The sequence below is a fragment of the Streptomyces sp. NPDC051364 genome (assembly GCF_040682115.1).
Taxonomy (GTDB): domain Bacteria; phylum Actinomycetota; class Actinomycetes; order Streptomycetales; family Streptomycetaceae; genus Streptomyces.
In genome coordinates this window covers 113,518-167,648 of sequence record NZ_JBFBAH010000007.1, presented here as the reverse complement: position 1 = coordinate 167,648, position 54,131 = coordinate 113,518, and the positions used below count along the sequence as shown (strand labels likewise).

Sequence of the window (54,131 nt, the reverse complement as noted above, 5' to 3'; positions counted from 1 at the left end):
CGACGCTGGCGGAGTGTCCGGCCTTCTCGTACGCGGCCCGTACGGCTCGCCCCGCGACGGCCCCAACGTCCCACAGGGACGGCACGCGCACGGTCATGGTCCACTCGCTCACGTCCGGCCACAGTTGCGCGGTGGCGCCGTACTCGACCAGCTCGCCCGTCACGGTGTCCAACGCCTCATCGGACACGGCCAGGTCGAGGCCGGCATGGCGGACGCGAACGATGCCCTGGTAATCCTGCATGGTTTCCTTCTCTCTCGCTGACACGGTGAAGGGGGCCGGTCGCCCGGCCCCCGGTGAGGCTACAGAATCCCGAACCGCTTTGCTACGGCCTCATTGTTCCTCTGTCCTCGGCCCCCGGTGTTCCGGCTAATCCATTCCGCGGGCTTCATCGGGTCCGAAGGCCAGCAGAGCCAACCATGATTCCGGCGCTCTACCTTGAACCCCTCGGCCTCAATCGCCTTTGCGAGACCTTCCGGGGTTCGCTTCACCTTTGCCACTGTGTCGCCCTTCCTGTCGTTCTCTCGCTGACAAGGCAGACGTTACTAGTATTTGGAATCCCTGTCTAGCCCGCTCAGGTGGGTTGTTGCTGTTGTCTTTCGTCTTTGCCTTACCCCATGCCTCGGGTGCCCTGAGCGGGCGGGAGCGGGTTGGACCCCCCCTTGAAGCAGGCAATAGACCCCCCATTACTGGAGGTTGCTCACTTCAAGAGGGGACCTAGGAGACGACTTACGTACCTCGGTACGCCCGTCGGGGCTCTCGCTTTCAGGACCGGCATTGCGGGGATTACTCGCGCCGTGGGACCGGGAAATGTAGAAGGTCAGAGCGTCGCTTGCTCGCCCCCTCTGCGGGGGCGCCGGTCCGGGTCCACCTTCACCCGACATGCCTGTCTACTCGGTATGCCGTTCCCTCTCGGGCTTCTCTACCTTCCGGGGGCTGAATCCGGAGTCGGCTTTTGGTGAGCGGAGCCGTTCTCTTACCGCTGACTGTCTGGACTCCCCGTGTCGTCACCACGGGGCCGCAGGGCGGTTTCCTGGGGCCGCTCTCCCTTGGCATGTCGTCTCCCCTCAGTGCCACCTGAGAGGCCGTCTAGCTGCGACTCCCGGCCGGAGCCGAGGGACCGGACGTTACTAGCATTGAAACTAGAAGCGCAAGCTAGACTTGGAGTGATCAAGGCCACCCGTTTACACGTACGCCCAATGCTAGCTTCGGGCATGACGAAGGCCCCCCGCCGTAGCGGGGGGCCGTGGTCGAGCTGGTCGAGGTGAAGCTAGGCGGCGTGGGCCTTCTCGTACGCCGACTTGATCTCGGCCGGCACTCGGCCCCTGTCGTTCACTTCGAGGCCGGTCGTCTTCGCCCACGCCCGGATAGCGGCCGTGTCGTTGGCGGGCTTGCCCGAGCCCATCCGGCGGGCCGTCGTGCGGCCCCCAGAGGTCTTCCGGGCCGCCCCGAGGAACGGGGCCAGGTCCTCACGCAGCTTGGCCGCGTGAGCGTCGTTCAGGTCGATCTCGTACATCTTCCCGTCGAGGGCGAACAGAACGGTCTGCGTCGCCTCGGAACCGTCGAGGTCATCTACCAGCGTTACTTCGACCTTCTGGGCCATATTGTGTTCCTTGTCCGGGAAAATTTCGATTGCGTTAGACAACTTCTTACCAGCGTGGCACTTGCAGCCACAACCGATTCCGCTTTGCGTGCGGACGGGGCACGCCGCGTGATGCCCCGTCATGCACCATCCGAGCTTCACGCGCCTACAAGCTCCCCTCCGTGGGCCTTCGCGTACGCCTTCAGTACCGAGTCAGGGATGCGTCCGGTGTCCTTCACCGTGTGGCCATTCTGGCGCGCCCAGGCGCGAATCACGGCGCTGGAATCCGTGGCCATGGTGACGGAAGAAGCCTTGACGACCGAGGCCGCGAAGATGGGGGCCTGAACCGCCGGGGGCTCCCAGGCCGGCCACGGCTCATCCGACAGGGACTCTTCGTCAGCCTCGGCGACCAGCTCGACCAGCTCGACCAGCTCGACCCGAACGGGCTCACGCTTCTTCAGAAGGTGCGTGAACAGGTGGACGGCCAGGGGTACGGCGAGGGAAGGCACTCCGCGGATTACCGGACCCGGGACCGTTTCCGGCAGGGAGTTGGACCACAGGGAATAGGCGAAGAACAGGGCGGCCAGGGTCCACGGGTAGGCCGTGGCCTTCCATCCGAAGTCGCGAAGTCGGTAGGCGACCCACACGGCGACCGTGACGAAACCCTCCACGATGAGCGGGTATATGGGGCTGAGGCTGTGGTTCCCGTCGCTCCCCAGGTAGACGCTCCGAAGAGCTTCGTACGAGAGCGTGAAGGCGCCCGCCGCGATTCCCGCGACGACGCTAGCGGCGGCCCTATCGGTCTTGTGCATGATTCCCCTTCCGGCCCGAAGGCCGTTTCTCGCTGACATTGGGAACCTAGCACTTAGTCAGATCGGGTTTCAAGTTCTTCGTTCTAAAACACAGGAAAGGGCGCCCCTTCCGGGGCGCCCTCCTGGTTACTTCTGTACCTTCACCCACTTGAACCGGTGCGGCTCCTTCGGGTTCTGGTCGCAAGCCGCGTGCCACACGCATACCAACCGGGCCGGGCATTCTTCGACCAGCTCGAACCGCGAGCGATCGGCGGCCTTTCCGCACTTCTGGCACTCAATATCGGCGCCGCCGTCGAGGATGATGAACTTGTGAAGCATGGCTTCCCCTTTCGTGGGCCGGACTTTCCGGCCCCTCTCGCTGACAAGAGAAACGTAGCACGTTTAAACGGTGATTCCAAATACTAGATTCAGGGAAACGCAAACGGCCCCCCGAAGGGGGCCGCGTGGGTAGGTCAGGCCGAGACTTCCATGACGGTCCCGAAGGGGCAGACCGGCATTCCCACTTCAATCCACTTCTGAGTGGTGCGGACCACGTACCCGCCACACTCACATTCCGTCGAGCACTGAACCTTGATCATGCGGGTTCCCTGCTTCTTCGGGCCCGAGTGAACCGGGGGCTCTTCCTCGGGGGTCTCCTCAGGCTTCGGCTCGGCCTTCGGCTGAATCGGCTTGCCCATGGGGTAGAGGGTGGCGTGAGCGTACGGGCCGAGGGCCTTAGCCAGGTCCCGAAGCTTCTCCGTCAGTTCCGGGGTGGCCACGGTGGCAGTCATCTTGCCCGTGAGGCCGAGGGCCTTAGCGGCCTTCGCGAAGGCGCCCTTGTGGCCGTTCTTGCAGTCGTCCGCCGCGTGTACCAGTTCGTGAATCAGCACGTCCAGGACGCGGGCTTCGTCCTTCAGCTCGGGGGAGATGAAGAGGTGATTCACCCCGTCCTCGCTCGCCAGGGACGACCAGCACTGACCGAGGATCTTCGCGCTCTCACGCTTCGCGCCGTAGCCGAAGCCGACCGAGACGTGAATCTTCTCGGGAAGCGGGAAGTCGACCTTCTCGAACTCGGGGCGAAGGGCCTCGATCGCCAGGTGAAGCCACTCTTCGCGGGTGATCTCTCGCATGATGTTCCCCTTCATTTCGGAGGCCGGCCGGTCCGGCGCTCCGTCTCGCTGACAGGAGGAACGTTACTAGTATTTGGAGTCACGCGCAACGTTTAAACGGGCTAGGTTCAATGCTAGAATCAGGGCAACGAAAAACGGCCCCCACCGAAGTGGGGGCCGTCTGTTCCATCCTTCACCGTGTCAGCGAGAGAAGGGGAAGGAACTCGTTCGAGACTATCAGTCGGACCCTGGCGGGTGCCATTCACCGTGGGGCCAGACAACGCGCCCGATACGGGCCGCAGTGATCAGCGTCCGGCAGCTCGGGCACGGCTCCCGCGTCACGTAGAGCGTGGCGCCCTGGCGGTGCTCGGCAGGGGTGAGGCGGACGCAATTCCGCTCGGCATGGTCGGCAGTGCAGTTCGCATAGTCGGTGTTCGGCGGGCACTCCTCGGCGGTGAGCCTGCCCCGAGGGCACGCCCCCGCAGACAGGCATCCGGGTACCCCCGGCGGCGGTCCGTTGTACCCGGCGCCCACCTGAGTGGGTAGGCCGGCCAACCGCTTGACCATGACGCCCCCCACCTGAGCACGCGTGCAGTCTCCGCGCACACTGACGGCCTGGGCGATGCCCAGGAAGTAGGCATCCCAGGAAGGCCGCGGGTCACCCATTGGCGGACCCTGCACGGGCCATGTCGCGCACGATGGCGAAAGCCTGGCTGTCAGTAAAGCCCGCGCCCTTCAGGGCCTCGAAGTACGAGTGAAGCGCGGTAGCGGCCGAGATCAGGTCGGCGGCGAGGCTGAAGGGGGTCTTAGTCATGCGAGGAACCTTCGGGTCTCTATCCCTGCCTTCTCGGCAAGGTTGGCGGTCATGGTGGCGCCCTTACTGCCACGGCGGATGAAGGCCAGGCAGACATCCGGGCCGAGGTCGACCAGCTCGACGTTCCGCAGGAATCCGGCGCGCTTGCCGTGCCGGTCCCAATCGGCGGGCCGCCGGATCACATGCATTCCGGCCCGGGTGGCGTACTCGTCGGCTAGCGCGTCGGCCCCGGTGGGGCATGCTCCGTGAATCAGCACTGCGTCACGGGCGAACGTCTTCGTCTCGTAAAGCTCACGAAAGATGGATACCTCTATTCGGTGAGCGTCGGCCCAGTCACGGGAACCGGTAACGAGGATCTTCAATACTTCCGGCTCCCCAGAAGTACGGCCAGGGCCGCCCCGAGGGCGAAAAGAAGTCGTTGGAACGTCTTCAAGGTGAAACCTCTCAGTAGGCGAACGGGGTTCGGGGCACGTCCTGAACGGCACCGGGGGCAAGCGCTCGCAGGTGGCCCAGGATCAGGCCGGCAAGCTCGCGAATCTCGGCATCGGCCGCTTCGTGCCACCGCTTACCGAGCACGTCACGCCAGGCCCGAAGATTGCCGGTTACGAGAAAGTCAACCGGGGTGGCATTGGGAAGAACGGCCCGCGCGGCTTCCCGCGCTTCCTTCCGCTTCAAGCCCTGCCCGCCGAGATGCTGGACGAGAATCCGGTAATCGTTCAGGGCGAACGCGTACGCGTCCCGAACGAGACCAGCGGCCGAGGAACCCGCAGCGATAGCGGGGGGAAGAACAGGCTCGGGGTGATGCTTCTCCGTGTCGACGTACCTCTGAGATTCCACGCTGAAGGAAAGGAACCGGTGACGCTCCAGTTCGAGGAGAAGCGCCCGGGAAACGCCTTCCACATAGAATGTGACCGAGGCGTGTTCGAGGACCGAGAAATGCCCCTGCCGGAGGATGTGCCGCATGTAGTCGCTGTTCGCGGCGGTGGCCGGATTCGGCTTGGACCAGCTCTTATAGCAGGCTCGCCCGGCGAATTCGGCGAGTTCATCAGCGTCCGTCACTGGCCGGGAAGGGTCATCCCCGAGGACATCGAATTCAGGCGAAGTCTGGACCGGGAAGGCCGAGCCCTGGTCGTCCCAACGGTCTTCAGAAATGCGAGTCGACGCAACGACAGTGACCTTCAAAGGAATCCTTTCGGGGTGGCAACAGAGGGGGCCGGGCCGTATTCACCGGCCGCCCTCTGTCTCTGTGGTCCTAGTATCTGGCCCCTAGGGTGGCGGTTTCAAATACTAGGTTCGGTGCCGCTACTTCACCGGACATGCGCCCGACGAACAGGCTTCGTCGTAAGAGGCGTCAACGCTCTTCGCGGTAGCGGATTCGTACTCCTCGGCCGTGATCCGCTCGTACGGCGACTGTGGCCGAGTGAGGTCCGGGAAGACCGTGGTGCCCTTCAGGACCGGCAGGAAGCGCGCTAGCGTCTCCTCGGCCTGGTCCTGGTCGAGACTGCCAGGAAGGACGTTCACCGTGAACGACACGGCGTTATCCGCGTAGTTCTTCTGATACATGGCCTGAAACGCCAACATGTCAGCGAAGCTGATTTCATCAGCGGACTCGACCAGCGAGGCCGGCAGGCCCAGGGATTCGATCTCCTCCGCCAGCTTTTCCTTCGTGGGGAACTCGACCACGACGGTGTTACCGGACTGGTCGTAAACGTCGGTCTCGACGTTGTGCCCCTGAGCGAAGAACGTGTTTACACGCTCTGCCTGTACGGGGTCGACCAGGGAGAACCTCACGCGCCGGATGAAGTGGCGAGCGTAAATCGGGTGGATCCCTTCAGTGACGCCCGGCATTTTCGCAATGGTGCCCGTGGGGGCAACCGTGGTCATCTTGACCGGGACGGGAATGCGGAGATCGTGGGCGAACTCGGCAGCGGCGGCCTTTACTTCGTTCTGCATGATGCGAAGCTCGAACGGGAAGCGAAAGAAGCTAGGTGCCTTCGAGTATCGGATTCCCTGCTTTGCCAAGTAGCCTTGTACTCCGAAGTGGCCTACGCCGATCCGGCGATTGCGGGTGAGAGTCTCACGCTGCTTCGGATCGTTCACGTCACCATAGGTGGCGCGAATGAGGAAACGCGTCATGAGTCGATGCGCTTCAAGGATGCCTTCGAGGTCGGGTTCCTCGCTCGACTTCTTCGGCGCGAACGCGTCGAGGTTGACGTGACCCAGGTTGCAGTTTTCCCAGGGTTCAAGCGCGATTTCGCCACATGGGTTAGTCGCGATTACCGGGTTAGGCTCCCCGGCATTCGAAAGGCTGATGTTCCAAAAGCCGGGCTCCCCGTTGTCGAGCATTCCGGCAACAACAGCCGAGTGAACCGCTTCCGCATGCTCGTCGCCCTCGGCGAGAAGGCGAATGAAGTTGTCGTCAATGACCGCGCTTACGTTCGTGGTCCAGTGCTTTCCCGTATCGGCCTTACAACGGATGAAGTCGAAAATGGAAGGGTCGTCCCACTCGACCATACTCATCCGGGCCGAACGTCGATTCCCACCGCTGACCACGCATTCCGCAATGGCGTGGTCTATCTCCATGGCTTCAAGCGGCGACAGGTGGGCGCCGGTGGAGCCGTTCACCACGGCCGCAATGTCGAGCATCATTCGCGCGAAGGGCCGAGGACCGGACGCGGTACCGCCGAACGTCCGCAGGGACTCACCAGCGCCCCGGACGCGGCTCACGTCGTACACGCGGTCAACGTGCTTCACGTCCTGGCGGTGATAGGTGTCGAGAAGGTCGACCAGAGCAGCGGCCCACCCCTCCCGCGAATCCTCCACGGGGAACGCTCCGCCCCACTCGGGCGCGTAGTCGTCAGAGAGAACCCCCGCGGCCTTCATGGCCGAGTAATCCGCATGGGTGGGGTCACACACGATGTGCACGTTCAGAGAGCGCTCAGGCGGCCCGTACGGGGCCAGAAAACGGGAGCTGTAGTTAGCCCCCACTCCACCACCCTCCATAAGCCTCAGGAACGTGAACTCGAAGTGATCCGAAAGCTTCTCGCCCCAACCGCTCACATGGCAGTTGAAGAGGTACTGCCTTCCGGGCACACCCGACGCCCAGAGATGGCGGCCGGCAGGCAGAATCTTGAAGTCATACATAAGCTCGATGAGCCGTTCCCGCTCACCGGGCTTACGGTGCTTCTCCGGCACCAGGGAAAGGTTTCCGTCGACCACACGGGTAACGGTGTCGAGCCACGTTTCCCGGTCGCCGTTCGCCCTCACGCGCTGATAGGTGCGCTCATAGACAGTCTCTCCGGTCGGGCCAAAGTTCGGGGCATGGTCAAGCAAGGGTGTTCCTTTAGTCGTGTGCGTAGGGGGTGACCAGCGGGCTTATTCGCCCGTGGCACCAATCCGGCGGAGGCCGGGGCCGACGTACGTCCGGGCTTCGTTCTGACGCTTTACGACGCCGTTGTTCAGCGTCCGCGTGATCTTGTCGATGGCTCGGGAAAGTCGCATCGTCTCGGCCGAGGAAAGAGCCTCGCCCTGCTCGTACCGCTTCGCGATAACGGCTGCATCGAGAACGGGCAGGAGGCTGTATGCGCGGTCAAGGTCCCACAGGGCAACTACGATGCCCCCGGCGGCGACAGACACCCCGTCATCCATCGTGGGGGCCTTCTCCCACATCTCAGGCTGAAAGAACGCCTTCTCAAAGAGCTGTCGTACTTCCGAGGACGTGTAAACGTACTCCGCGGAGTGGTAGATAAAGGCGTATCGCTCGCGGCCGGCATAGCTCACGGCCACCTTCCGGAAGTTCTTCCGAAGCGTCCCTTCCGGGTAGTCACTACCTTCGTAGTGGGCGCGCTTCTCCGTGACATGAAGAAGAATCTCCTGCTGAATGTCGTCGGCATCAATGCCGGGGTACTCGTCGGCGACCCTTCGGGCGACGCCCTCGGCGAGCTTCGTGTACTTCGTCCAGTCAATCATTCGGAGTTCTCCTAGGTGGCCTTCTGGCCGTACGTGCGGCCTTCGACCACGAAGGTTCCGTTCGGCTTGATGAAGATGGGGGCAGGCGTGACACGGTTCTTGTCGACGTAGAGAATTCCGAAGCCCTGATTCCAGTTGCCGGAACCCGCCTTCAGATATCCGGCAGACTTGAAGTCCATGAGGTTTCCGACTTCGAAGCCGAACCGCTCTCGAACCAGTCGAGAGTTCACGGTCATGTGTTCATGCTGAATACCGAGCTTGTGTGTATGACCGCACACCACGGAGTAACCCCACTTACGGGCCAGGGCGAGCGCGGTTCCGCCGGGAGCGCGAGAAGATCCGCCTTCGTCGCCGTGGGCGAGAAGCCAACCAGGGGCGATCTCGTACGGCTCTTCGTGGTAGGTCACGCCGTACTTCTCGAAGTCGAGGAGCGATGGCACTTCGAGGGCCTTCAAGCCCATGAGGCCAGGGGCGCGCGTACGGACGTACGTAAGCGGTCGGTCCATGTGGTTGGAGCGGCTTACGTGAATAGGCCCGTCATGGACGGCCCGCAGGCCGGCCAGGACTCGCTTCCCGGCATCACAGTGCGCCTGTAGATCCCCCTTGTACTCACCGGCCGTGCCGCGCGTCCATCGGCTGATCTGCGGGAAGTCGACTTCGTCGCCCACGCTCGCTATCTCGTCGGGCTTGTACTCGGCCAGGAACCCGAGGACGTTCCGGACGGCCCGCTTGTCGTGGTATGGAATTTGCATGTCCGACAGGACAACGATGCGCTTCAACGCGTCTCCAAATACTAGTTATCGTCCGCGTTGAAAGCGGCTTCGAGGCGGGCCAGGCGGATATCGAGCATGGCCGCGTATACGGCCAGGTCTTGCGCTTCTTCCCTGGCGTACCGGATCAGGCCGGCAAGGGGCATCTTCTCGAACTTCTGGGAATCGCCTTCGTCGTACTGCTCGGCCCCGATCCCGAGGATTCGGGAACGACACTCGCCGATGAAGTCGCTTACCTGGTCGGCCAGTTCCTCAGAAGTCATCGCTTGATCTCCAGCCGGTCTAGAAGCGCGTCGGCGCCGTGTTCGAGGACGTACGAGTTCACGTCGTGGCCTGTGGGCATCGGGGATATTCGGGCGTTCTTGATCTGCTCTGCGACCTTCTCGGCGAACTCCATCCCCTGCCCCTTGTCGTCCTGGTCTGCGAGGATGTACACCGCCCGGTACCCCTTGAAGCACCGGGCAAAGTAGCTCTTCCATGCGCTCACGCCTGCGATGCCCACGGCTGGAATACCGGCTTCGTTCGCGGCTACCGCGTCGAACTCGCCTTCACAGATGGCGATATGGTCACTCGGGACGAGTAGCGCGTTCGCGTTGAAGATGCGCGGCGGGTCGCCGGGGACGCTGCGGTACTTGGGCCCTTCTCCGTCGCCCAGGCGTCGGAAGCGCACGGTCACGACTCCCGCGCGGGTGACGTACGGGACTGCAAGCATTCCGCGGGCTACTTCATGCCCCGGCAAGGGGCTTTCGACGTATCCCAGCCTGAAGGATGCTGCGCTGGCCCCGGACAGGCCGCGACTCTTCAAATACGCCACGGCGTCGGTACTGTTCTTTAGTGCCGCTTGATACCGCGCCGTAGCTTCCTCCAAGAAGCTTTTCAGCGCAGGCTCGGGTACAAGAGAAGTCACGGCATCCTTCCTGGTCTGCGATCACGTCGAAGCTGTCGCCCGAGATATCGCAAGCGAAGCACCGGAAGCGGTTCTCTTCGGTGCACACGGAAGCCGAGGCATTTCGGTCTTCGTGGAACGGGCACTTCATCTTTCGGAAGCGGCTACCTTCCGGAACGTCATTCGCTCCGTAGTGCTCTAGAACTTCCGCAATCGGGGGCTTTTCCATCCGCCCTCCCTTGTGCTCCAAATACTAGTTTCGCGGGGGTGGCGGAATCAAAGAGCGGACGCAACCCGGATCAAGGCGCCGGGCTCTTCGCCCTGGCCGGCATAGACCTTGTACGCGAAGAGCTTGACCACCTGGGCGTCATCCTTGAACGCGCCGCCCATGCGAAGCGCGTCGAGGGTGCTCCGACACAGCTTGTCGAGGTCGGGATACTGGGCCGGGTACGCGGGTGCACTGTCCTTCAGGAGGTGCGCAAAGCGTCCGGTCCGGTAATGGCTCTTCGGGCGCTTCAGCCGGAACCACACGGCCACGGTCACGAACGGCCGCGGCTCGAAGTGGTGCCGTGAAGTCTCGGCCGCTACGGCGGCCCGCCACGGTTTGACCTTCTTCGAGCTTTCCAGCATCACGCCGTTGCCGACGTGCCGCTTGCTGCCCTGGGGGGCCGGCACTCCCGTAACGTCCAACTCGACCATGCTCATCCGGTGAGCCGCATTCGTTCCATGTCGGCATCCAGATACAGGATCATTGCGCCGGATGCGTCGGCCTTCCCAGTTCGGTTCTTCACGACGGAAACGCCCATCTGTCGAGTGGCGTCGTCGCCGATCCGGTGAAGGGTGAGGATCATTTCCGGCACCCGTCCAATCTGCCCCTTGATCTGAGACAGGGGGACAGGCTGGTTACCGTCGTTGCTGTCGCCCTTTACGTGGTGCAGGGCGACCACGCATGCGCCGGTCGTTCGGGCGAGTTCATGCAGGTACTCACAGACCTTTTCAAGGGCGACGTACGAGTTACTGTCTCCGTCGGCGTCCGGGACAACGTTGGAAATGTTGTCCACGATGATGAGTTCCGGCCAGGCGCCATACGTGGCAGCGAACGCCTTCAGCTCGCCTTCGAGGTCGTCAATCGTGAGCGACGCGGTGAAGTCCCATCGCAGGTGATCGAAGCCGTCAAGCTGTGCTTCAACGCTCTTCGTGTTGCCCTTCTCTAGGGCGTTCTCGATGTCCCGGGTGGACCACCCCGCCACGTTCGCGGCACAGCGAACGAACATCGTTTGGGGGTCGGTGTCCGCGCTGAAGTAGAAGGCCGGCACGCGGGCATGCAGGGCCAGGGCCATGCTCAGGGCCGACTTACCGACCCCGGGGGCCGCCGAGATGATCGTGAACTGTCCTCGGCGGAAGTGCACGGTATTGGCGGCGAACGTCTTGAAGATGGTGGGCAGGGGCTCGCCGGTCTTTCCAGCGTCGCCCTTAGCCCGAACGATGGTGTACACGGGCGATCCTTCGCGAGTTCCTAGACGGACGCCCAGACGGGCAGGGGAGCGCAGTTGCGGTACCGGCTCGACCGGAACTTTCCGGTCGTGGCGATGAGTCCGCGCTTCGCGGCTCGGCGCATCACGGGGCCGAGGGCGCGCGGCTCACGCGGCTTGATCAGTCCGGCGTCCCACAGGTCATCCGTGGTGAACTCGTCTAGATCGGCGGACAGTTCGGCGATGAAGCCGAGGGCGTACCGCTTCCATTCGTCGTCGGCGTTGGCGTCGACCTGGGCGATAGCGGCGTCACGCTTCGCGGTGGCGGTGGCAGTCGTGGGCATGGCTGTGTCTCCCTGGGCGGGTGTAAACGGGGTGGGGGTGCGCGTTGGTAGGCAGTCGCGCCCCTGCGGGTTCCAAATACTAGATTCGCGGCTAACGAATGAATTCGAGGCTGCACGCGTCCGGGGTGCCCTGGGGGGCGGGGCAGGCCCACGCCTTCCAGTTGCCCGGCTTGTTCTTGTACGGCTTTTCCAGGAACCGCTTCGTACCGTGCGGGCAGGTAGGCGGAGTGCCGTAGGGAGTGTCCTGGCCGGCACTCGGGCCAGAAGGCGTCTGGGCGCCGCTCTGCGGGGCAGAGTCGTACTGTCCGGGGTGAGTTACCGGACGGGCGCCCAGGATGGCGCCTAGCGTCTCCTCGGCCCGCAGGTGGGTAACCGCCTCGCCCACCAGGGCGGAGACTCCCGAACGGCCGTATCCGTCAAGGATGTCGACCAACTCGGTAAGGCTCTCGGCCTTGACGACAACCCACGAAGCGTCATGTCCGCCGTGCGCCTTCATCGTTACGCTGATCTCAGCCATTCACAATCTCCTCATAGGGGTATTCCCGCGCGTCCACGCCGTTGAAGTCGCAGAAGCGGCGGACGGTACAAGTTCGGCAAGCGTCGCCGGGGTTGGGTAGGAAGAGGCCGAGACGAACGGCCTTATCCATGTTGCGGAACCATCGGGTGACCTTCTCTCGGGAGAAGTTCTGAAGGTTCTTCGGTTCGGTCGGGGCGTTGTTCTTCGCCATGAAGTAATCCCCGAAGCCAGGCTTCACGCCGAACAGGTCATCTAGGGCGTGGTCGTAGATCGCTAGCTGAAAGGCCGTGTCCGGGAGTCTCGTACCGGTCTTCAGGTCACGCACTCGAAGGTGCCCATCGGGGTACTCGACTACCTGATCAATGAACCCGCGGATCTCGATCCCGCCGAGGTCGAGCGTGAACGGCAGCTCCACGGCCGGCATGCCCTCGATCGGCTCCCAGATTCGTTCCGGGGCTTCTATGGCGTACTCGAAGTACGCTTCGACCTGATCGCGGCCACGTACGCGGCGGTTCTTGATGTCGGTCTCGGGCTTCGTGACACCACCGGTAAGCCATCGGGAAGTGTCAGGTTCGACGGCCAGGGCGGCGGCCATGTCGCGTTCCCATGCTTCCTCGTACCACTCGGCGAGCTTGTCGGGGCCGTAGCGCCGGTTCGAGCGCTCCCACTTCTCGACCGCTTCGTGATAGGCCGTCCCTTGGATGAACCACGCGGCCTGATTCTGTGGAGCCCTGGCGACCTTCTCTAGCCGGTAAGCCTCACCGCAGCGCACGAAGCTGGAGTATTGCGAGACGGACCGGTGAGCTATGGGGCCGCTCACTCGCTAACCGGGGTATCAGCGTCCAGGGCGACGTTCTCGATCTCGCCAACAAAGGCGGCCATGGTCACCCCGTCCACGAACTTCGGAACCGAGGCGTTCGAGAGCTTCACGGCCGTGCCGTTCACGACCAGCTCGACCACGTTCCGACCCATGCCAGCATCGAAGATCGGGCGGACGGTGATCGGGTGCCCGTCGAGGTCGGTGAACTTCATCGCGGGGGTGTTCTTCGTGGCGTCAAAGGCGGTCATGATCTCTCCCAATACTAGTTTCGGGCAGCGAAAAGGGGCAGCGTCTCAGCTGCCCCTTCGATGTATGTACTTGTTGTGCAAGGTAACGGCCTCACTCGAACACCCAATACGCCGTGGTGTACTCGTCGTCATGTCCGCAAGCGAGGGTGTTACTCGGCCAACCCCGCAGGGTCACGGCCCGCATGGGAACCATCGAGCGCGCTAGCTCGATATCTTCGTGTTCCGAATTCGTGTTGCAGTACGAGAATTCAAGTCGCGTACCGTTTTCGTACCGCACCCTAGCTATGGATATGACCAAGGGTATGTCTAGCAGAATGTCAACGCCCTGAAGGCACATGCCCGCGTTGTTGAGATCAATTTCATGCGTCGAGCTATCTACCGACATTCATCGTCCTGTGTCGTTGACACTATCGCCAGTTGGTGGCCAGGGGTGTCTAGCCCCCCGACTGTTTGAACCTTAACTCAAGATGAACGCTTCTTCACACTTGAGTGAGACTTGAGGAGAGCAACTTTATATAGTCGTTACGTCTGCAACGATGCCACCTCTCATCGAGGCAAGATCGGTAAACCTAAGCTGCAAGATCAGTCATGCGGCGAAGCCTGTCAGCCAACGTCTTTCGGGGGATCCCCAGCTCACGCGCCATGGCGCTGATGGACTCGCCCCGAGAGTGCATGCTTCTGATCTTGGACGTGACCAGCTCTTCCAGCATGATCACTCGGAAACGCTTCGCGGCTATTCGATCTTCACGGGAGAGCCCACCCCAGATGCCGAACTCCTCATCTCTCCCCAATTCGGCGCAGTCGGCGCGAACCGGGCAGAAGCCGCAAGCTTCTTTAGCCTCGGAGAGTTCTTCGGCGGATTCGGAAAACCAGCTATCGGGGTTAGCCTCACAGGGAATCGTCAAGGGTCCTCACTTTGCCGGGGGTTATTCGACCGCTAGGTGCGGGTCGCGTCCCCGGCATTCGTTCCCTGCCGGTTCCTTCGCGCCCTTCCCTCGCTGACACATTCATCTTCTCTCCGCCCCCCTGGCGGAGTCAAATACTAGTTTCAGGGCACGAAAAAGCCGCCCCCGATCCAGCGGGAGGCGGCTTCGTGTTGCCATACTGCGCGCTCGTTTAAACAGGTCTACACGGCGCCCGTGGGGTTCTCGACCTTCTCGACAGCGTTGTCACATTCGGCGTCGTAGCGAATGATCATGGCCCCATCCTCCGGGCGACGCTTGCTGTAGTAGAAGCCGCCCGTCGATGGACTCGCCGGATTCGGCACCATGTCGCGGCGGTAACAGACCACCACATTGGCGTCCTTGATCTCGCCCAGCCACTTGTCAAGCATCCGCAGCTTCACGGCAGGGATCTTCGGGTCACCCTGCTCGCGTCGACTCAGAAGGCGAAGCATCATGGCGGGCCTCGCGTGTGAGTGCTCAGTCTTCACGGTCCACGGGATGTACTTCTTGTGGTCCGGGCGCGTGGCCACCTGGCCCGAGTCCCTGAGCTGCCAGTACACGGCCCCCTTCGTGACGCCGTACTTGGCCGCGATCTCTTCGTAGGTCATGCCCTTGGACCGATGCGCGCGGAGCACGTCACTGGTGGGGAGCTGGCGGGGGGCCGGCATGAGTCTGCCTTTCATACGTGGGCATTCGTTCGATCGAGAACGTTAACTGCGTGGCCGACTAACTGTCAATGAGAACCTAAGTCAAGCGACACAGTGTCTATGTTCAATACGAGTATACGCACGTAGATGCCATGGTGTTGGTTCCTTGTATAGGTAAACCGTCTGCTCATCTGGTGTTTTCGAAAGGACGTTCGAATGAAGGTGTTCGAGCGACCTTGACCCGGGTTATCGAGGGGTCTAGCTTTAGGGCTTACGGCGCGCGTTTCCGCAGGTCAGACGGCAAATCCTAGTTGTCCTGCACATTGCTGTCCGCGCCGAGCGAGATCGGGCCGCAGTCGGCGCGCAGCACCGCCGAGTACCAGATGCTCGCGCCCGGGGCCATCGTGACCTCGCCGATCACGACCGAGGTGGGCGCGGTGAAGGCCGTGGGGTCGATCTGCGGGTTCTTGCCGCCCAGGCCCGCGACGAGTGCCCGGCCCTGGTCCGCCTGATACGTCATGTTCTCTTCCTCAGTCCTGTGCCGGCCCTGTCGGGCCGTGTCTGCCGTGCCCTGCCCTGTCGCCCTACCGGCACGGTAGGGCACGCGCCCCGCGCGACCGGCGATGGGGTGAAGATCACGGCGCGCTCGGGGCGCTCTGCGCGTTACGGTGGCCCGGTGCCGAAGAACCAGAACACGTTCTCATCCCTGACGGCCCTGCGCCGCAGACTCGCCAACCGCGCGGTCCACGCCGGCTGGCGCTGGATGCAGCAGGCCGGTGCGGTCACCGCGCAGACCCCCGGGCGGCTGCGGTTCGGCGCGATCGGGCACGGCACCCGCCTCGCCTTCCCCCAGGGCACGGTCTTCGGCGAGCCGTGGATCCGCCTCGGCGAGCACTGCATCATCGCCGAGCAGGTCACGCTGACCGCCGGGATGATGCCCGGCCTCGACCTCGGCACCGAGCCGGTGCTGGTCCTCGGCAACGGCGTGGTGCTCGGCCGGGACACCCACGTCATCGCCGACACCCGGATCACCATCGGGGACGACACGTTCTGCGGGCCCGGGGTCTACATCACCTCCACCAACCACAGCTACGACGATCCGCACGAGCCCGTCGGCAAGCAGTGGCCGCGCAGCGCACCGGTGGAGATAGGCCCCGGCTGCTGGCTCGGCACGGGCGCGGTGATCCTGCCGGGGGCACGGCTGGGACGCAACGTGGTGGTGGCCGCGGGGGCCGTCGTACGCGGCGAGGTGCCGGACCACGCCGTGGTGGCCGGGGCGCCCGCGCGGATCGTCCGCCGGTGGCAGCCGGAGACGGGCTGGCAGCCGCCGCTGCGGACCCCGGCGCCCGTACCGATCCCGGACGGGGTGACGCCGGAGCAGCTGCGCGCGGTGGCGCAGCTGGCGGAGGCCGATCAGCGCTCGGCCGACGCGGCTGCGGAACCCGCCTGATCCTGGTCCTGGTCCTGGTCCTGATCCTGATCCTGATCCTGGTCCGGAAGGCGCGGCCTAAGCGGCCTTGGTGACGTGGGGTGCGTTTTCGCGTCGTCCGGTGCGGTGCATCGCAAGGCGGAGCGGCACGCTTGTACTGGACGTACCCGGGTGCTGCGAGACCGCGGCGAGGCGCCGTGCCGGGCGGCGCGGGGGCGTGCCCCACTTCCCCGAGGCCGCTCAGCCGGCCGCCAGCAGGACCGTGCCGGCGAGGGCCAGGCCGGCGCCGGCCGCCTGGACGGTCCGCAGCCGTTCCTTCAGCACGACGAAGGCGGCGAGCGCGGTGATCACCGGGTAGAGCGCGGAGAGCACGGCGGCCACGGTCACCGGACCGTGCTGGGCGGCGATGGAGTACGTGCCGTTCGCCGCGACGTCCGCGAGGCCGACGAAGGCCAGCGCCGGCAGCAGCCCCCACAGGATCCGCGGGCTCGCGCCGGCCGGGAGGGCCGGCTCGCCGCGCCGGGTCCGGACCCACAGGGCGGTGCCGCCCGTGGCCACGTTGGTGACCCGCTGGACGAACAGGGCGAGGAACAGCCCGGCGATGCTGCCGGAGGCATGCGCGATCAGCGCCATCACCGAGCCGAACCCGAAGGCGGCGACCAGGGTGAGCACCACCGCCTGCCGCTGTACGGGCGCACCGCGCAGCTCCGGGCCACCCGCGAGGACGATGCCCACGACGGCCACCGCGATCCCGGCGAACTGGCCGAGCCCGGGCCGTTCGCCCAGGGCCAGCCCCGCTGCGACGGGCACGACCACCCCGAGCGAGCCGAGCGGCGAGACCACGCCCATCGGCCCGAGGGCCAGGGCCTTGTAGAAGCTGAGCATGGCGACCGGCCCGACCAGGCCCGCGGCGACCGCGAACCACAGCTGCGGCCCGGCCTCCCGCCAGGCCCCGGTGCCCAGGACGACCGCGCCGAGCGCGACGGCGGCGAGGATCTGCGAGACCACGACCACCGTGAGCGCAGGCAGCCGGCGGGTCAGCAGGCCGCCGCCGAAGTCGGCGAGGCCCCAGAGCACGGCGCTGGCCAGGGCGAAGAGGGCGGTCATGACAGGCCTCGCAGTACAGTGCAGTGAACGGTTGAGTGCAGCGTGGAGCACCGCGCACGGTAGTTCAATACATTGCACTGCGCCAGTCAAGATATTGGACGCCAAGAGTGGGGACGCAACGGTGTCGGACCTCGAACAGCTCACCCAGGCCCTCGGCCGGAACGTCAAGAGGTGGCGCGGCGAGCGCGGTTTCACCCTGGATGCGCTGGCAGCCCGTGCAGGGGTCAGCCGCGGCATGATCATCCAGATCGAGCAGGCCCGGACGAACCCGAGCGTCGGCACCACGGTCAAGCTGGCCGACGCCCTGGGCGTGAGCATCACCACGCTGCTGGACCACGACCGGACCCCGCGGGTCCACGTCGTGCTGCCGGGGCAGGGGGTGCGCATGTGGTCCACCGATACGGGCAGCGGCGCCAGCATGCTGCTCGGCGACGACCGGCGCGGGCCGGTGGAGATGTGGAGCTACCGGCTCGAGCCGGGCGACGCGACGCAGTCCGACCCGCACCTGGCCGGCACCTTCGAGATGCTGCATGTCACGGCCGGGGAGCTGACGCTCGTCGTCGCCGACGAGCGGTACACGGTGCCGGCGGGTGGGGCCGTCTCCTTCGAGGCGAACCTCCCGCACGCCTACCGCAACGACGGCCCCGTCCCGATGGAGATGACCCTGGCCGTCTCGATCCCGCCCGTCGACGGCGTGCAGCGGCCGGCTACAGCGCCGGGATCTCGATAGCGGGGCAGCGCTCCATCACCATGTCCAGGCCGGCCTCGCGGGTGCGGGCGAAGGCCTCCTCGTCGATCACGCCCAGCTGGAACCAGACGGCCTGCGCGCCGACGGACACGGCCTCGTCGGCGACCGCCCCGGCGAGCGAGCTGTTCACGAAGACGTCCACCACGTCCACCTTGAACGGGATCTCCTTGAGCGAGGCGTAGCCCTGCTCGCCGTGGACCGTCTCCGCCTTCGGGTGCACGGGGACCACCCGCTTGCCGAACCGCTGGAGCGTGCGGGCCACTCCGTAGGCCGCCCGGTCCTGATTGTTGGACAGGCCCACCACGGCCCAGGTGTCGCCGAGCTCGGTGAGGATCTTGCGGATGGTTGCCGGGTCGCCGTACACGGGTGCCGCCTCCTGTTGCCTTCCGGGCGCGGTCCGGTGCTCCGGTCCGCACCCGTGATCAACCGAAAAGACTCATGTCCGATTCCCCGTAAGGTGGAGCGGTGAAGTCAGACCAGTACGAGACGGTGGCCCGGGAGGGCGTGCACGAGTCCGAGATCAACCGCTCGCGCTTCCTGTGCTCGCTCGCGCCCGCCGCGACCGAGCAGGAGGCGCAGGAGTTCATCGCGCGCATCCGCAAGGAGCACCCCACCGCCACGCACAACTGCTTCGCGTACGTCATCGGGGCCGACGCCTCCGTCCAGAAGGCCAGCGACGACGGCGAGCCCGGCGGCACCGCCGGGGTGCCCATGCTGCAGATGCTGATGCGGCGCGACATCCGGTACGCGGTGGCCGTGGTCACGCGTTACTACGGCGGCGTCAAGCTCGGCGCCGGCGGCCTGATCCGGGCCTACGGCGGAGTCGTCGGCGAGGCCCTCGACGAGCTCGGCACCCTCACCCGCCGCCGCTACCGGCTGGCCACCGTCACCGTGGACCACCAGCGGGCCGGCAAGACCCAGAACGACCTGCGCTCCACCGGCCGGACCGTGGTGGACCTGCGCTACGGGGCCGCGGTCGAGATCGAGGTCGCGCTGCCGGAGGCGGACCTGCCCGCCTTCGAGGCCTGGCTCGCCGACAGTACGGCGGGCAGCGCCACCCTCACCCTCGGCGGGGAGACGTACGCGTCCTGAGGGCGAGCCTTCGCGGTCGAGTCCTGGGGGCCCGGGTGACGCGTTAGCGTAGAGGGGCTCAGCGAGCGGGAGACGACCGGGACGACCAGGGGGACGGAAGAAACATGTGCGGCGAGACGTCCGGCGGGGCCGGCGAGTGAGGCTCCTGCACACCTCCGACTGGCATCTCGGCCGGTCCTTCCACCGCGTGAACCTGCTCGGTGCCCAGGCCGACTTCATCGACCACCTGGTCGAGACCGTCCGCGAGCACGAGGTCGACGCCGTCCTCGTCGCCGGCGACGTCTACGACCGGGCCGTGCCCCCGCTGCCCGCCGTCGAGCTGTACGACCGGGCCCTGCACCGGCTCGCCGACCTCGGCGTGCCCACCGTGATGATCTCCGGGAACCACGACTCCGCACGCCGGCTCGGCGTCGGCGCCGGGCTCATCGGCCGGGCCGGGATCCACCTGCGGACCGACCCCGAGGGCTGCGCCGACCCGGTGGTGCTGGCCGACGTGCACGGGGAGGTGGCGCTGTACGGACTGCCGTACCTGGAGCCCGCCCTGGTGAAGGACCGGTTCGGCGCGGAGAAGGTGAGCCACGAGGCCGTGCTGGGCGCGGCCATGGACCTGGTCCGGACCGATCTCGCCGCCCGGGCTCCGGGCACCCGCTCCGTCGTCCTCGCCCACGCCTTCGTCACCGGCGGGCAGGCCAGTGACAGCGAGCGCGACATCGCCGTCGGCGGGGTCGAGGCCGTGCCCGCCACCGTCTTCGACGGGGTGGACTACGCAGCCCTCGGCCACCTCCACGGCTGCCAGACGATCAACGAACGGGTCCGCTACTCCGGTTCCCCGCTCGCCTACTCCTTCTCCGAGGCCGACCACCGCAAGACCATGTGGCTGATCGAACTCGGCGCGGCCGGGGAGATCACTGCCGAGCGCATCGACACCCCTGTGCCGCGGCCGCTCGCCCGGATCCGGGGACGGCTCGAGGAGCTGCTGGAGGAGGCGTCGTACACCGCGTACGAGGACTCCTGGATCGAGGCCACCCTCACCGACCCGGTCCGGCCCGAGGACCCCATGGCCAAGCTCGCCGCCCGCTTTCCGCACACCCTCAGCCTCGCCTTCGACCCCGAGGGCCGCGAGGACGACGGCGCAACCTCGTACGCCCAGCGCCTCAAGGGGCGCAGCGATCAGGAGATCGCCGAGGACTTCGTCGCCCACGTGCGCGGCGGCGGCGTCGCCGACGAGGCCGAACGGGCCGTGCTCCAGGGCGCCTTCGAGGACGTACGGGCGGACGACAGCCGGCAGGAGACCCGCCGATGAGGCTGCACCGGCTCAGGATCACCGCCTTCGGCCCCTTCGCCGAACCCCAGGAGATCGACTTCGACGCGCTGTCCGGCGCCGGGATCTTCCTGCTCCACGGTCCGACCGGCGCGGGCAAGACCTCCGTCCTCGACGCCGTCTGCTACGCCCTGTACGGCTCGGTGCCCGGCCCCCGCCAGGCCCCCGGCACCAGCCTGCGCAGCGACCACGCCGACGCCGGTACGCCGACCGAGGTCACCCTCGAACTCACCGCGGGCGGGCGGCGCCTGGAGATCACCCGGCGTCCCGAGCAGGACCGGCCCAAAAAGCGCGGCACCGGCACCACCAAGGACAAGGCGCAGAGCCGGCTGCGCGAGTACGACGGGGAACGGTGGCAGGCGCTCAGCCGTTCCCACCAGGAGATCGGCGAGGAGACCGAGCAGCTGCTCGGCATGAGCCGCGAGCAGTTCTGCCAGGTCGTGCTGTTGCCGCAGGGCGAGTTCGCCAAGTTCCTGCGGGCCGACGAGGTGGCGCGGGGCCGGCTGCTGGGCCGCCTCTTCGACACCCGCCGCTTCGCCGCCGTCGAGACCCTGCTCGCCGAGCGCCGCCGCACCGCCGAGGCCAAGGTGCGCGCCGGCGACGAGAAGGTGCTCGGCACCGCCCAGCGGCTCGCCCAGGCCGCCGGGGACAGCGCCGACCTGCGGGCCTGGCCGCTGCCCGGGCACCAGCCGGGCGATCCCGGCCTGGCCGGGGCGATCCGGGCCTGGGCGGCCGTCGCACGCTGTGCGGCCCGGGAGCGGCTGACCGTCGCCGAGTACGCACTGGCCGCCGTCGAGGGCCGGCACGCCGCCGCCCGGCGGGCCGCCGAGGAGGCACGAGAGCTCGACCGCCTCCAGCGCCGGCACGCCGAGACGGCCCGCCGGGCCGCCCTGCTCGCCGAGGCGGAGCCCGAGCGGGACCGGGTCCGCGCCCTGCTGGACCGGGCCCGCCGGGGCGCCCTGGTGGCCCCCGCCCTGGAACTGCGCGGGGCCGCGTCGGCGGCCCACCTGTCCGCCGCCCACGCGGAGGCGGCCGCCCGCGCGGAACTCCCGCCGGCCCTTGCCGAGGCGGGCACCGAGCAGCTGTCCGCCGTGGAGCAGCGGCTGCGCGAGGACCTCGGCGCGCTCGGCGCCGCCCAGCGGTCCGAGCAGCGCAGCGCCGAGATCGGCCGCGAGCGGGCCACCCTGGAACGGGAGGCCCGCGACGCCGAGGAGCAGCTGAGGGAGTCCGCCGACTGGCTCGCCCGCTGGGAGGCCACCCGGACCGCGCTGGCGGAGCGGGTGGACGCCGCGCAGCAGGCCGCGACGCTGGCCGAGCAGCTCGCGGGGCGGCTGGAGCCGGCCCGGATGCACCTGACCGCATCCCAGCGCCGGGATGCGCTGGACGGCGATGCGCAGCGCGCCGAGGGCGAACTGCTCTGCGTACGCGAGGAGTCGACCGCCGCCCGGGAGCGCTGGCTGGAGCTCAAGGAGACCCGCCTGCGCGGGATCGCCGCCGAGCTCGCCGAGGCGCTGGTGGCGGGGGAGGCGTGCACGGTGTGCGGATCGGCGGAGCATCCCGCTCCGGCGCGCCCGGCCCCCGGGCACGTGGACCGGGCCGCCGAGGACACCGCCCATGCCCGCTACGAGCAGGCCGAGGAGCGCAGGGCCGCCGTCGAGCGGAAACTCGCCGCCGTCCAGGAGGCCCGGGCCGAGGCCGCTGCGGCCGCCGGGGAGGCCACCACCGGGGAACTCCTCGCGCTGACCTCGGACCTGAGCTCCCGGCACGCCGCCGCCCATGCCGCGGCCGCCGGACTGCACTCCGCCCGGGAGCGGCTGGCCCGCGCCGAGCGCGAGCACGCCGTGCGCAGCTCCGACCGGCTCGACGCCGAGCGCCGCTCCGCAGCCCGGGCCACCCTGCGCGACTCCCTGGACCAGGAACAGGCCAAGCTGGAGGCCGAACTGGCCCTCGTCCGGGGGGACGCGCCCACGGTCGCCGCGCGCGCCAGGCTCCTGGAGGAGCGGGTACGGATGGTCACCAGGGCGGCCGCCACACTGCGCCGGGCCGAGGACACCGCGGCCCGGCTGAAGGAGGCCGACGCCCAGCTCGCCGACGCCGCCTTCAAGGCCGGGTTCGACACCATCGAGGCCGCCGCCGACGCGGTTCTCCCGGACTACGAACGCGCCGCGCTCCAGCGGAGGCTGGACACCTGGCAGGCGGAGGAGGCCATGCTGGCGGACCGCCTCGGCGAGACCGACACCGTCGCCGCCGCGACGCTGCCCCCGGCCGCGCCGGATGCCGCCGAGGCGTACGAAGCCCGGGCCGCGGCGAAGCTTCGTACGGCAGGGTCCGCCGTGGACGCGGCCCGGGTTCGCTGCACGGAGCTGGACCGGCTCTCCCGGCAGGCGGAGCAGGAGCTGCGGGCGCTCGGCCCGCTGCGCGAGGCGTACGACCGGGTGGCCCGGCTGGCCGGGCTCACCGCCGGCACCTCCGCCGACAACGAGCGCAAGATGCGGCTGGAGGCCTACGTCCTGGCCGCCCGGCTGGAGCAGGTCGCGGCCGCCGCGACGGCACGGCTGCTGCGGATGTCCGGCGGCCGCTACACGCTCGTCCACTCCGACGCCAAGGCGAGCGGACGAGGGCGTTCCGGCCTCGGGCTGCACGTGGTGGACGCCTGGACCGGCAGCGAGCGGGACACCGCCACGCTGTCGGGCGGCGAGACCTTCTTCGCCTCGCTCGCACTGGCCCTCGGCCTGGCAGACGTGGTCACCGACGAGGCGGGCGGCATGCGCCTGGACACCCTCTTCATCGACGAGGGCTTCGGCAGCCTCGACGACCAGGCGCTGGACGAGGTGCTCGACGTCCTGGACTCGCTGCGCGAACGGGACCGCAGCGTCGGCATCGTGAGCCACGTCGCCGACCTGCGGACCCGGGTGCAGGCGCAGCTGGAGATCGTCAAACAGCGCGGCGGCTCCGTGGTGCGCCACCGCACCGCGGCCCTCACGGACTGAGCGGGCGGCGGGACAGCGGCGAGGAGTACACGATGCTGGTGGTGACGGCGCCGAGGCCCGCGATCCGGCCCGCGACCTTCTCCAGGTGCCCCATCGAGCGGGCGGCGACCTTCAGTACGAAGCAGTCGTCGCCCGTGACGTGATGGGCCTCCAGGATCTCCGGGGTGGCCTCCAACAGGTCGTGGAACGGCTTGTAGTTGCCGTGCGGATAGCGCAGCCGGACCAGCGCAAGGATGGACTTGCCCAGCTTCTCCGGGTCCACCACGGCGGTGTACCCGGTGATCACGCCCGACTCCTCCAAGCGGCGCACCCGCTCGGTGACCGCACTCGCGGACATGGAGACGGCGCGCGCGAGCTCGGCGAAGCTGGCCCGGCCGTCCTCCTGGAGGGCCGTCAGGATGCGCCAGTCGGTGGCGTCAGGGGAATAGTCGGTCATGGAGCAGATGTAGCAGGGGAATCCCCGGCTGAACAAGAGGAAGGCCGGGGAAAGGCACTTCCCGAGATGATCAGCGGCTCGTAGATTCTGAGCCATGACGACGACACAGAACACCGACGCCCCGGCCGACGCCCCCGCTCCCGCCGCCAACCCCGTGCTCCGGGTGCCCCCGGCCGCCCCGGCCGCGGCCGCCGCCTACTTCGCCGCGAGCCTCGCCTTCCACGCGGACGTGTCCGATGTCGCCGCCGCCTTCAAAGCCCACCGCGAGCAGGGCGCCGAGCTCGGCTTCCAGCTGATCGACTCCCGCTCCACCCCGGCCTGGGACCAGGCCCACGTGCCCGGCGCGATCCACCTGCCGACCGCCCTCATCCCCGGGCAGGCCGAGCAGCTCCTCGACAAGAGCCTTCCCGTGGTCACGTACTGCTGGGGCCCCGGCTGCAACGGAGGCGCCCGATCCGCCCTCGCCCTGGCCCGGCTCGGCTTCCAGGTCAAGGAGATGCTCGGCGGCATCGAGTACTGGATCCGCGAGGGCTTCGAGGTCGAGACCTGGCAGGGCAGCGAGCAGCGCGCCGAGGCGGACCCGCTGACCGCGCCGACCGACTCCGACGACTGCGGCTGCTGACGCTCCGATTCCGCGCGCGCCGGAAAGCCGTACGGGCCGCCTGCTCCTTCGGGGAGCGGGCGGCCCGTACGTATGACTGCTGTCCGCCGTCGGTCAGAGCTTCGACAGCTCGTCCACCAGGTCGTCCAGGCCCAGCGAGCCCTGCGACAGCGCCGCCATGTGCCACGCCTTCAGGTCGAAGGAGTCGCCGTGCGCGGCGCGGGCGTTGTCCCGCCCGAGCAGCCAGGCACGCTCGCCCAGCTTGTAGCCGATCGCCTGTCCCGGCATCGACAGGTAGCGGGTCAGCTCGCTCTCGATGAAGTCCGCCGGCCGGCCGTTGTGCAGGCCGAAGAACTCCTGCGCCAGGTCCACCGTCCAGCGCTCGCCCGGGTGGAACGGCGAATCCGCCGGGATCTCCAGGCCCAGGTGCATGCCGATGTCCACGATGACCCGCGCGGCGCGCATCATCTGGCAGTCCAGGTAGCCCAGGCGCTGCTCGGCGTCCTTGAGGTAGCCCAGCTCGTCCATCAGGCGCTCCGCGTACAGCGCCCAGCCCTCGACGTTGGCGCTGACGAGGCCGACGCTGGCCTGGTAGCGGGAGAGCTGGTCCGCGACGTGCGTCCACTGCGCGAGCTGGAGGTGGTGGCCCGGAACGCCCTCGTGGTACCAGGTGGAGACCAGGTCGTACACCGGGAAGCGGGTCTGGCCCATCGTCGGCAGCCAGGTGCGCCCCGGACGGGAGAAGTCCTCCGACGGGTTGGTGTAGTACGGGGCCGCCGCGCCGCCCGGCGGGGCGATCATGGACTCCACCCGCTTCACGCGCTCGGCGAGCTCGAAGTGCGTGCCGTCGAGGTTCTCGATGGCCTCGTCCATGATGCCCTGCAGCCAGGCCTGGACCTCCTCGACGCCCTCGATGTGGGTGCCGTGCTCGTCGAGGTGCTTCAGCGCCTCCCAAGGACCGGCGCCCGGCAGGATCTTGGCCGCCTCGGCCTTCATCTCGCCGAGGAGGCGGTGGTATTCCGACCAGCCGTAGGCGTACGCCTCGTCCAGGTCCAGGTCCGTGCCGTTGAAGTACCGCGACCAGCGGGCGTAGCGCTCGCGGCCCACCGGGTCCGGGGCGCCGGCGACGGCGGGTGCGTACACGTCGCGCACCCAGTCGCGGAGCCCGGCGAGGGCCGCGGTCGCCCCGGCGGCCGCCTCCTCCAGCCCGGAGCGCAGCGACTCCGGGCCGCGGGACGCGAATTCGCCGAAGAAGCTCTCGCCGTCGCCGTCCTCGCCCACCCAGGTGGTGAGCTGGCCGATGAAGGTCTCGGTGGCGCGCGGGCCTCCGTACAGGCCGCGGTCCAGGCCGAGTCCGAGGCTCTCGCGGTAGCCGGCGAGGGCGGCAGGGACCGCCCGCAGCCGCTCGGTGATCGCCGCCCAGTCCTCGTCCGTGTCGGCCGGGGTGAGGGTGAAGACGTCGCGGACGGAGTGCGCGGGCGAGTGGATGTTGCTGACGGCCCGCAGGTCCTCGTCCGCCTCGTACACGGCGAGTTCGGCGGTGAGGCGCTCGCGCAGCAGGCGGGCACAGCGGCGCTCGGCGTCGCTGTCCGCGCCGGGCAGCCGCTCGGCGGCGTCGAGGCGGGCGAGGGTGGAGCGGGACAGGTCGGCGGCGGCCGCACGGCCGGCCGGGGAGAAGTCCGGGAGCCGGCTGGAGCTCGCGGCGACACCGAGATAGGTGCCCGTGATCGGATCGATGGCGATGAGGTCGTCGACATATGCGTCGGCGACCTGGCGGGGCAGCCGGGAGGCGCTGTCGCTGCGAAGGGTCTCTGACATGCGGCCATCTTCGTACGGCGGACCGCCCCGCGTCATCACCGTTCGCTGTCAGCCTCCTGACGTGCGCGGGGGCGGCGGACCCGGCCCCTGCTCCCGCACCGTCGAGCGGGTCCGCCCGGGGGCGACTTCACGCCACCCGGCCGGATCCCGCTGGGCCGGGGTCAGCGCGGGTGGTTCTGCTGCCCGTACGGGTGCTGAGCGCGGGGCAGTTCGTACGGGACGCGGGAGACGATCGGCGTGGCGTCCAGCCGGGCCGTGATCACCAGGGTGCCCTCCTCGATCTGGTAGTCGAGCGGGAGGCCGAGGCCGCGCATGGCCGCGACCATGCCGGTGTTGGCGGCCCGGGTGACGGCGTACACGCTGTCGCAGCCGGTCTCGACGGCCATCGCGATCAGGCGGCGCAGCAGCTCGGAGCCTATGCCGCGGCGCTGCCAGTCGTCCTCGATCAGGAGCGCGACCTCGGTCTCGTCCCCGTCCCACAGCAGGTGGCCGAGGGCGACGAGCTTGCCGGAGGCCGTGGTGGCGGCGAGGGTACGGCCGAAGCGGGGGCTCAGCAGGTGGCCGAGGTAGCGGTCGGCGTCGGCGACGGGCCCGTGGTAGCGCAGGCCCAGCGTGCGCTCGGAGCAGCGGTCGTGCATCGCGCGGGCGGCGGCGAGGTCGGAGCCGTCGGCGCGGCGCACGGTGATCTCGTTGCCCTCGGGCAGGGTCAGCACGTCCTGGCGGCGCGGGACGCGCGGGCCGAGCCGGGTGTCGAGCTCGACGAGGGCGCGGGCCCGGGCGAACTCGGTCGGGGTGAAGGGCAGGTGGGGGCGCTCCACGGTGATGGCACCGCCCGAGGGGTCGCGCAGGCGCATCACCGTCGCCTCCAGGACGCCCTCGAGCGGGGCGTCGGCGGCCGCGTTGGGGCGGCCGGAGAGGGTGGTGGCCGGGATCGAGTGGATGGTGCAGCGGCCGAGCAGCTGGCGCAGCGCGAGGGGCAGCTCGGCGGCGTCCAGGGCGGTGCGGGTGGCAAGGCCCAGGACGCGGGTCGGGGTGTCGACCAGGTCGTGCGCATCGGCGCGCTCGATCCAGGTGCTGTGGCCGCCGGCGCCGGCGATGGCACGGGTGAGGTCGGCGGCGGCCATCTGCTGCGGGGAGCGCAGCAGGAACTCGTCGACGGTGCCGCCCTCGGGGAGCGGGTGGGTCTGCAGGGTCAGGATGTCGACGGCGTGGTGGGCGAGCGCGGTGCACACGGCGGCGAGGCTGCCGGGCTCGTCCCGTACGGTCGTCCGCATCCGCCACAGGGAGGTGGTGGCGCCGGCCGCGGTCTCCGATGCGGACTCCGACGTGGATCCGGACTGCGCCCCGGCCCGGACCGCGCCGGGGGTGGTATCGGAGGGCGCCGTACTGAGCGGCGGCGGCGCATGGCTGTGGCGGCGTGCCCACCAGGTGTGGAACGCCGCCGTGACCAGGAGTGCGACGGCCGAGGCGACGAGCAGGATCGGGCCCCGCGGGCCGTGCGCGACGAGATTGGCGATGCCGTCGGCGACCGCGACTGCGCAGAACAGCGCGGCCAGTTCGACGATGTCGCGGCGCCAGTGGTGGCGGTGGTGGCGGTGTGCGGGGGTGTGGATGCGTTCAGTCATGCATGCCACTGTGGCGCAGGGGTGTTGCGTGATCACGAACGATCTGTGACCGACTGGTTAAGTATCCGTCTGGCCGATTTCGCCCTGTTTTCCGGCGGGATTCCGGGAGCCGGAATCCCGCCGGCCGCCGGACCTGTAGTCCTACTGGCCCACGCGCCCGGGCCGAAGCGTCGTGGTGAAGAGAACGCCGCCGCCCTGGCGGCGCAACCGGACGGTGAGCTCCCCGCACTCGCCGTCGATGTCGACCTCCCCGTAGTACGGGGGGTTCTCGGACGGTGACATGTTGGCGAGGGGGGCCGACTGGACGTACGCGGTCTCGGGCCCGAACGTGGCGTCCAGCTTCCCCGCGGGGAACCCGCCCGCGCCGACGGGACCGGATACGAACTCCCAGAACGGCGCGAAGTCGGTGAAGGCGGCCCGCTCGGGGGCGTAGTGGTTCGCGGCCGTGTAGTGGACGTCGGCGGTGAGCCAGAGGGTGCCCGTGATGCGCTGGTGCTTGATGTGGCGCAGGAGTTCGGCGATCTGCAGCTCGCGGCCGAGCGGGGCGCCCGGGTCGCCCTGGGCGACGGCCTCGAAGTTCGCGGTCCCGTCGGCTACGACGATGCCCAGCGGCATGTCGGCGGCGATGACCTTCCAGGTGGCGCGGGAGCGCGACAGCTCGCGCTTGATCCAGGCCAGCTGCTCCTGGCCGAGGATGCCGATCGGGTCCACGGTCTGGCGGCCGGGGGAGTTGGCGTCGCGGTAGGTGCGCATATCGAGGACGAAGACGTCGAGCAGCGGCCCGTACCGCATCACCCGGTACATCCGGCCCTCGGCGCGGCCGCCGCGGAGGTCGGTGACGGGGAAGTACTCGCCGAAGGCCTGGCGGGCGCGGCCGGCGAGCGTGTCGATGTCCCGCACGGTGTAGCGGGGGTCGTCGATCACCTGGCCGGGGTACCAGTTGTTGCGCACCTCGTGGTCGTCCCACTGGGCGAGGACCGGCACCTGGGCGTTGAAGTCGCGCAGGTTGCGATCGAGCAGGTTGTAGCGGAAGTTCCCGCGGAACTCGTTGAGGGTCTCGGCGACCTTCGCCTTCTCCTCGGTGGTGATGTTGCGCCAGATGCTGCCGTCGCGCAGCGGGACGGAGGCCTGGATCGGCCCGTCGGCGTAGATCGTGTCCCCGCTGAAGAGGAAGAAGTCGGGGTCGCGCTGCCGCATCTCGTCGAAGACGCGGTACCCGCCGAGGTCCGGGTTGATGCCCCAGCCCTGGCCCGCGAGGTCCCCCGACCACAGGAAGCGCACGTCGTGGCGGCGGGAGACGGGGGTGGTCCGGAAGGTGCCGCGCACCGGCTCGCCCGTACGGCGCGGGTCGTCGGGGTCGGCCAGGATCACCCGGTAGTGGATCTGCTGCCCGGGCGGGAGGTCGCGCAGGGTGGTGGTGCCGGTGAAGTCGGTGGCGGGGCCGAGGAACGGACCGCCGTGGCGCCGGACGCCGTAGCGGAACGACTCGCTCGGGGAGGTCTCGACGTACATCCGCGCCGGCCGGTCGGAGCGCGTCCAGACGGTGGCCGAGTGTGCGGTGATCTCACCGGACTGGGTGCCCCACGGTGCGCTCGGGCGCCCGGAGCGGGTGAACGCCGGGGCGCTGACGGGCGCGGCGAGCGCGGGCGCGGCCAGCGCGCCGGACAGGGCGAGGCCCACCGGCACGGCGAGTGAACCGCCGAGCAGGGACCGTCGGGAGTGCGGAATCGGTGCCATCGGAGCGTCTCCAGGGGCCGGCGGGGACGGGTCGGACCAGTGTGCCGCCGCACACCGGCCCGCCCGCGTCGCGCAACCGAACCGTGGATGAACAGCCGTCAGCCGCTCAGCCCACCTGGCTGGTTGTGGCGCGCACCGTGTCCAGAACCACACGGGAGACCAGCGCCGGGTCGTCGTTCATCGGGACGTGACCGCATCCGCGGAGCCGGATCAGCCGGGCGTCGGGCACCGCGCGCTTGGCGCGTACGCCCTGGCGCGGCAGGAGCAGCCGGTCGCGGGAGCCCCAGGCGATGGTGACCGGCAGGCCGGGCACGTCCGAGGTGAACCGTACGGAGCGGCCCGCGGCCAGGGTCTCGTCGAAGCCGGTCGCCTCGCGCAGGGCGAGCGTCTCGGCGACCACGGCCTGCGGTGAACGGCGGGCCGGGTGGGCGTAGATGGTGCCGGTCAGCGCGGCCCGGCCGGCGGCGCTGCGCGAGAGCCGCTCCAGGGTGGAGTGGGGCAGCGTGAGCGCGCCGACGCGCATCGCGCGGAGGGTGGCGAAGGCGTATTTGCGCTCGGCCTCGGTCCAGAAGCCGGCGGGGGAGAGCGCGGTGACCGAGCGGGCCAGGTTGCTGCGGCCCATCTCGAGCGCGAGGAGGCCGCCGAGGGAGTTGCCGACGACGTGCGGGCGCTCGACGCCGAGGGCCGAGCAGAGCGCACCGAGTGCGGGGACGAAGGTTCCGAGGTCGTACGGCACCCCCTTGGGCAGGGGCTCCGAGACGCCGAAGCCGGGGAGGTCGACGGCGATCACGTCGTGCTCGGCGGCCAGGATGTCGATCACCGGGTGCCAGGCCTGGAGGTGGTGGCCGATGCCGTGCAGCAGGAGAAGCGGTGCGCCGGCGCCCTTGCGCTCGTAGGCGACGGTGGCGGTGCGGGGGCCCAGCTGCGATTCGATCGGGAAGGAGACCGTGGCGGTCATGCTGCTCCTCGTCGGGTGGACGCGTGTGAGACAGGCTGTCAGTAATGCCTGACGTCATGATTACCGCCCGGTAGCCCGCTACGACAAGCCTCCGGCGGATGTCGGCGTGCGTGTCGGCGTGCCTGTCGGAGTGCCCGTCGGAGTGAGCGAAAACATCGCATGAACGGCTTGATACGTATGCCCGATCTGCCCGGTAAAGGGGTGAGGATTGGTCTTGACCAAGGGGGTGTGCCGTCCTATCGTCGCAGGGATAGTGCAGGAACCTTTAATAAACAAAGGCGCGGAACTGCCGCTGGAACACGGCGATTGCAGCGATGGCAGGAGGAGTCAGGGTGGGGACCACGCAGCTCGAAACGGTGCCGGAGCCGAAGTACTGGCACCTCAAGACCGTCCTCAGCGAGGCGCTCGACCGCGACTTCTCCGTGGGCGAGGTCCTGCCGAACGAGCGTGAGCTCGCAGCCCGCTTCGGAGTCGCCCGCGCGACCCTGCGGCAGGCTCTGGAACAGCTCGAACTCGAAGGCCGCCTGCAGCGCCGCCGCGGCGTCGGCACCACCGTCGCCCCGCCGCGGGTCGGCGTGGCCGTCGGCAGCACGGGGCACAGCTGGCCCGGCGAAAGCGCCGACGGCTGGGAGATCGTGGACGTGGCCGGGGCCGTCCTGCCGTCCGCCGCCGTCCTGAAGCTTCTCGGCGGCGCCGCCGACCAGCCCGTGCACACCGTGCGCCGGAGCCGGGTCTCCCACGGCCAGGCCGTCGCCGCCGAGCTGCTGTACGTGCCGGCCGCCTCCGTGCCCGGCCTCTCCGCCATCGACGCCCCGGCCGGACCCGCCCGGGCCCGCGCCGTGCTGCGCGAGCTCCAGAAGCTCGCCCTGGACGGCCAGGACCGCTCGGTGGAACTCGGCTCGGCGCGGGCCGACGACGCCAAGGAACTGGACCGGCTGCCGGGCGCCCCGGTGCTGGTGGTCACCACCCGCTACTTCACCGCCGCGGGAACGGCCGCCGTCTCGGTCGCCACGTACCGCGCGGACACCTGCCGCCTGACCTTCGGCGACACGGGAGACGTGGAGATCACCCACGAAGCCCGCGTCGCCTCCTGACTCCCGCGCCCCGGAACGGCCCTGCCCCCGCACCAACGGGAACAGGGCCGTTCAGCGTTGCCGGGCTACCCGGGCTATCGGGCTTCGGGGCTTCCGGCCCCCGGCGGGCCGACACCCGAGGGCCGGGGTGGCGAGGGGCCGGGCTCCCCCGGCTGTGACTGCGGGACCCGACAGGGACGGAGTCAGCGGCGGGCCGGGGAGCCAGCGGTGGACCGGCGCCCGGGGCCGCCCGGCGGTGGCTGCGGCAGCTCGCTCGGGCGCCGCCGGGCGGCAGTCGGCGCCGGACCGGAGGCCCAGAGCCGGGGCATCTCCCCGGCGGTGACCCCGGGAGCCGGCCGGGGCGCGGTCAGCGGCGGCGGGTTGTGACCGTTTTCTCCACCGCGAAGAGCTCTTCCTCCACATGGTCCAGCGCCAGGCGCAGGGCTCCGGTGGCCACCGCGGCCTCGCCGAGCAGGGACTGCGCCACGCGCGGCGGGCGCAGGCAGTAGCGCTCCAGCTCCCGGCGCAGGGGATCCAGCACCCCGTTCAGGCCGGCCGCCCAGCCGCCGACCACGACCAGCTCCGGATCCATGGCCAGCACCAGCGCCGCCACATCGTGCACCAGCCGCTGGATGAAGCGCTCCACCGCAGCCACGGCCTGCTCGTCGCCCCGCTTGGCCATGGCGAACACCTCGGCCACCGCCTGCTCGTCCAGCGGATGCAGTGGTTCGCCGGTCATGGACAGCAGCTTCTCGGGCGTGACCTCGCGGCCCAGCAGGTGCAGGGCACCGATCTCGCCGGCCGCCCCGCCGAACCCGCGGTGCAGCCGGCCCCCGATCAGGGAACCCGCCCCGGGGCTGAGCCCCGCCATCACGAACACCATGTCGTCGGTGTCCTGCGCGGCGCCCTTCCAGTGCTCGGCGACTGCTGCCGCATTGGCGTCGTTCTCCACCTGTACCGGGCAGCGGAACGAGCGCCGCAGCCGCTCGCCGAGCGGCAGACCGGTCCAGCCGGGCAGGGCCGTGCCGAGGCGCACGGTGCCGTCCGCCTCCACGATGCCGGGGCTGCCGACGCCGACCGCCCGCAGGGAGTCGCGCGGTACGCCGGCCCGCCGCAGCAGATCGGCGACCGCCGCCCGCACCCGCTCGAGCCGCTCGTCGGCTGACGCCGTCTCGGCGACCTCCTTGGTGCCGGCGCCGATCACCCGCCCGTCCAGCCCGGACAGCAGCACCGCGATCCGGTGCGAGCCGATCTCGATGCCGAGGAGGTGCCCCGCCTCGGCCCGGAACCGGTAGCGCCTGGCCGGCCGCCCTTGGCGCCGCGCGCCCTCCTCCGCACCCGCCTCGACGACGAGCCCGGTACCGATCAGCCCTTCGACCACGCCTTCGACGGTCGGCCGGGACAGCCCGGTCACCCGGGTGAGGTCGGTGAGTGTCGGCGATTCCGCCGCCCGCAGCGCACGCAGCACCACGGCCGAATTGATCCGCCGGAGCAGAGAGGGATCCCCGCCGGTCAGCTGCCCCAACGTGTGTCCTCCCAGCTAGCGAGCTTGTCTGCCGGATGGTACTGCGCCCCCGGGGCCGGGGCGAGATCCAGCCCCCCATCGGCCGGAACCGGCTGTTCCCTTCAGGCCGGGGCGACTCACGCCGGGGCGACGAATCCCGACTCGTACGCCGCGATCACGGCCTGGGTCCGGTCCCGCGCCCCCAGCTTGCCCAGAATCGCGCTCACATGGGACTTCACCGTCTCCGTGCCGACGATCAGCTCGCGGGCGATCTCGACGTTCGTCAGCCCTCGCGCCATCAGCCGCAGCACCGCCTCCTCCCGCTCGGTCAGCGCGGCCCGCTCCAGCACCGCCCGCGCCTGCCGGTTCCCGTACTCCGCTGCGAGGGCCCGTACGGCCGCGGGGAAGAGCAGCGTCTCGCCCTCCGCCACGAGCCGTACCGCGTGCACGATCTCGGAGGGGCGGGCCCGCTTCAGCAGGAACCCGTCCGCCCCGGCCCGCAGGGCCTGGTACACGTACTCGTCGTTCTCGAACGTGGTCACCACGAGGATCTTCGGCGGAGAGTCCACGGTCCGCAGCACCGCCCGTGTCGCCTCGATCCCGTCGAGCAGCGGCATCCGCACGTCCATCGCCACCACGTCCGGCCTCAACTGCCGGACGAGCGGGACGACGGAGGCCCCGTCGGCCGCCTCACCCACCACTTCGATGTCGGGCTGGGAATCCAGGACGGCACGCAGACCCGCACGTACCAGGGGTTCGTCATCGACGAGCAGAACGGTAACCGGCATCCGGTCAGCGTATTCGCTCCAGCGGAAGCCGAGCGCGCACTCTCCAACCGCCCTCGAACGGCCCGGTCTCGGCCTCTCCGCCGAGCAGTGCGGCCCGCTCCCGCATCCCGCGCAGCCCGCTCCCGCTGCCGGGGATGAAGGCGGGTCCCTCCGGCAGCGGGTTCGTCACCTCCATGTCCAGCCTGCCGACGGCCATCTCCACCCGGACCCGCACCGGCACCGGACCGCAGTGCCGCAGCACGTTCGTGAGCGCCTCCTGCAGGATCCGGTAACCCTCCCGGGTGACCGGGCCCGGCAACTGCTCCAGCCGCCCCGTCAGTTGCGCGTCCACCTCCGCCCCCGAGGCGCGGGCCGACTCCAGCAGCCGGTCGGCTTCCACCAGCGTCGGCCGTTGCGAGGCGGGCTGTGGCGACTCCCTCAGGACCAGCAGGACCCGTTCCAGATCCTCCAGCGCGACCCGGCCCGTCTCCTCGATCGCGCCCAGAGCACGGACGGTGAACTCCGGGTCGCCGGCGGCCCGGGCCGCGCCCGCCTGCAACACGGCAACCGTCAGGGCGTGTCCGATCGAATCGTGCAGCTCCCGCGCGATGCGGGTCCGCTCCAGCAGCTGCTCAGTGCGGGCCTCCAGGGCGGTGAGCCGCTCGGCGGCGGAAGGCCCCAGCAGCCGGTGCGCGACGGAGGTGACCAGCTCGCCCAGCAGCACCACTATGACGATGAGAAGGACCAGCGGCACCGGAACGAGGAGCGCGGCGGCCCAACGCGGCGGAGCGAAGGGGATCATGAGGTCCGAGTTGAGCGGGTGCCCGAGCGCCGCCGTGATCAGTTCGACCGTCGTCGCCGGGAGCAACACGGTCGCGGCCATGGCGGCGAGCGCGATGACGAGGCGTGCCTCGAGCCACAGCAGCGTCCGCCACCGGTCGCCCCACCGCGCCGACGGCGCGGCACTGATGCCGCTGTCGGGGGCGACGCGGTCGTGCGGCGTGAGCAGGAACTGGGCCTGCAGCCCCTCCGCCAGCCGCACCCACGGCACCAGGCCGAACGGTATGACGATGACCAACGGCATCCACGGCCACGCCGGCTTTATGAACATCCACAGGGCCAGCAGCAGCATGGGCACGCACAGATGCAACCAGCGTGAGTAGGTCACCGGTTGGAGCGGGGCACGGAGCAGTCGGTACATGCGCCCATCGTGGCAGTGCGCGGCCCGGCCGCGTCTCCCCCACGTGGGGGAGACGGCACCCTCGCACGGGGGAGGGAAGGGGGTGGGTCGGGCAGCGAGTCTTGAGCCATGAACAGCATCGAGATCCGAGAACTGACCAAGGAATACGGCCGCACCCGGGCCGTGGACCACCTCACCTTCGACGTACTGCCCGGGCGGGTCACCGGGTTCCTCGGCCCCAACGGAGCCGGGAAGTCCACCACGATGCGCCTGCTGCTGGGCCTGGACCGGGTGACCTCGGGGACGGCCACCATCGGCGGCGCGCGGTTCACCGACTTCCCCGACCCGCTCCACCGGGTCGGCGCGCTGCTGGACGCACAGGCGGCCCACGGCGGGCGCACCGCCAGGGACCACCTCCGCATCCTCGCCGCCGCCAACCGCATCCCGGTGGGCCGGGTCGAAGAGGTGCTGGAGCAGGCAGGCATCGCGTCGGCGGCCGGGCGGCGGATCAAGACCTTCTCGCTCGGCATGCGCCAACGCCTCGGGATCGCCGCCGCGCTGCTGGGCGATCCCGCGGTGCTGCTGCTGGACGAGCCGACCAACGGCCTCGACCCCGAAGGCATCATCTGGATCCGTGAGCTGATGCGGAGCCTCGCCGCCGAGGGACGCACGGTGCTCGTCTCCAGCCATCTGATGTCCGAGACCGCGGCGCTCGCCGACCACCTGGTCGTGCTCGGTCAGGGCAGGCTGCTGGCCGACTCCTCCATGGAGGAGTTCATCGAAGCCCGCAGCACCCCGAAGGTGCGCCTGCGCACCTCCGACCCGGTCCGGCTACGGGCGGCCCTGGCCCGGGAGGGCTTCGAGATGGCGAGAGCCGACGACGCGCGCTGGACCGTGGACGGCATACGGGCCGAGCAGCTCGGCGGCATGGCAGCCAGCGAGGGCATCCCCGTGCTGGAACTCTCCGACGAACGCGCCTCGCTGGAGCAGGCCTACCTCGACCTCACCGCCGACCACGCCCGGTTCGCCGCCACCCACTGACTTCCCCTGACTCAGGAGGCTTCGCCATGAGCACTGCTCTGCCCACCGTCCCCGTCCTGCGCTCGGAATGGATCAAGATACGGTCCCTCCGCGGCACCTTCGGAGCGCTGATCGCCGTCTTCGCCGCGACGGTGGGGATCCAGGTGCTGACGGCCGCGGCCATGGGCCAGGCCGAAGCCGGCAGCATGGGGGACGATCCGCTCCTCGGGGCCTTCTACGGCGTCAACTTCGGCCAGATAGCGGCCTTCGCCTTCGGGGCGAGCGTGCTGTCCGCCGAGTTCCACAACGGCGCTCTGCGCACCTCGCTGACCGCGGTGTCGAACCGTACCCGCTTCTACCTGTCGAAGATCGCCGTGGTGGGCGTACTCGCCTTCGTGGTCGGCCAGATCACCGGCCTTCTCACCTTCGTCCTGGGCCAGGTGCCGATGGGCCGGTACGCGCTCTCGCCGGGGGATCCGGGCACCCTCCGCGCCGTGTTCGGCAGCGGTGTGTACCTGATGCTCATGGCCTTGCTCGCGGCCGGGCTGACGGCGGTGCTGCGCAGTGCGGCGGTCGTGCTGAGTGTGCTCATACCCTTCGTCGTCATGGCTCCGTTCATCATCGGCCAGGCCGCCGGCGGTGCGGCCGAGTTCCTTCCGGACCAGGCGGGGCAGCTCGTCATGCACCTGGACTCCGCCGGTCGGCTGGGTCCCTGGAGCGGCCTCGGGGTGCTGGCGCTGTGGGCGCTGGCCGCGGTGGCCGGCGGCTGGACGGCCGTGCACCGGCGGGATGCGTGACGCCGAGCCAGTTGTCAGTGGGTCCCGGGATACTGACGGCATGACCACGGCAGAGCATCTCGACACGATCGACCGGCTCCGGACGCGTGACTTCCCCGAAGTCCGGGGCAGGTCCGAAGTGGGCACCAGCGGGCCCGGCTACCACCTCGCCGAGCTGGGCGGGAGCCGGTGGTACGGGGACGAGGACGCGGCCGAGCGCCTGGCGCACGAGGACCAGGTGTCCGCCGAGTACGAGGCCCTGACCCAGCGGCTGGAGGAGCGGTGGGGGAAGCCCGACCGGTTCACGCTCGACAGCCTGAAGCTGCGGGCGGAGTCCGGGGAGGTGGAGCAGCCGTGGCAGGAGATCGGCGACACGAGCGAGCACCTGCACCTGTGGCGGGCCGGGGACCGCTGGGTCGCCGTCTACGAGGCCCGCTGGGGGGCCGACCACTCACCGCAGCTCATGGCCGCGGTGACCGTGATCGACCCGCCCTAGGGGGTTGCCTCGGCGGCCACGCGGAGGCGGGCGTACTCCTGGGCCATGGACTCTGCCGTCCAGTGGGCGTTGAGGCCACTGGGGTTGGGGAGCGCCCAGATGCGGGTGGAGCCGATGGTCCGGTCCTGGGGGCCGATCTGGGCTTTTCGCTCGTCGAAAGCCGTGCGGTAGGCCGTGACCCCGACGACCGCCAGCCACTGCGGGCGCAGCTGTTCCACCTTGGCGGTCAGGATGCGGCCGCCCTCGCGGAACTCCTCGGCGCTCAGCTCGTCCGCCCGGGCCGTGGCGCGGGCGACGACGTTGGTGATGCCGAGCCGGTAGGTCAGCAGCTCCTCCTGCTCCGCTGGAGCGAAGCGGCGCGGGGTGAAGCCGGACAGGTGCAGGACGGGCCAGAAACGGTTGCCGGGGCGGGCGAAGTGATGGCCCGTCGCGGCGGAGAGGAGACCCGGGTTGATCCCGCAGAACAGCACGCGCAGACCGCCCGCGACCACGTCCGGGATGACGCGGTCACGGGCGGCGCTCAGCTCTTCGGGGGTCAGAGGATCGATCCCGGCGTGTACCCGGCGGCCTCCGGGTGCTGCTTGGCGATCGCCTCGATACGGGAGACCACCGCGGCGACCTGGTCACCGGCGGCGCCCGTGAAGGACAGCTTGTCGGCCATCAGGGCGTCGAGCTGGGCCCGGTCCAGCGGCATCCGCTCGTCGGCGGCCAGCTTGTCCAGCAGCTCGTTGCGCTCGGCGCCCTGCTCGCGCATGGCGAGCGCGGAGGCCACCGCGTGCTCCTTGATGACCTCGTGGGCGGCCTCGCGGCCGACACCCGCCCGCACCGCGCCCATCAGGACCTTGGTGGTCGCGAGGAACGGCAGGTAGCGGTCCAGCTCGCGAGCCACGACCGCCGGGAAGGCGCCGAACTCGTCGAGGACCGTCAGGAAGGTCTCCAGCAGGCCGTCGAACGCGAAGAACGCGTCGGGCAGCGCCACCCGGCGGACCACGGAGCAGGAGACGTCGCCCTCGTTCCACTGGTCGCCGGCCAGCTCACCGGTCATCGAGGCGTAGCCGCGCAGGATGACCATCAGGCCGTTGACGCGCTCGCAGGAGCGGGTGTTCATCTTGTGCGGCATCGCGGAGGAGCCGACCTGGCCGGGCTTGAAGCCCTCGGTGACCAGCTCGTGGCCGGCCATCAGGCGGATCGTCTTCGCGATCGACGAGGGGGCGGCGGCCAGCTGCACCAGGGCGGTGACCACGTCGTAGTCGAGCGAGCGCGGGTAGACCTGGCCGACCGAGGTGAAGGCCTGGGCGAAGCCGAGGTGGGTGGCGATCCGCTGCTCCAGGTCGGCCAGCTTGGCGGCGTCGCCGCCGAGCAGGTCGAGCATGTCCTGGGCGGTGCCGACCGGGCCCTTGATCCCGCGCAGCGGGTAGCGGCCGAGCAGGTCCTCCAGGCGGTCGTAGGCGACCAGCAGCTCGTCGGCCGCGGTGGCGAAGCGCTTGCCCAGGGTCGTCGCCTGCGCGGCGACGTTGTGGGAGCGGCCGGCCATGACCAGCTCGGCGTGCTCGCCGGCCAGCTTGCCGAGGCGGGCGAGGACGGCAACCGTGCGGTCGCGGGCCAGCTCCAGCGAGAGCCGGATCTGCAGCTGCTCGACGTTCTCGGTGAGGTCGCGGGAGGTCATGCCCTTGTGGACGTGCTCGTGGCCGGCGAGGGCGTTGAACTCCTCGATGCGGGCCTTCACGTCGTGCCGGGTGACCTTCTCGCGCTCGGCGATGGAGGCGAGGTCGACCGTCTCCAGGACACGCTCGTAGTCGGCGAGGGCGGCGTCCGGGACGTCGATGCCGAGGTCCTTCTGGGCACGGAGTACGGCGAGCCACAGCCGCCGCTCCAGCGTCACCTTGTACTCGGGGGACCACAGGACGGCGAGCTCCGCGGAGGCGTAGCGGCCGGCCAGGACATTGGGGATGCGGGGCTTGGCTGTCACGTGTAGGGATTCTACTTGGGCCGCAGCTGTGCGTTTACGCAGGTGGCGACCCTGCCCCGGATTGTGCCTTGCTACGAGAGCCGCTCGCCCGCGGTGGCCTCGTACGGCAGCAGCTCCGGGCGCTTGGCCGGGCGGCCGTCCCCCGAGGAGCGGCCCGTCAGCCGGCGGCCGACCCAGGGCAGCAGGTGCTGCCGCGCGAAGCTCAGGTCCTGGGAGCGGCGCACGGCCCAGCCCGGGGGCACCGCGGGCGCGAGCTCGGCGCGCCAGTCCTGCTCGGGCGGCAGTCCCAGCGTCTGCCAGACCGCCTCCGCCACCCGGCGGTGGCCCTCGGCCGTCAGGTGCAGCCGGTCCATGTCCCACATGCGGGGGTCGGCCAGCACACCGGCCCCGTACAGGTCCGCCACCAGGGCCCCGTGCCGGGCGGCGAGCTCTTCGATGATGCCGAAGAGCTCCTCCATGCGCGGCCGGAAGCGGTCCATCACCGGCCCGTTGCGTCCCGGGGAGCGCATCAGCACCAGCGTCTTGCACGTGGGGGCCAGCAGCCCCACGGCCTCCTCCAGGTGCCCGCGCACCCGGCCCATGTCGACCTTCGGACGCAGGGCGTCGTTCAGGCCCCCCACCAGGGTCACCACATCGGCGCGCATCGCCGCCGCGACCGGGGCCTGGTCCTCGGCGATCTGCCCGATCAGCTTCCCGCGGACCGCGAGGTTCGCGTACCGGAAGCCGGGCTCGCGCGCCGCGAGGCGGGCGGCCAGCAGATCGGCCCAGCCGCGGTAGGAGCCGTTGGGCAGCAGGTCGGACATGCCCTCGGTGAAGGAGTCGCCGACCGCGACGAAACTGGTGTAAGGCGCATTCATCTCCATGGCGGAGCGATGCTACCGCGCGGTACGCCGGCCCCGCAGGGCCGGGGTACCGCGCGGTAGCAGCCGCGTCAGGCGGAGGCCGGCCTGCCGAACAGCTCGCGCAGCACGTCCTCCATCGTGACCAGGCCCGTCATCGCCCCGCCCGAACCCATGACCGCCGCCAGGTGCGTCCGGCTGCGCCGCATCGCGGTCAGCACGTCGTCCAGCGGCGTCTCGGCCCGCACCTGGGCGATCGGGCGCAGCACGGACACCGGGAACGGCTGGTCCCGCTCCGGTCCGTCCGCGTCCAGAGCATCCTTGACGTGCAGGTATCCGAGGATCCTCGCCTGGGCATCGATAACCGGGAAGCGGGAGTACCCGGACTCGGCCGACAGCCGCTCCAGTCCCGCCGGCGTGATGCCCTCCCGGGCCACCACGACCCCGTCCAGCGGCAGCACCACATCGGTGACCGGCCGCCGGCCCAGCTCCAGGGCGTCGTGCAGCCGCTCGCTCGCCCGGTCGTCGATCAGCCCGGCGTTACTGGAGTCCTTCACGATCCGGGCCAGCTCGTCGTCCGTGAAGGTCGCCGCGACCTCGTCCTTCACCTCCACCCGCAGCAGCCGCAGCAGGAGGTTGGCGAAGGCGTTGATCGCGAAGATCACCGGCTTCAGCGCCCGGGCCAGGGTCACCAGCGGCGGGCCGAGCAGCAGCGCGGTGCGCACCGGCTCGGACAGGGCCACGTTCTTCGGCAGCATCTCGCCGAAGAGCATGTGCAGGTACGTCGCCAGCGCCAGTGCCACCACGAACGAGATCGCGTGCGTCAGCCCGGACGGCACCCCGAACAGGTCGAACAGCGGGGTGAGCAGGTGGGCGATGGCCGGCTCGGCCACCACACCGAGGACCAGGGTGCACAGCGTGATGCCGAGCTGCGCCGCCGCCATCAGCGCCGACAGGTGCTCCAGGCCCCACAGCACGGCGCGGGCCCGCCGGTCGCCCTGCTCGGCGTACGGCTCGATCTGGCTGCGCCGCACCGAGATCAGCGCGAACTCGGCGCCGACGAAGAAGGCGTTGACGACCAGGGTCGCCAGGCCGATCAGCAGTTGGAGCACCGTCATCGGGCTCCCTCCCCACCCATGTCCTGCGACGGCTCGACGGGCGCGTGCAGCAGCACCCGCGCCGCCCGCCGCCCGCTGGCGTCCACCACGTCGATCCGCCAGCCGCCCAGCTCCATGCTGTCGCCGACGGCCGGGATCCGGCCCAGCTCGGTCGCTATCAGCCCGGCCAGCGTCTCGTACGGGCCGTCCGGCACGCGCAGTCCGATCCGCTCCAGCTGGTCGGTGCGCGCGGCGCCGTCGGCGGAGTAGAGGCGGCGCCCGGAGGCGTCCGTACCGGCCGGGGCCAGGTCCGCGGTCTCGTGCGGGTCGTGCTCGTCGCGCACCTCGCCGACGACCTCCTCGACGATGTCCTCCAGGGTGACCACGCCGGCGGTGCCGCCGTACTCGTCGATCACCACGGCCATCGTCTGGCGGCCGGACAGCAGGTCCAGCAGTCGGTCCACGGTCAGCGACTCCGGCACAAGCAGCGGTTGGCGCAGCAGCTGGGAGACGGGCCGGCGGCGCCGTTCCTCTGCGTGCAGCGCGAGCACGTCCTTGATGTGGACCGTGCCGACGACGGTGTCGAGGCTGCCCCGGTAGACCGGGAAGCGCGACAGACCGGTCGCCAGCGTCGCGTTCGCCACGTCCTCGGCGGTGGTGTGCACGTCGAGGGCGGTGACCTGGACGCGCGGGGTCATGACGTTCTCCGCGGTCAGGTCGGCCAGGTTCAGGGTCCGTACGAACAGCTCGGCGGTGTCCTTCTCCAGCGCGCCCGCCTTGGCGGAGTGCCGGGCCAGCGCCACCAGCTCCTGCGGGGTGCGCGCGGAGGCCAGCTCCTCGGCCGGCTCCATGCCGAACCGGCGGACCATGTGGTTCGCCGTGCTGTTCAGATGGCTGATGAACGGCCGGAAGGCACGGCTGAAGACCCGTTGCATGGTGGCCACCCGCTTGGCGATGGCCAGCGGGGACGAGATCGCCCAGTTCTTGGGCACCAGCTCGCCGACGACCATCAGGACGACGGTCGACAGCACCGTGCCCAGGATCAGGGCGGTGGAGGAAGCGGCGCCGGCCGACAGCCCCATGGCCTCGAAGGGGCCCTGGAGCAGGGCGGCGATCGACGGCTTGGAGATCATGCCGATGACCAGGCCGGTCACGGTGATGCCGAGCTGGGCGCCGGAGAGCTGGAACGTCAGGCTGCGCACGGCCGCCAGGGCGCTCTCGGCCCCGCGCTCACCGCGCTCGACGGCTTGGTCGAGCTCGCTGCGCTCGACGGTGGTCAGCGAGAACTCGGCCGCGACGAAGACTCCGCAGGCAAGGCAGAGCAGCAGCGCCACGAGGAGCAGGAGCACTTCGGTCATCGGTCGGTCACCTCCGTTCCATGATCAGCCAGGAGGAGGGGTATCGCGCGATGTCGGGTACTGGGGGGCTCGCCCATGGGCGGACGCTCACACCTTTCGATCGGGTCGGTCGGCTTGCTCCACAAGGGTAAAGGACGGGCAAAGAGATCGGATCATTCATTTGGCGGAGTGCACCCGGATGATGGGATCCGGACATGAGCGATCTTCACATCGGTCCCGCGTCGGGCGCCGATCTCACCGCCGTGCTCGACTTCTGGAAGACCGCTGCCGAGGGAACGAGTATCAGCGACGACCTCGCCGGGGTCGAGCAGCTCCACGCCCGCGATCCGCACGCCCTGCTGCTCGCCCGGCGCGAAGGCGAACTGGTCGGCACCGTGATCGCCGGCTTCGACGGCTGGCGCTGCCACCTCTACCGGCTCGCGGTCCACCCGGCACACCGCCGCCAGGGCATCGCATCGGCGCTGCTGGCCGCCGCGGAGGAGCGCTTCGAGGCGCTCGGCGGACGGCGTGCGGACGCCATGGTGCTGGACCGCAACGAGCAGGCGCACGGGGCGTGGGACGCGGTCGGGTACCACCGCCAGGACACCTGGACACGCTGGGTCAAGCCGCTGGGCGGCTGAGGCCCGGCGGGCCGGGCCCGGCCCGCCGGGCGCCGGACACCCCTACGCGGGACCGCGGCGGGCGGAACCGATCACGCAGTACGAGGTGGGGAGTGCCGGTCCGCGCTCGGGCAGCCGGAAACTGCGGTACGAGACGACCCGGAAGCCGGCCGCCTCGATCGCGGCGGCAGGGTCCCGCGAGGTGTGGCACCCGCCGAAGAGGTGGGGCCACACGGTCCGGTCCAGCGTGCGCTGGACGGCGGCCATGCCGCGGGTGGGCGCCCGGCCGTGCTCGAAGAAGCGGAGCTCGGCGTCGGGGCGCAGCACCCGGTGGAGCTCCGCGAGCGAGCGGGGCAGGTCCCGCACGGTGCACAGCACGAGGGAGGCGACGGCGGCGTCGAAGGCCTCGCTCTTGACCGGGAGGGCCTCGGCGACACCCGGCACGACGTCGACGGGTACCCCGGCGCGCAGGGCGGCGTCGGCCGCGAGCCGGCGCAGTCTCCGTTCCGGTTCGACGGCGACGACCTCGGAGACGGCGCGCGGGTAGTGGGCGAAGTTGAGGCCGTTGCCGGCGCCGATCTCGATGACCCGGCCGGAGACCCCGTGCAGGAGTTCGCTGCGGAGGGCGGCGATACCTCCGCGGGTATCGGCGGTGGTGCTGAACCGGGCGTAGAACCGGGCGAAGAGCGGGTGGTCGACGGAGTCCGGGTCTTGGTGCGGTGTGGCCATGGCGGGTCTCCGGGGCGGGGTGGCGGCGGGTGCGGTTGCCCTTCCGGGCTGTTCCCCGTCCCGGCGGCCGGTAAAACCGGCGCCGGCGGCCGGCAAAACCGGCGCCGGCGGGCGGGACCGCCTCCCGCGGCCCCGCCGGGGTGCTCGTCGGGGACGGCCGTCCGCGTGTCGATTGAGTACGCGTACTCAGGAGCCCGGGACCTGCGGTGGGGACAATCGGGGGATCCGCCCCGCCCGCCGGGGCCCGCCCAGGGAAAGTGGAGACCAAGTGACATCCCGTACCAGCCCCGCCGGCGCCGTGTTGCTCGCTGCAGGACTACTCGCGCTGACCGCCTGCGGCACCACGGTGTCCGGGAGCGGCGCGGCTGCGGACCCGTCCCCGGTGCTGTCGCCCGGCCGGACCCCGGACTACGCCGCCGAGGCGGCAGCCGCGGTGGCCCGCCACGACAAGCTCTTCCCCGAGGTGGCCGAGCTGTGCGAGGGCAAGGAGAGTGCGGCCCCGACCGGGTCGGCCACGCCCGGTGAACTCCCCACGGACCCCGCAGCGCGCAAGTACGCGGAGAACCACGCGTACAAGAACGAGGCCACGCTCACGCCTGCGACCAAGTGCCGGGGCGACGCGCACGCCGCGCGGATCAAGAAGGCGCTGGGCGGCGAGGACGGGAAGGGCGGTCCGAAGTCGAAGGAGGAGCTCAGCGGGCTCCTGACCGGGATGGGCTACAAGCTGGAGACCGGAGGCGTGTACGCATCGAGCACGGGCAACCTCTCGTTCGTCCTGTCGATTCCGGAGAGCGGGCCGTGTGTGACAGGCCATGTGACCCCGCCGATGAGCGTGAAGGCCCACGGGGTCTACATGGAGGGCGGCTGCAACGAGCCCCGCGGCGGCCACTGAACGCGCCGCGGCCGGAACGGCCCGGCGGGCCGGGTGGCGCCGCCGGGCCGATGAGGTCCGATTCCGGGATCAGGGCTGCCAGGCCGTCAGGAACGACTCCGGGGACCAGGTGCCCGCGAGGGCGGGGGACAGCCAGGTGGGGGCCGCCGTGCGGAAGGACTCCGGGGACAGGGACCCCGAAGCCTCCGGGACGGCGCCCAGCAGCGGGAGCCCCGAGGAGGACGGGAGGTCCGCCAGGTTGCAGCGGCAGGCCAGGTCCGGCTCGGCCGGCCAGCTGCCGATGACCACGCCCAGGGCCTCCAGCTCCCGTGCCCGGAGGGCCTCGGCCGTCAGGGTCGTGGAGTTGAGGGTGCCGAGGGCCGCCGGGGCGACCACCAGCACCGGGGCGCCGAGGAGGCGGGCCGCATCGGCCAACGTGTGGCCCGCCTCGTCGAAGCGGACCAGGAGACCGCCCGCGCCCTCCACCAGGACCAGGTCGTGGGACCGGGCGAGCCGGTTCGCCGCCTCCGCGACGGCGCTCGGCGAGACCGTGGGCAGGCCCGCGCGGCGGGCCGCCGTGTCGGGGGCCAACGGCTCCGGGTAGCGGGCCAGTTCCACCGCCGTGACCGTGGAGCCGGCCAGGCGGACGGCTTCCGCCGCGTCGCCCGGCTCGGTCGCGTCCACGCCGGTCTGCGCGGGCTTGAGGACCGCCACCGAGCGGCCCGCCGCCACCGCGGCCGCCGCGATCGCCGACGTGACCACCGTCTTGCCGATCTCCGTGCCCGTGCCCGAGACCATGAGTACCGTCATGTCAGCCCTCCGCCGCCGCCGCGCACACCGCGCGGCAGATGCGGGCCACGTCGCCGTCGCCCGTGACGAACGGCGGCATCACGTAGATCAGGTCCCTGAACGGGCGCACCCACACGCCTTCGCGGACCGCCGCCCGGGTCGCCGCGGCCACGTCGGCCTCGTGGGTCAGCTGGACCACGCCGATCGCGCCCAGGACGCGTACGTCCCGGACGCCGGGCAGGTCCCGCGCCGGGGCCAGGCCCGCCACGAGGCCCGCCTCGATACGCTTGACCTCACGCTGCCAGTCCTGGCCGAGCAGCAGGTCGATCGAGGCCAGCGCCACCGCCGTGGCGAGCGGGTTGCCCATGAACGTCGGCCCGTGCGCGAGGACCGGTACGGCGCCCCGGGAGATCCCGTCCGCCACCCGCTCCGTGCACAGCGTGGCCGCCAGCGTGAGGTAGCCGCCGGTCAGGGACTTGCCCAGGCACATCACGTCCGGGGTCATCCCCGCGTGGTCCGCCGCGAACAGGGCGCCGGTGCGGCCGAAGCCCGTTGCGATCTCGTCCAGGATGAGCAGGACGTCGTACTCGTCGCACAGTTCGCGCAGCACCCGCAGGTAGCCGGGGTTGTGGAAGCGCATGCCGCCCGCGCCCTGGACCACCGGTTCCACGATCACCGCGGCCAGCTCGTCCGCGTGCGCGGACAGCAGGGAGCGCAGGTGGTCGACGTACGCGGGGTCCACGGGCGCGTCGAAGCCGCTCGGCGGCACGTCGGCGAAGACCTGGCGGGGGAGGATCCCCGACCAGAGCTCGTGCATACCGCCCTCGGGGTCGCAGACCGCCATCGGCGTCCATGTGTCCCCGTGGTACCCGCCGCGCCAGGTCAGCAGCCTGGTCTTGCCGGTTCGGCCGATGGAACGCCAGTACTGGAGGCACATCTTCACCGCGACCTCGACCGAGACCGAGCCCGAGTCGGCGAGGAAGACGTGCTCCAGGCCGGGCGGGGTGATCTCCACCAGCCGGGCGGCCAGCCGGACGGCGGGCTCGTGGGTGAGCCCGCCGAACATCACGTGGGACATGCGGCCGAGCTGGTCGGTCACGGCCTCGTTCAGTACCGGGTGGTTGTAGCCGTGGATCGCCGACCACCAGGAGGACATGCCGTCGACCAGCTCGTCCTGTCCCTGGGAGGGTTCGGCCAGCCGCAGCCGGACGCCCGAGGCGGAGGAGACGACCAGCGGCTCCTGCCGCCCGGGCATGGGGCCGTACGGGTGCCAGACGTGCTGCCGGTCCAGCGCGAGCAGTTCCGCGGCCGGCATCGCGTGGTGCGGGTCAGGCATTGGGCGCGAGGTCCGTCCCTGCGCCCCGGCGGCGGACCGCCACCAGGCCGGGGCGGACCTCGCCCGCCGAAGCCTGAGCCGGCGCCTGCACCGACGCCTGGGCCGCCGCCTGTGCCGGGGCGGCCTCGGGCTCGTGGCCCGAGCAGCCGCCGCACGCCGCGCCGCAGCCCGCCTCGGCCGCCGAGGAGCCGCAGGGTCCGTGGGCCGCGGCGGCCGCGGCCATCGCGTCCGCGCGGTGCGCCGGGAGGGTCGTCGTACCGGCGCCCTCCACCTCGAAGCCGGCGTCCGCGATCATGTCGAGGTCGGCCTGGCCGGCCTGGCCCTCACTGGTGAGGTAGTCGCCGAGGAAGATCGAGTTCACCAGCTGGAGCGCCAGCGGCTGCATGGTGCGCAGGTGCACCTCGCGCCCGCCGGCGAGCCGGACCTCGATGTCGGGGCAGACGAACCGCGCCATCGCGAGGATCCGGAGGCAGCGCTGCGGGGTGAGGTTCCACTCCTTGGCCAGCGGGGTGCCCTCGAACGGGATCAGGAAGTTGACGGGCACCGAGTCCGGGTCCAGCTCGCGCAGCGAGAAGACGACGTCGACCAGGTCCTCGTCGCTCTCGCCCATGCCCGCGATGAGACCGGAGCAGGCGGACAGGCCCGCCGCGTGCGCCTTCTGTACCGTGTCGACCCGGTCCGCGTAGGTGTGGGTCTTGGTGATCTGACCGTAGGTGGCCTCGGACGTGTTGAGGTTGTGGTTGTAGGCGTCGGCGCCCGCGTCCTTCAGGCGCTCGGCCTGGCCGTCCGAGAGCAGGCCGAGGCATGCGCACACCTCGACGCCCTCGTTCTGCTCCTTGATCGCCTCGATCGTCTTGCCGACCCGCTCCACGTCGCGGTCCGTCGGACCGCGCCCGCTCGCCACCAGGCAGACGCGCTTCGCGCCGCCCGCCACACCGGCCGCGGCGGCCTGGGAGGCCTCCTCCGGCTTCAGCCACGTGTACTTGAGGATCTCCGCCTTCGATCCCAGCCGCTGGGAACAGTAGGAGCAGTCCTCCGGGCAGAGCCCGGACTTCAGGTTGACCAGGTAGTTCAGCTTGACCCGACGCCCGAACCACTGGCGGCGCACCTTGCCGGCCGCGGCCACCACGTCGAGCAGTTCGTCGTCAGAGGTCGCCAGTACGGCGAGTGCCTCTTCGCGGGTCGGCAGCTCGCGCCGCAGCCCCTTGTCCACCAGGGTGTTCAGCAGGTCCATGACGCCGATCCTGGACCACACGACCACTCCCGGCCAAGGAGAGATCGCACAACATGGCCGGAACGGAGTGTGTGTATCGCCACACCTGGCACTCGGGTGACGGCCGTTAGGGTCAGGCACGCCTGTGGACAGCCGACAAAACACGAGGACCCGCCGATGCCCCAGCAGAGCCCCGAGCCCGATGACGTGTTCGCCTGGATCGACGACGCGGAGCGGGCGCGTGAGAAGGCCGGGCTGGTCCGGACGCTGCGCCCCCGCCCGGCCTCCTCGCCGCTGCTGGACCTCGCGAGCAACGACTACCTCGGCCTGTCCCGGCACCCGGAGACCGTGCGCGGCGCGCGCGAGGCGGCCGAGCGGTGGGGCGCCGGGGCCACGGGATCACGCCTGGTGACCGGTACGACCGAGCTCCATGCGGAGCTCGAGCGGGAACTCGCGGCCTTCTGCGGGTTCGAGGCCGCGCTCGTCCTGTCCTCCGGGTACGCCGCCAATCTGGCGGCCGTCACCGCGCTCAGCGACCGGGGCACCCTGGTCGTGTCCGACGCCGGCAACCACGCCTCGATCGTCGACGGCTGCCGGCTCTCCCGCGCCGGGACCGAGGTCATCCCGCACTCCGACCCGGAGGCCGCGCGCAAGACGCTCGCCACGCACGAGGGCAGGGCGCTGCTGGTCAGCGACTCGGTGTTCTCCGTGGACGGGGACGCCGCCCCGCTCGCGGCGTACGCGGCCGCCTGCCGGGAGGAGGGCGCGGCCCTGGTCGTGGACGACGCCCACGGGCTCGGCGTACTGGGGGAGGGCGGCCGCGGAGCCCTGCACGCGGCCGGACTCGCGGGCGCGCCGGGAGTGGTCGCCACCCTCACGCTCTCGAAGTCCCTGGGCAGCCAGGGCGGAGCGGTGCTCGGCCCGGCCAAGGTGATCCGGCACCTCGTCAACACGGCGCGGACCTTCATCTTCGACACCGGGCTGGCACCGGCCGCCGCGGGTGCGGCGCTGGCGAGCCTGCGCCTGCTCCAGCGGGAACCGGAGCGCGCCGGCCGGGCCCGCGAGGTGGCCGACCGGCTGTACGGGCGGCTCACCGCGTCCGGCCTGACCGCGGCCCGGCCGGACGCGGCCGTGGTGTCGGTACGGGCCCCGTCGGCTTCGGCGGCACTGCGCTGGGCCGCCGACTGCCGCGAGGCAGGTCTGTCCGTGGGATGCTTTCGTCCGCCGTCGGTGCCGGACGGCATCTCCCGGCTGCGGCTGACCGCACGGGCCGATCTCACGGGGGACGAGATCGACCGGGCCGTCGAGACGATCCTGGGGACCGCCCCGGCCGGAGCCACGGACCGCTAGGGCGTCATGCGAGCACGTCCGCCCGTACGGATGCGAGGAAGCCGTCCCAGGCCGGCCCGGTGAAGAGCACGGCCGGGCCGTCCGTCCGCTTGGAGTCGCGGACGGCCAGCAGGCCGGTGCCACTGAGGACGGCCGTTTCCACGCAGTTGTTCATTCCGGTGCTGCGGCTGCTCCGCCGCCACCGCGCGCTGATCAGAAGTCCGCTGGTGGAGAGGGGGGTTGCGGACACGGGGGTGCCTCCTTACGCGTCGTCAGCGAGTGAGCTGATGAGATCCGACGAGTCCTGGGGCGGGAGGGCGTGCGCCTGGATGGTGCGGAATGCGGCGCTGTACGCCTCGAGGTCTTCCTTCCGCTCCAGATAGAGGCTACTCGTCAAATGGTCGAGTACCACCACATCCAGATCAGCGATGTTCGGAAATGAGAAAATAACGAACGGTCCGGTCAGGCCGAGATGACCCCCTACGCTGAACGGAAGTACCTGCAACCGCACTTGGGGCAGTCGGGCCACCTGCGCCAGATGCCGCAGTTGCGCCGCCATCACCCCGGGGCCGCCGATCTGCCGCCGCAGCACCGCCTCGTCCAGTACGGCGCTCAGCTCCAGCGGCGGATCGGCCCGCAGTACCGACTGCCGGGCCAGCCGTACGTCGACCAGCGCGTCGACCTTGGGTTCCGGCAGCCCGCCGAGCGCGGCCCGGGTCACCGCCCGCGCGTACTCCGGGGTCTGCAGCAGGCCGGGCACCACGGAGAGTTCGACGGTACGGGCCGAGCGGGCGCTCGCCTCCAGGCTGATGAAATCCCGGTACTCCTGCGGCAGCAGCCCCCGGTAGTCGTGCCACCACTGGCGGCCGCGCCCGGTGTCCCCGCCCGGCCCGGGGCCCGCCGCCGAGGCCGACAGGGCCTCCAGCAGCGCCCGCTGCTCGGGGCTGACGACCTCTGCGTAGACATCGAGGAGGCGGCGGATGTCCTCCGGTTTCACGCCACTGCGCCCTGTTTCGATGCGGCTGATTTTCGACTGGTGCCACCCCGCGATCCGGGCCGCCTCACCACTGGTGAGTCCGGTCCGGTCGCGCAGCGCGCGCAGTTCCTCGCCGAGCTTGCGCCGACGCACCGCGGGACCGTGCTGCATACCCGCCTCCTTCCACCGGCACAGCTCGCACCAGTCTGCCGTCCAAATACGCTCTTCCGTAGCAGAGTTCACTGCATTGAGCGACAGATATATGCAGATCTTGGGGGAACGGCAGCACCGGCGGGACGATGGGTGGCACTCTGGCGTCCAGCACAGATCCGGGGTTTCGCCCCGGTGGGAAAGGGACCGTCGCCATGGCAGACCACCAGGAAGTATCCGTCACTCTGCCGAGCGATCCCGCCTCGGTCGCCACCGCCCGCCGCTACGTCGCGGAGGTGCTCGGCGAATGGGGACTGCCCGACGAGGCCGACACTGCAGACAGTGTCCGGCTGATCGTCTCGGAGCTCGCCACCAACGCCGTGCAGCACACCTTCGGCCAGTCGCCCACCTTCACCGTCGACATCCGCCTCGAGCGCGGGGAGTGGCTCCGCGTCGGGGTGACCGACAGCCACCCGCGCTGGCCCAAGCGCCTCCCGGCCGCCGTCCAGCAGGACAACGGCCGGGGGATGGTGATCATCCGCTGGCTCACCGCCGAAGCCGGCGGCCGGCTCTCCGTCAGCCCCACCGAGGACGGCGGCAAGACCGTCTGGATCGCCCTGCCCTGGCCCGTCGGGGCTCCCGCGAAGAGCGTCACCGGCTGCTGAGCCGCGCTCAGCCCTGCCCGCGCTCCGCGGCGCTGCGCTCGATGCACAGCTCGTTGCCTTCCGGGTCGGCGAGCACGGCCCAGCCGGAGCCGTCCTCCCGGCGCCGGTCGTCGACCAGCTTCGCCCCGAGCCCGATGAGCCGCTCGACGGTCTCGTCCCGGGTGCCGGTGGGCGGCTGGATGTCCAGGTGGACCCGGTTCTTGACGGACTTGGCGTCCGGTACGCGGATGAACAGCAGACCCGGGACCCCGGGCTGCGCCGGGTCCAGCAGGATCTCGTCGTCGCCCTCCACGTCGTCCGGGTGGATCGGGAAGCCGGTCACGTCGGACCAGAACTCGGCGGTCTTGTAGGGCTCGAGCGAGTCGAAGGTGATGTGGCGGACCGGGTTGACGAACATGCATCTCCTGTGTGGCGGGTCCTGCGGCGGTGGCCGGGGGACCGTCGGTCCGGTCCGTATACGGAACCGGCTGTGGGCGGGGCCCGGGAGTTGAACCGGGTGCCTGCCCGAAACGTGGGTTAACGCGGCGGAAAAACGCGGCGCCTAGCGTGGCGGGCCACGGCGTTCCGTCAATGATCACCCATCCGCGGGTAAAGCGGCTGTGCTTGGGACGGAAAGCCTTGCTCTGCGTCGGGCAAGACATGCTTGGCTCGGATATGCGCAGGTCAACAAAGTGTTGATGGTCGCTAGGGTCGGCCCGGCGCGATGTCGATCTTGTCCTGGAGGCTTGGTGAGTTACGAGTGCAACTGACACCGCACGAGCAGGAACGACTGCTCATCCACGTGGCCGCCGACGTGGCCGAGAGGCGCAGGGCGCGCGGGGTCCTCCTCAACCACCCCGAAGCCGTCGCCCTGATCACCTCGCACATCCTCGAAGGGGCCCGCGACGGGCGGACCGTGGCCGAGCTCATGGCCTCCGGCCGCACCGTGCTCGGCCGCGCCGAGGTGATGGAGGGGATCCCCGAGATGATCCACGACGTCCAGGTCGAGGCGACCTTCCCGGACGGAACCAAGCTCGTCACCGTCCACGACCCGATCGTCTGAAGGGGGAGTACCCGCATGATCCCCGGCGAAATCGTCCACGGGGACGGCCCGGTGCGCCTCAACGAGGGCCGTCCCGTCACCCGCCTCACCGTGCTCAACGCCGCCGACCGGCCCGTCCAGGTCGGCTCCCACTACCACTTCGCCGAGGCCAACCCCGGTCTCGACTTCGACCGCCGGGCCGCCCGCGGCCTGCGGCTCAACATCGCCGCCGGCACCGCCGTGCGCTTCGAGCCGGGCATCCCGGTCGCCGTGGAACTCGTACCGCTGGGCGGGCTGCGGACCGTACCGGGCCTGCGCGGCGAGACCGGAGGGCCGCTCGATGGCTGAGCTCGACCGCAGGGCGTACGCCGACCTCTTCGGACCGACCGCCGGCGACCGGATCCGGCTCGCGGACACCGACCTCTTCGTCGAGATCGAGCAGGATTTCAGCGGCGGCCCCGGACGCTCCGGCGACGAGGCCGTGTTCGGCGGCGGCAAGGTGATCCGCGAGTCCATGGGCCAGGCCCGGACCACCCGCGCCGAGGGCGCCCCCGACACCGTGATCACCGGAGTCGTCGTCCTCGACCACTGGGGCATCGTCAAGGCCGACATCGGCATCCGCGACGGCCGCATCTGCGGCATCGGCAAGGCCGGCAACCCCGACACGATGGACGGGGTGGATCCCGCACTCGTGATCGGCCCCGAGACCGAGATCATCGCGGGCAACGGGAAGATCGTCACCGCGGGCGCCATCGACGCGCACGTGCACTTCATCTCCCCGACCGTCGTCGACGAGGCCCTGGCCTCCGGCATCACCACCCTCGTCGGCGGCGGCACCGGACCCGCCGAGGGCACCAAGGCCACCACCGTCACCCCCGGCCCCTGGCACCTCGCCCGGATGTTCGCGGCACTGGAGTCCTACCCCGTCAACATCGGCCTGCTGGGCAAGGGCAACACCATGTCCCGCGAGGCCATGCACTCCCAGCTGCGCGGCGGCGCCCTCGGGTTCAAGATCCACGAGGACTGGGGGTCCACCCCCGCCGTCATCGACGCCTGTCTGAGCGTCTGCGACGAGACCGGGGCCCAGGTCGCCATCCACACCGACACCCTGAACGAAGCCGGATTCGTCGGCGACACCCTCGCCGCCATCGCCGGGCGGACCATCCACTCGTACCACACCGAGGGCGCGGGCGGCGGGCACGCACCCGACATCATCACGGTGGTCTCCGAGCCGAACATCCTGCCCAGCTCCACCAACCCGACCCGGCCGCACACCGTCAACACCATCGACGAACACCTCGACATGCTGATGGTCTGCCACCACCTCAACCCGGCCGTCCCCGAGGACCTCGCATTCGCCGAGTCCCGGATCCGCCCCTCGACCATCGCCGCCGAGGACGTCCTGCACGACCTCGGCGCCATTTCCATCATCTCCTCCGACGCCCAGGCCATGGGCCGCGTCGGCGAGGTCGTGCTGCGCACCTGGCAGACCGCCCACGTGATGAAGAAGCGGCGCGGTTTCCTGCCCGGCGACGGTCCCGCCGACAACCACCGCGCCCGCCGGTACGTCGCGAAGTACACGATCAACCCCGCCGTGGCCC

At 70.1% G+C, this 54,131-nt stretch carries 61 protein-coding genes and 2 pseudogenes (2 of these 63 only partly in view); 17 read left to right on the top strand and 46 right to left on the bottom strand.

Annotated elements, in window-relative coordinates; genetic code table 11:
- The 24 genes and pseudogenes from AB0M76_RS17735 to AB0M76_RS17620 all read right to left on the bottom strand — a co-directional run.
- On the bottom strand, window positions 1-241 hold the 5' portion of the coding sequence (locus tag AB0M76_RS17735) for a hypothetical protein (protein WP_365953693.1). Its footprint begins 59 nt before the window's first position; only the first 241 of its 300 coding nucleotides appear in the window; its start codon is at window positions 239-241; the stop codon falls past the left edge of the window.
- Window positions 242-1,268: 1,027 nt separating this feature from the next.
- A complete protein-coding gene (locus AB0M76_RS17730) occupies window positions 1,269-1,601 on the bottom strand; it encodes an Lsr2 family protein (RefSeq protein ID WP_365953692.1) in 333 nt (110 codons plus the stop codon).
- 137 nt (window positions 1,602-1,738) lie between these two features.
- Window positions 1,739-2,392 (bottom strand): histone-like nucleoid-structuring protein Lsr2, encoded by a 654-nt coding sequence (locus AB0M76_RS17725; RefSeq protein ID WP_365953691.1) that lies wholly within the window; start codon window positions 2,390-2,392, stop codon window positions 1,739-1,741.
- Window positions 2,393-2,518: 126 nt separating this feature from the next.
- Entirely contained in the window at window positions 2,519-2,710 is a 192-nt protein-coding gene (locus AB0M76_RS17720; RefSeq protein ID WP_365953690.1) for a hypothetical protein, read from the bottom strand.
- Window positions 2,711-2,844: 134 nt separating this feature from the next.
- On the bottom strand, window positions 2,845-3,501 hold the full coding sequence (locus AB0M76_RS17715) for a hypothetical protein (RefSeq protein WP_365953689.1): 657 nt from the start codon (window positions 3,499-3,501) through the stop codon (window positions 2,845-2,847).
- A gap of 216 nt (window positions 3,502-3,717) precedes the next feature.
- Complete coding sequence (locus tag AB0M76_RS17710) at window positions 3,718-4,146, bottom strand: deaminase (RefSeq protein WP_365953688.1); 429 nt, start codon at window positions 4,144-4,146, stop codon at window positions 3,718-3,720.
- On the bottom strand, window positions 4,139-4,294 hold the full coding sequence (locus AB0M76_RS17705; protein ID WP_365953687.1) for a hypothetical protein: 156 nt from the start codon (window positions 4,292-4,294) through the stop codon (window positions 4,139-4,141). The genes AB0M76_RS17710 and AB0M76_RS17705 overlap by 8 nt, the downstream gene beginning before the upstream one ends.
- A complete protein-coding gene (locus AB0M76_RS17700; RefSeq protein WP_365953686.1) occupies window positions 4,291-4,656 on the bottom strand; it encodes a DUF2493 domain-containing protein in 366 nt (121 codons plus the stop codon). Before AB0M76_RS17700 ends, AB0M76_RS17705 begins: the two co-directional genes overlap by 4 nt.
- Window positions 4,657-4,738: 82 nt before the next feature.
- Window positions 4,739-5,476: an FAD-dependent thymidylate synthase gene (gene thyX, locus AB0M76_RS17695; protein WP_365953685.1), complete on the bottom strand. Its 738-nt coding sequence runs from the start codon at window positions 5,474-5,476 to the stop codon at window positions 4,739-4,741.
- A 120-nt stretch (window positions 5,477-5,596) separates the two neighbouring features.
- On the bottom strand, window positions 5,597-7,627 hold the full coding sequence (gene nrdJ / locus AB0M76_RS17690) for a ribonucleoside-triphosphate reductase, adenosylcobalamin-dependent (RefSeq protein WP_365953684.1): 2,031 nt from the start codon (window positions 7,625-7,627) through the stop codon (window positions 5,597-5,599).
- Between the two features lie 42 nt (window positions 7,628-7,669).
- On the bottom strand, window positions 7,670-8,263 hold the full coding sequence (locus AB0M76_RS17685; RefSeq protein ID WP_365953683.1) for a hypothetical protein: 594 nt from the start codon (window positions 8,261-8,263) through the stop codon (window positions 7,670-7,672).
- 11 nt (window positions 8,264-8,274) lie between these two features.
- Window positions 8,275-9,042 carry a hypothetical protein gene (locus tag AB0M76_RS17680; protein ID WP_365953682.1) on the bottom strand — a complete coding sequence of 256 codons (768 nt, stop codon included), beginning with the start codon at window positions 9,040-9,042 and terminating at the stop codon, window positions 8,275-8,277.
- Window positions 9,043-9,056: 14 nt separating this feature from the next.
- A complete protein-coding gene (locus tag AB0M76_RS17675; protein ID WP_365953681.1) occupies window positions 9,057-9,296 on the bottom strand; it encodes a hypothetical protein in 240 nt (79 codons plus the stop codon).
- Entirely contained in the window at window positions 9,293-9,940 is a 648-nt protein-coding gene (locus AB0M76_RS17670) for a toprim domain-containing protein (RefSeq protein WP_365953680.1), read from the bottom strand. Before AB0M76_RS17670 ends, AB0M76_RS17675 begins: the two co-directional genes overlap by 4 nt.
- 13 nt (window positions 9,941-9,953) lie before the next feature.
- A pseudogene (locus AB0M76_RS17665) lies at window positions 9,954-10,148 on the bottom strand (CHC2 zinc finger domain-containing protein); the annotation flags it as partial.
- 47 nt (window positions 10,149-10,195) lie between these two features.
- Window positions 10,196-10,624, bottom strand: coding sequence for a RusA family crossover junction endodeoxyribonuclease (locus tag AB0M76_RS17660; protein ID WP_365953679.1), 429 nt, complete (start codon window positions 10,622-10,624; stop codon window positions 10,196-10,198).
- The gene (locus AB0M76_RS17655) at window positions 10,621-11,415 is read right to left on the bottom strand and encodes a DnaB-like helicase C-terminal domain-containing protein (protein WP_365953678.1); all 795 of its coding nucleotides are present in this window, start codon (window positions 11,413-11,415) and stop codon (window positions 10,621-10,623) included. The genes AB0M76_RS17660 and AB0M76_RS17655 overlap by 4 nt, the downstream gene beginning before the upstream one ends.
- Window positions 11,416-11,435: 20 nt before the next feature.
- Window positions 11,436-11,735 (bottom strand): hypothetical protein, encoded by a 300-nt coding sequence (locus AB0M76_RS17650; RefSeq protein ID WP_365953677.1) that lies wholly within the window; start codon window positions 11,733-11,735, stop codon window positions 11,436-11,438.
- A 91-nt stretch (window positions 11,736-11,826) separates the two neighbouring features.
- A complete protein-coding gene (locus AB0M76_RS17645; protein WP_365953676.1) occupies window positions 11,827-12,252 on the bottom strand; it encodes a hypothetical protein in 426 nt (141 codons plus the stop codon).
- Window positions 12,245-13,072, bottom strand: a complete 828-nt coding sequence (locus tag AB0M76_RS17640; RefSeq protein WP_365953675.1) for a PD-(D/E)XK nuclease family protein — start codon at window positions 13,070-13,072, stop codon at window positions 12,245-12,247. Before AB0M76_RS17640 ends, AB0M76_RS17645 begins: the two co-directional genes overlap by 8 nt.
- Window positions 13,069-13,320 (bottom strand): hypothetical protein, encoded by a 252-nt coding sequence (locus tag AB0M76_RS17635; protein ID WP_365953674.1) that lies wholly within the window; start codon window positions 13,318-13,320, stop codon window positions 13,069-13,071. The genes AB0M76_RS17640 and AB0M76_RS17635 overlap by 4 nt, the downstream gene beginning before the upstream one ends.
- A 569-nt stretch (window positions 13,321-13,889) precedes the next feature.
- Window positions 13,890-14,225 carry a WhiB family transcriptional regulator gene (locus AB0M76_RS17630; RefSeq protein ID WP_365953673.1) on the bottom strand — a complete coding sequence of 112 codons (336 nt, stop codon included), beginning with the start codon at window positions 14,223-14,225 and terminating at the stop codon, window positions 13,890-13,892.
- Window positions 14,226-14,446: 221 nt separating this feature from the next.
- Complete coding sequence (locus AB0M76_RS17625; RefSeq protein WP_365953672.1) at window positions 14,447-14,872, bottom strand: hypothetical protein; 426 nt, start codon at window positions 14,870-14,872, stop codon at window positions 14,447-14,449.
- A gap of 349 nt (window positions 14,873-15,221) precedes the next feature.
- A pseudogene (locus AB0M76_RS17620) lies at window positions 15,222-15,431 on the bottom strand (gamma carbonic anhydrase family protein); the annotation flags it as partial.
- 156 nt (window positions 15,432-15,587) lie between these two features.
- Between AB0M76_RS17620 and AB0M76_RS17615 the strand changes: the two are divergent.
- Complete coding sequence (locus AB0M76_RS17615) at window positions 15,588-16,361, top strand: acyltransferase (protein ID WP_365953671.1); 774 nt, start codon at window positions 15,588-15,590, stop codon at window positions 16,359-16,361.
- 219 nt (window positions 16,362-16,580) lie between these two features.
- Here AB0M76_RS17615 and AB0M76_RS17610 read toward each other — a convergent pair whose 3' ends face one another.
- Window positions 16,581-17,447 carry an EamA family transporter gene (locus AB0M76_RS17610; RefSeq protein ID WP_365953670.1) on the bottom strand — a complete coding sequence of 289 codons (867 nt, stop codon included), beginning with the start codon at window positions 17,445-17,447 and terminating at the stop codon, window positions 16,581-16,583.
- A 121-nt stretch (window positions 17,448-17,568) separates the two neighbouring features.
- On the opposite strand from AB0M76_RS17610, the gene AB0M76_RS17605 reads away from it, so the two are divergent.
- Window positions 17,569-18,177: an XRE family transcriptional regulator gene (locus AB0M76_RS17605; RefSeq protein WP_267000762.1), complete on the top strand. Its 609-nt coding sequence runs from the start codon at window positions 17,569-17,571 to the stop codon at window positions 18,175-18,177.
- Here AB0M76_RS17605 and AB0M76_RS17600 read toward each other — a convergent pair.
- Window positions 18,155-18,559 (bottom strand): CoA-binding protein, encoded by a 405-nt coding sequence (locus AB0M76_RS17600; protein WP_365953669.1) that lies wholly within the window; start codon window positions 18,557-18,559, stop codon window positions 18,155-18,157. The genes AB0M76_RS17605 and AB0M76_RS17600 overlap by 23 nt on opposite strands.
- A 101-nt stretch (window positions 18,560-18,660) precedes the next feature.
- On the opposite strand from AB0M76_RS17600, the gene AB0M76_RS17595 reads away from it, so the two are divergent.
- The 3 genes from AB0M76_RS17595 to AB0M76_RS17585 all read left to right on the top strand — a co-directional run bounded on the left by AB0M76_RS17595 (window position 18,661) and on the right by AB0M76_RS17585 (window position 23,598).
- The gene (locus tag AB0M76_RS17595; protein WP_266669208.1) at window positions 18,661-19,287 is read left to right on the top strand and encodes a YigZ family protein; all 627 of its coding nucleotides are present in this window, start codon (window positions 18,661-18,663) and stop codon (window positions 19,285-19,287) included.
- Between the two features lie 136 nt (window positions 19,288-19,423).
- Window positions 19,424-20,590 (top strand): exonuclease SbcCD subunit D, encoded by a 1,167-nt coding sequence (locus AB0M76_RS17590; protein ID WP_365953668.1) that lies wholly within the window; start codon window positions 19,424-19,426, stop codon window positions 20,588-20,590.
- Window positions 20,587-23,598, top strand: coding sequence for an SMC family ATPase (locus AB0M76_RS17585; RefSeq protein ID WP_365953667.1), 3,012 nt, complete (start codon window positions 20,587-20,589; stop codon window positions 23,596-23,598). Before AB0M76_RS17590 ends, AB0M76_RS17585 begins: the two co-directional genes overlap by 4 nt.
- Here the strand turns inward: AB0M76_RS17585 and AB0M76_RS17580 are convergent.
- The gene (locus AB0M76_RS17580) at window positions 23,588-24,034 is read right to left on the bottom strand and encodes an Lrp/AsnC family transcriptional regulator (RefSeq protein WP_365953666.1); all 447 of its coding nucleotides are present in this window, start codon (window positions 24,032-24,034) and stop codon (window positions 23,588-23,590) included. The genes AB0M76_RS17585 and AB0M76_RS17580 overlap by 11 nt on opposite strands.
- Window positions 24,035-24,128: 94 nt before the next feature.
- On the opposite strand from AB0M76_RS17580, the gene AB0M76_RS17575 reads away from it, so the two are divergent.
- Window positions 24,129-24,656: a rhodanese-like domain-containing protein gene (locus AB0M76_RS17575; RefSeq protein ID WP_365953664.1), complete on the top strand. Its 528-nt coding sequence runs from the start codon at window positions 24,129-24,131 to the stop codon at window positions 24,654-24,656.
- Between the two features lie 93 nt (window positions 24,657-24,749).
- On the opposite strand, the gene AB0M76_RS17570 is transcribed toward AB0M76_RS17575, so the two are convergent.
- The 4 genes from AB0M76_RS17570 to AB0M76_RS17555 form a co-directional block, all read right to left on the bottom strand.
- Window positions 24,750-26,453 carry a DUF885 domain-containing protein gene (locus AB0M76_RS17570; protein ID WP_365953663.1) on the bottom strand — a complete coding sequence of 568 codons (1,704 nt, stop codon included), beginning with the start codon at window positions 26,451-26,453 and terminating at the stop codon, window positions 24,750-24,752.
- 161 nt (window positions 26,454-26,614) lie between these two features.
- Window positions 26,615-28,078: a GNAT family N-acetyltransferase gene (locus AB0M76_RS17565; RefSeq protein WP_365953662.1), complete on the bottom strand. Its 1,464-nt coding sequence runs from the start codon at window positions 28,076-28,078 to the stop codon at window positions 26,615-26,617.
- 141 nt (window positions 28,079-28,219) lie between these two features.
- Entirely contained in the window at window positions 28,220-29,815 is a 1,596-nt protein-coding gene (locus tag AB0M76_RS17560; RefSeq protein WP_365953661.1) for an alkaline phosphatase D family protein, read from the bottom strand.
- 106 nt (window positions 29,816-29,921) lie between these two features.
- Complete coding sequence (locus AB0M76_RS17555) at window positions 29,922-30,773, bottom strand: alpha/beta fold hydrolase (RefSeq protein WP_365953660.1); 852 nt, start codon at window positions 30,771-30,773, stop codon at window positions 29,922-29,924.
- A gap of 332 nt (window positions 30,774-31,105) precedes the next feature.
- Between AB0M76_RS17555 and AB0M76_RS17550 the strand changes: the two genes are divergently transcribed.
- On the top strand, window positions 31,106-31,867 hold the full coding sequence (locus tag AB0M76_RS17550) for a GntR family transcriptional regulator (protein ID WP_365953659.1): 762 nt from the start codon (window positions 31,106-31,108) through the stop codon (window positions 31,865-31,867).
- A 346-nt stretch (window positions 31,868-32,213) separates the two neighbouring features.
- On the opposite strand, the gene AB0M76_RS17545 is transcribed toward AB0M76_RS17550, so the two are convergent.
- From AB0M76_RS17545 to AB0M76_RS17535, 3 genes are all read right to left on the bottom strand, one after another.
- Window positions 32,214-33,371: an ROK family transcriptional regulator gene (locus tag AB0M76_RS17545; RefSeq protein ID WP_365953658.1), complete on the bottom strand. Its 1,158-nt coding sequence runs from the start codon at window positions 33,369-33,371 to the stop codon at window positions 32,214-32,216.
- Window positions 33,372-33,487: 116 nt separating this feature from the next.
- Window positions 33,488-34,138 carry a response regulator transcription factor gene (locus tag AB0M76_RS17540; protein WP_365953657.1) on the bottom strand — a complete coding sequence of 217 codons (651 nt, stop codon included), beginning with the start codon at window positions 34,136-34,138 and terminating at the stop codon, window positions 33,488-33,490.
- A 4-nt stretch (window positions 34,139-34,142) separates the two neighbouring features.
- Complete coding sequence (locus AB0M76_RS17535; protein ID WP_365953656.1) at window positions 34,143-35,318, bottom strand: histidine kinase; 1,176 nt, start codon at window positions 35,316-35,318, stop codon at window positions 34,143-34,145.
- A 108-nt stretch (window positions 35,319-35,426) separates the two neighbouring features.
- Here AB0M76_RS17535 and AB0M76_RS17530 point away from each other — a divergent pair, with 108 nt between their 5' ends.
- The 3 genes from AB0M76_RS17530 to AB0M76_RS17520 are packed head-to-tail and all read left to right on the top strand — an operon-like array spanning window position 35,427 to window position 37,589.
- On the top strand, window positions 35,427-36,338 hold the full coding sequence (locus AB0M76_RS17530; RefSeq protein ID WP_365953655.1) for an ATP-binding cassette domain-containing protein: 912 nt from the start codon (window positions 35,427-35,429) through the stop codon (window positions 36,336-36,338).
- A 26-nt stretch (window positions 36,339-36,364) separates the two neighbouring features.
- Complete coding sequence (locus tag AB0M76_RS17525) at window positions 36,365-37,114, top strand: ABC transporter permease (RefSeq protein WP_365953654.1); 750 nt, start codon at window positions 36,365-36,367, stop codon at window positions 37,112-37,114.
- Between the two features lie 40 nt (window positions 37,115-37,154).
- Window positions 37,155-37,589 carry a hypothetical protein gene (locus AB0M76_RS17520; RefSeq protein ID WP_365953653.1) on the top strand — a complete coding sequence of 145 codons (435 nt, stop codon included), beginning with the start codon at window positions 37,155-37,157 and terminating at the stop codon, window positions 37,587-37,589.
- On the opposite strand, the gene mug is transcribed toward AB0M76_RS17520, so the two are convergent.
- The 5 genes from mug to AB0M76_RS17495 all read right to left on the bottom strand — a co-directional run bounded on the left by mug (window position 37,586) and on the right by AB0M76_RS17495 (window position 42,852).
- Window positions 37,586-38,128 carry a G/U mismatch-specific DNA glycosylase gene (gene mug, locus AB0M76_RS17515; RefSeq protein ID WP_365953922.1) on the bottom strand — a complete coding sequence of 181 codons (543 nt, stop codon included), beginning with the start codon at window positions 38,126-38,128 and terminating at the stop codon, window positions 37,586-37,588. The genes AB0M76_RS17520 and mug overlap by 4 nt on opposite strands.
- Complete coding sequence (gene purB, locus AB0M76_RS17510) at window positions 38,125-39,558, bottom strand: adenylosuccinate lyase (protein ID WP_266669237.1); 1,434 nt, start codon at window positions 39,556-39,558, stop codon at window positions 38,125-38,127. The genes mug and purB overlap by 4 nt, the downstream gene beginning before the upstream one ends.
- 71 nt (window positions 39,559-39,629) lie before the next feature.
- Window positions 39,630-40,421 carry an SGNH/GDSL hydrolase family protein gene (locus AB0M76_RS17505; protein WP_365953652.1) on the bottom strand — a complete coding sequence of 264 codons (792 nt, stop codon included), beginning with the start codon at window positions 40,419-40,421 and terminating at the stop codon, window positions 39,630-39,632.
- Between the two features lie 68 nt (window positions 40,422-40,489).
- A complete protein-coding gene (locus tag AB0M76_RS17500) occupies window positions 40,490-41,515 on the bottom strand; it encodes a hemolysin family protein (RefSeq protein WP_365953651.1) in 1,026 nt (341 codons plus the stop codon).
- The gene (locus AB0M76_RS17495) at window positions 41,512-42,852 is read right to left on the bottom strand and encodes a hemolysin family protein (RefSeq protein ID WP_365953650.1); all 1,341 of its coding nucleotides are present in this window, start codon (window positions 42,850-42,852) and stop codon (window positions 41,512-41,514) included. Before AB0M76_RS17495 ends, AB0M76_RS17500 begins: the two co-directional genes overlap by 4 nt.
- Window positions 42,853-43,046: 194 nt before the next feature.
- Here AB0M76_RS17495 and AB0M76_RS17490 point away from each other — a divergent pair, with 194 nt between their 5' ends.
- The gene (locus tag AB0M76_RS17490; RefSeq protein ID WP_365953649.1) at window positions 43,047-43,472 is read left to right on the top strand and encodes a GNAT family N-acetyltransferase; all 426 of its coding nucleotides are present in this window, start codon (window positions 43,047-43,049) and stop codon (window positions 43,470-43,472) included.
- Window positions 43,473-43,514: 42 nt separating this feature from the next.
- On the opposite strand, the gene AB0M76_RS17485 is transcribed toward AB0M76_RS17490, so the two are convergent.
- Window positions 43,515-44,180, bottom strand: coding sequence for a class I SAM-dependent methyltransferase (locus AB0M76_RS17485; RefSeq protein WP_365953648.1), 666 nt, complete (start codon window positions 44,178-44,180; stop codon window positions 43,515-43,517).
- Window positions 44,181-44,448: 268 nt separating this feature from the next.
- Between AB0M76_RS17485 and AB0M76_RS17480 the strand changes: the two genes are divergently transcribed.
- A complete protein-coding gene (locus AB0M76_RS17480; protein WP_365953647.1) occupies window positions 44,449-45,072 on the top strand; it encodes a hypothetical protein in 624 nt (207 codons plus the stop codon).
- Window positions 45,073-45,141: 69 nt separating this feature from the next.
- Here AB0M76_RS17480 and bioD read toward each other — a convergent pair whose 3' ends face one another.
- From bioD to bioB, 3 genes are read right to left on the bottom strand one after another with little or no spacing between them, the layout of a single operon-like run.
- Window positions 45,142-45,861, bottom strand: a complete 720-nt coding sequence (bioD, locus tag AB0M76_RS17475; protein WP_365953646.1) for a dethiobiotin synthase — start codon at window positions 45,859-45,861, stop codon at window positions 45,142-45,144.
- Window position 45,862: 1 nt separating this feature from the next.
- On the bottom strand, window positions 45,863-47,176 hold the full coding sequence (locus AB0M76_RS17470) for an adenosylmethionine--8-amino-7-oxononanoate transaminase (protein WP_365953645.1): 1,314 nt from the start codon (window positions 47,174-47,176) through the stop codon (window positions 45,863-45,865).
- Complete coding sequence (gene bioB / locus AB0M76_RS17465; protein WP_365953644.1) at window positions 47,169-48,410, bottom strand: biotin synthase BioB; 1,242 nt, start codon at window positions 48,408-48,410, stop codon at window positions 47,169-47,171. Before bioB ends, AB0M76_RS17470 begins: the two co-directional genes overlap by 8 nt.
- A 156-nt stretch (window positions 48,411-48,566) precedes the next feature.
- On the opposite strand from bioB, the gene AB0M76_RS17460 reads away from it, so the two are divergent.
- A complete protein-coding gene (locus AB0M76_RS17460; RefSeq protein ID WP_365953643.1) occupies window positions 48,567-49,739 on the top strand; it encodes an 8-amino-7-oxononanoate synthase in 1,173 nt (390 codons plus the stop codon).
- Window positions 49,740-49,743: 4 nt separating this feature from the next.
- Here AB0M76_RS17460 and AB0M76_RS17455 read toward each other — a convergent pair whose 3' ends face one another.
- Window positions 49,744-49,968: a DUF397 domain-containing protein gene (locus AB0M76_RS17455; RefSeq protein ID WP_365953642.1), complete on the bottom strand. Its 225-nt coding sequence runs from the start codon at window positions 49,966-49,968 to the stop codon at window positions 49,744-49,746.
- A gap of 12 nt (window positions 49,969-49,980) precedes the next feature.
- Window positions 49,981-50,865, bottom strand: coding sequence for a helix-turn-helix transcriptional regulator (locus tag AB0M76_RS17450; protein ID WP_266669248.1), 885 nt, complete (start codon window positions 50,863-50,865; stop codon window positions 49,981-49,983).
- A 194-nt stretch (window positions 50,866-51,059) separates the two neighbouring features.
- On the opposite strand from AB0M76_RS17450, the gene AB0M76_RS17445 reads away from it, so the two are divergent.
- Window positions 51,060-51,509: an ATP-binding protein gene (locus tag AB0M76_RS17445; RefSeq protein WP_365953641.1), complete on the top strand. Its 450-nt coding sequence runs from the start codon at window positions 51,060-51,062 to the stop codon at window positions 51,507-51,509.
- 7 nt (window positions 51,510-51,516) lie between these two features.
- On the opposite strand, the gene AB0M76_RS17440 is transcribed toward AB0M76_RS17445, so the two are convergent.
- Window positions 51,517-51,906, bottom strand: coding sequence for a VOC family protein (locus AB0M76_RS17440; RefSeq protein ID WP_365953640.1), 390 nt, complete (start codon window positions 51,904-51,906; stop codon window positions 51,517-51,519).
- A 342-nt stretch (window positions 51,907-52,248) separates the two neighbouring features.
- On the opposite strand from AB0M76_RS17440, the gene AB0M76_RS17435 reads away from it, so the two are divergent.
- The 3 genes in view from AB0M76_RS17435 to AB0M76_RS17425 are tightly spaced (at most 15 nt apart) and all read left to right on the top strand, a layout consistent with a single transcriptional unit that may run on beyond the window.
- Window positions 52,249-52,551 (top strand): urease subunit gamma, encoded by a 303-nt coding sequence (locus tag AB0M76_RS17435; RefSeq protein ID WP_266669251.1) that lies wholly within the window; start codon window positions 52,249-52,251, stop codon window positions 52,549-52,551.
- A gap of 15 nt (window positions 52,552-52,566) precedes the next feature.
- Window positions 52,567-52,878, top strand: coding sequence for an urease subunit beta (locus AB0M76_RS17430; RefSeq protein ID WP_267000816.1), 312 nt, complete (start codon window positions 52,567-52,569; stop codon window positions 52,876-52,878).
- A protein-coding gene (locus tag AB0M76_RS17425) for an urease subunit alpha (protein ID WP_365953639.1) crosses the window boundary here: on the top strand, window positions 52,871-54,131 show its 5' portion. It continues 461 nt past the right edge of the window; 1,261 of the gene's 1,722 nt are visible here — the first part of the coding sequence; its start codon is at window positions 52,871-52,873; its stop codon lies beyond the right edge, outside the window. Before AB0M76_RS17430 ends, AB0M76_RS17425 begins: the two co-directional genes overlap by 8 nt.

Coding starts and splice junctions, on each gene's coding strand:
- AB0M76_RS17650 (WP_365953677.1), bottom strand. CDS start 11,735: ATGCCCACGACTGCCACCGCCACCGCGAAGCGTGACGCCGCTATCGCC.
- AB0M76_RS17575 (WP_365953664.1), top strand. CDS start 24,129: ATGACGACGACACAGAACACCGACGCCCCGGCCGACGCCCCCGCTCCC.
- AB0M76_RS17705 (WP_365953687.1), bottom strand. CDS start 4,294: ATGACTAAGACCCCCTTCAGCCTCGCCGCCGACCTGATCTCGGCCGCT.
- AB0M76_RS17570 (WP_365953663.1), bottom strand. CDS start 26,453: ATGTCAGAGACCCTTCGCAGCGACAGCGCCTCCCGGCTGCCCCGCCAG.
- AB0M76_RS17555 (WP_365953660.1), bottom strand. CDS start 30,773: ATGACCGCCACGGTCTCCTTCCCGATCGAATCGCAGCTGGGCCCCCGC.
- AB0M76_RS17445 (WP_365953641.1), top strand. CDS start 51,060: ATGGCAGACCACCAGGAAGTATCCGTCACTCTGCCGAGCGATCCCGCC.
- AB0M76_RS17720 (WP_365953690.1), bottom strand. CDS start 2,710: ATGCTTCACAAGTTCATCATCCTCGACGGCGGCGCCGATATTGAGTGC.
- AB0M76_RS17505 (WP_365953652.1), bottom strand. CDS start 40,421: ATGGAGATGAATGCGCCTTACACCAGTTTCGTCGCGGTCGGCGACTCC.
- AB0M76_RS17485 (WP_365953648.1), bottom strand. CDS start 44,180: ATGGCCACACCGCACCAAGACCCGGACTCCGTCGACCACCCGCTCTTC.
- AB0M76_RS17500 (WP_365953651.1), bottom strand. CDS start 41,515: ATGACGGTGCTCCAACTGCTGATCGGCCTGGCGACCCTGGTCGTCAAC.
- AB0M76_RS17535 (WP_365953656.1), bottom strand. CDS start 35,318: ATGTACCGACTGCTCCGTGCCCCGCTCCAACCGGTGACCTACTCACGC.
- AB0M76_RS17625 (WP_365953672.1), bottom strand. CDS start 14,872: ATGACCTACGAAGAGATCGCGGCCAAGTACGGCGTCACGAAGGGGGCC.
- AB0M76_RS17495 (WP_365953650.1), bottom strand. CDS start 42,852: ATGACCGAAGTGCTCCTGCTCCTCGTGGCGCTGCTGCTCTGCCTTGCC.
- AB0M76_RS17450 (WP_266669248.1), bottom strand. CDS start 50,865: ATGCAGCACGGTCCCGCGGTGCGTCGGCGCAAGCTCGGCGAGGAACTG.
- AB0M76_RS17520 (WP_365953653.1), top strand. CDS start 37,155: ATGACCACGGCAGAGCATCTCGACACGATCGACCGGCTCCGGACGCGT.
- AB0M76_RS17585 (WP_365953667.1), top strand. CDS start 20,587: ATGAGGCTGCACCGGCTCAGGATCACCGCCTTCGGCCCCTTCGCCGAA.
- bioB (WP_365953644.1), bottom strand. CDS start 48,410: ATGGACCTGCTGAACACCCTGGTGGACAAGGGGCTGCGGCGCGAGCTG.
- AB0M76_RS17565 (WP_365953662.1), bottom strand. CDS start 28,078: ATGACTGAACGCATCCACACCCCCGCACACCGCCACCACCGCCACCAC.
- AB0M76_RS17470 (WP_365953645.1), bottom strand. CDS start 47,176: ATGCCTGACCCGCACCACGCGATGCCGGCCGCGGAACTGCTCGCGCTG.
- AB0M76_RS17560 (WP_365953661.1), bottom strand. CDS start 29,815: ATGGCACCGATTCCGCACTCCCGACGGTCCCTGCTCGGCGGTTCACTC.
- bioD (WP_365953646.1), bottom strand. CDS start 45,861: ATGACGGTACTCATGGTCTCGGGCACGGGCACGGAGATCGGCAAGACG.
- AB0M76_RS17660 (WP_365953679.1), bottom strand. CDS start 10,624: ATGAGCATGGTCGAGTTGGACGTTACGGGAGTGCCGGCCCCCCAGGGC.
- AB0M76_RS17710 (WP_365953688.1), bottom strand. CDS start 4,146: ATGGGTGACCCGCGGCCTTCCTGGGATGCCTACTTCCTGGGCATCGCC.
- AB0M76_RS17440 (WP_365953640.1), bottom strand. CDS start 51,906: ATGTTCGTCAACCCGGTCCGCCACATCACCTTCGACTCGCTCGAGCCC.
- AB0M76_RS17675 (WP_365953681.1), bottom strand. CDS start 9,296: ATGACTTCTGAGGAACTGGCCGACCAGGTAAGCGACTTCATCGGCGAG.
- AB0M76_RS17715 (WP_365953689.1), bottom strand. CDS start 3,501: ATGCGAGAGATCACCCGCGAAGAGTGGCTTCACCTGGCGATCGAGGCC.
- AB0M76_RS17645 (WP_365953676.1), bottom strand. CDS start 12,252: ATGGCTGAGATCAGCGTAACGATGAAGGCGCACGGCGGACATGACGCT.
- AB0M76_RS17490 (WP_365953649.1), top strand. CDS start 43,047: ATGAGCGATCTTCACATCGGTCCCGCGTCGGGCGCCGATCTCACCGCC.
- AB0M76_RS17525 (WP_365953654.1), top strand. CDS start 36,365: ATGAGCACTGCTCTGCCCACCGTCCCCGTCCTGCGCTCGGAATGGATC.
- AB0M76_RS17540 (WP_365953657.1), bottom strand. CDS start 34,138: ATGCCGGTTACCGTTCTGCTCGTCGATGACGAACCCCTGGTACGTGCG.
- AB0M76_RS17685 (WP_365953683.1), bottom strand. CDS start 8,263: ATGATTGACTGGACGAAGTACACGAAGCTCGCCGAGGGCGTCGCCCGA.
- AB0M76_RS17725 (WP_365953691.1), bottom strand. CDS start 2,392: ATGCACAAGACCGATAGGGCCGCCGCTAGCGTCGTCGCGGGAATCGCG.
- AB0M76_RS17635 (WP_365953674.1), bottom strand. CDS start 13,320: ATGACCGCCTTTGACGCCACGAAGAACACCCCCGCGATGAAGTTCACC.
- AB0M76_RS17460 (WP_365953643.1), top strand. CDS start 48,567: ATGCCCCAGCAGAGCCCCGAGCCCGATGACGTGTTCGCCTGGATCGAC.
- AB0M76_RS17430 (WP_267000816.1), top strand. CDS start 52,567: ATGATCCCCGGCGAAATCGTCCACGGGGACGGCCCGGTGCGCCTCAAC.
- AB0M76_RS17530 (WP_365953655.1), top strand. CDS start 35,427: ATGAACAGCATCGAGATCCGAGAACTGACCAAGGAATACGGCCGCACC.
- AB0M76_RS17730 (WP_365953692.1), bottom strand. CDS start 1,601: ATGGCCCAGAAGGTCGAAGTAACGCTGGTAGATGACCTCGACGGTTCC.
- AB0M76_RS17610 (WP_365953670.1), bottom strand. CDS start 17,447: ATGACCGCCCTCTTCGCCCTGGCCAGCGCCGTGCTCTGGGGCCTCGCC.
- AB0M76_RS17580 (WP_365953666.1), bottom strand. CDS start 24,034: ATGACCGACTATTCCCCTGACGCCACCGACTGGCGCATCCTGACGGCC.